The organism is Rhodococcus sp. IEGM 1330 (assembly GCF_033142445.1).
GTDB lineage: Bacteria > Actinomycetota > Actinomycetes > Mycobacteriales > Mycobacteriaceae > Rhodococcoides.
Genome location: NZ_JAWLSB010000004.1, coordinates 387,796 through 445,466, shown reverse-complemented (window position 1 = coordinate 445,466; position 57,671 = coordinate 387,796). Strand labels below are relative to the sequence as shown.

At 63.7% G+C, this 57,671-nt stretch carries 54 protein-coding genes, 2 tRNA genes and 1 pseudogene; 37 read left to right on the top strand and 20 right to left on the bottom strand.

Annotated features, from left to right (window positions below):
- The first annotated feature begins 85 nt into the window (after positions 1-85).
- The 5 genes from R4P57_RS12925 to R4P57_RS12905 all read left to right on the top strand — a co-directional run bounded on the left by R4P57_RS12925 (position 86) and on the right by R4P57_RS12905 (position 3,768).
- Positions 86-673: a rhomboid family intramembrane serine protease gene (locus R4P57_RS12925; RefSeq protein WP_411742357.1), complete on the top strand. Its 588-nt coding sequence runs from the start codon at positions 86-88 to the stop codon at positions 671-673.
- Between the two features lie 106 nt (positions 674-779).
- Positions 780-1,538: a cyclic nucleotide-degrading phosphodiesterase gene (locus R4P57_RS12920; RefSeq protein ID WP_317803226.1), complete on the top strand. Its 759-nt coding sequence runs from the start codon at positions 780-782 to the stop codon at positions 1,536-1,538.
- A gap of 21 nt (positions 1,539-1,559) precedes the next feature.
- Positions 1,560-2,345: a ribonuclease PH gene (gene rph, locus R4P57_RS12915; RefSeq protein ID WP_317803225.1), complete on the top strand. Its 786-nt coding sequence runs from the start codon at positions 1,560-1,562 to the stop codon at positions 2,343-2,345.
- Entirely contained in the window at positions 2,338-2,952 is a 615-nt protein-coding gene (rdgB, locus tag R4P57_RS12910) for an RdgB/HAM1 family non-canonical purine NTP pyrophosphatase (RefSeq protein ID WP_317803224.1), read from the top strand. The genes rph and rdgB overlap by 8 nt, the downstream gene beginning before the upstream one ends.
- A gap of 9 nt (positions 2,953-2,961) precedes the next feature.
- Positions 2,962-3,768 (top strand): esterase/lipase family protein, encoded by an 807-nt coding sequence (locus tag R4P57_RS12905; protein WP_317803223.1) that lies wholly within the window; start codon positions 2,962-2,964, stop codon positions 3,766-3,768.
- Between the two features lie 2 nt (positions 3,769-3,770).
- On the opposite strand, the gene R4P57_RS12900 is transcribed toward R4P57_RS12905, so the two are convergent.
- The 4 genes from R4P57_RS12900 to R4P57_RS12885 form a co-directional block, all read right to left on the bottom strand.
- The gene (locus R4P57_RS12900) at positions 3,771-4,124 is read right to left on the bottom strand and encodes a DUF3817 domain-containing protein (protein ID WP_317803222.1); all 354 of its coding nucleotides are present in this window, start codon (positions 4,122-4,124) and stop codon (positions 3,771-3,773) included.
- Positions 4,121-4,522 (bottom strand): transcriptional regulator, encoded by a 402-nt coding sequence (locus R4P57_RS12895; protein ID WP_317803221.1) that lies wholly within the window; start codon positions 4,520-4,522, stop codon positions 4,121-4,123. Before R4P57_RS12895 ends, R4P57_RS12900 begins: the two co-directional genes overlap by 4 nt.
- A gap of 89 nt (positions 4,523-4,611) precedes the next feature.
- A complete protein-coding gene (locus tag R4P57_RS12890) occupies positions 4,612-5,268 on the bottom strand; it encodes a maleylpyruvate isomerase family mycothiol-dependent enzyme (protein WP_317803220.1) in 657 nt (218 codons plus the stop codon).
- Positions 5,269-5,353: 85 nt separating this feature from the next.
- A tRNA-Leu gene (locus tag R4P57_RS12885) sits at positions 5,354-5,435 on the bottom strand.
- A 164-nt stretch (positions 5,436-5,599) separates the two neighbouring features.
- On the opposite strand from R4P57_RS12885, the gene R4P57_RS12880 reads away from it, so the two are divergent.
- Positions 5,600-6,391, top strand: coding sequence for a TetR/AcrR family transcriptional regulator (locus R4P57_RS12880; RefSeq protein WP_317803219.1), 792 nt, complete (start codon positions 5,600-5,602; stop codon positions 6,389-6,391).
- On the opposite strand, the gene R4P57_RS12875 is transcribed toward R4P57_RS12880, so the two are convergent.
- A complete protein-coding gene (locus R4P57_RS12875; RefSeq protein WP_317803218.1) occupies positions 6,358-7,089 on the bottom strand; it encodes a hypothetical protein in 732 nt (243 codons plus the stop codon). The genes R4P57_RS12880 and R4P57_RS12875 overlap by 34 nt on opposite strands.
- 435 nt (positions 7,090-7,524) lie before the next feature.
- Between R4P57_RS12875 and R4P57_RS12870 the strand changes: the two genes are divergently transcribed.
- A complete protein-coding gene (locus R4P57_RS12870) occupies positions 7,525-16,827 on the top strand; it encodes a polyketide synthase (RefSeq protein WP_317803217.1) in 9,303 nt (3,100 codons plus the stop codon).
- Between the two features lie 2 nt (positions 16,828-16,829).
- Entirely contained in the window at positions 16,830-17,222 is a 393-nt protein-coding gene (locus R4P57_RS12865) for a holo-ACP synthase (protein ID WP_032375969.1), read from the top strand.
- A gap of 77 nt (positions 17,223-17,299) precedes the next feature.
- On the opposite strand, the gene R4P57_RS12860 is transcribed toward R4P57_RS12865, so the two are convergent.
- Positions 17,300-17,941 (bottom strand): TetR/AcrR family transcriptional regulator, encoded by a 642-nt coding sequence (locus tag R4P57_RS12860; RefSeq protein WP_373454935.1) that lies wholly within the window; start codon positions 17,939-17,941, stop codon positions 17,300-17,302.
- 380 nt (positions 17,942-18,321) lie between these two features.
- Here R4P57_RS12860 and R4P57_RS12855 point away from each other — a divergent pair, with 380 nt between their 5' ends.
- The gene (locus R4P57_RS12855) at positions 18,322-19,692 is read left to right on the top strand and encodes a hypothetical protein (protein ID WP_317803216.1); all 1,371 of its coding nucleotides are present in this window, start codon (positions 18,322-18,324) and stop codon (positions 19,690-19,692) included.
- Positions 19,693-19,752: 60 nt separating this feature from the next.
- On the top strand, positions 19,753-21,102 hold the full coding sequence (locus R4P57_RS12850) for a dipeptidase (protein WP_317803215.1): 1,350 nt from the start codon (positions 19,753-19,755) through the stop codon (positions 21,100-21,102).
- An 18-nt stretch (positions 21,103-21,120) separates the two neighbouring features.
- On the opposite strand, the gene bcp is transcribed toward R4P57_RS12850, so the two are convergent.
- On the bottom strand, positions 21,121-21,594 hold the full coding sequence (gene bcp / locus R4P57_RS12845) for a thioredoxin-dependent thiol peroxidase (RefSeq protein ID WP_317803214.1): 474 nt from the start codon (positions 21,592-21,594) through the stop codon (positions 21,121-21,123).
- 77 nt (positions 21,595-21,671) lie between these two features.
- On the opposite strand from bcp, the gene R4P57_RS12840 reads away from it, so the two are divergent.
- From R4P57_RS12840 to R4P57_RS12830, 3 genes are all read left to right on the top strand, one after another.
- Positions 21,672-21,893, top strand: coding sequence for a DUF3618 domain-containing protein (locus tag R4P57_RS12840; RefSeq protein ID WP_032375974.1), 222 nt, complete (start codon positions 21,672-21,674; stop codon positions 21,891-21,893).
- A gap of 93 nt (positions 21,894-21,986) precedes the next feature.
- Positions 21,987-22,060, top strand: a tRNA-Lys gene (locus tag R4P57_RS12835).
- A gap of 786 nt (positions 22,061-22,846) precedes the next feature.
- Complete coding sequence (locus R4P57_RS12830; protein ID WP_317803213.1) at positions 22,847-23,005, top strand: hypothetical protein; 159 nt, start codon at positions 22,847-22,849, stop codon at positions 23,003-23,005.
- A gap of 311 nt (positions 23,006-23,316) precedes the next feature.
- On the opposite strand, the pseudogene R4P57_RS12825 reads toward R4P57_RS12830, so the two are convergent.
- Both R4P57_RS12825 and R4P57_RS12820 read right to left on the bottom strand, forming a co-directional pair.
- Positions 23,317-24,000, bottom strand: a pseudogene (locus R4P57_RS12825) (alpha/beta hydrolase); the annotation flags it as partial.
- Between the two features lie 305 nt (positions 24,001-24,305).
- Positions 24,306-25,058: a DAPG hydrolase family protein gene (locus R4P57_RS12820; RefSeq protein WP_317803212.1), complete on the bottom strand. Its 753-nt coding sequence runs from the start codon at positions 25,056-25,058 to the stop codon at positions 24,306-24,308.
- 703 nt (positions 25,059-25,761) lie between these two features.
- On the opposite strand from R4P57_RS12820, the gene R4P57_RS12815 reads away from it, so the two are divergent.
- Complete coding sequence (locus R4P57_RS12815; protein ID WP_317803211.1) at positions 25,762-26,385, top strand: hypothetical protein; 624 nt, start codon at positions 25,762-25,764, stop codon at positions 26,383-26,385.
- A 321-nt stretch (positions 26,386-26,706) separates the two neighbouring features.
- Here the strand turns inward: R4P57_RS12815 and R4P57_RS12810 are convergent, their stop codons facing one another.
- Together R4P57_RS12810 and R4P57_RS12805 are read right to left on the bottom strand one after the other, a co-directional pair.
- Positions 26,707-26,835 (bottom strand): hypothetical protein, encoded by a 129-nt coding sequence (locus tag R4P57_RS12810; RefSeq protein ID WP_317803210.1) that lies wholly within the window; start codon positions 26,833-26,835, stop codon positions 26,707-26,709.
- 180 nt (positions 26,836-27,015) lie between these two features.
- Complete coding sequence (locus tag R4P57_RS12805; RefSeq protein WP_317803209.1) at positions 27,016-27,870, bottom strand: fumarylacetoacetate hydrolase family protein; 855 nt, start codon at positions 27,868-27,870, stop codon at positions 27,016-27,018.
- 75 nt (positions 27,871-27,945) lie between these two features.
- Here R4P57_RS12805 and R4P57_RS12800 point away from each other — a divergent pair, with 75 nt between their 5' ends.
- Genes R4P57_RS12800 through R4P57_RS12785 form a run of 4 tightly spaced genes read left to right on the top strand, consistent with a single transcriptional unit; the run spans position 27,946 to position 31,081 of the window.
- Positions 27,946-28,677 (top strand): FadR/GntR family transcriptional regulator, encoded by a 732-nt coding sequence (locus tag R4P57_RS12800; protein ID WP_411742353.1) that lies wholly within the window; start codon positions 27,946-27,948, stop codon positions 28,675-28,677.
- Between the two features lie 10 nt (positions 28,678-28,687).
- A complete protein-coding gene (locus tag R4P57_RS12795) occupies positions 28,688-29,932 on the top strand; it encodes a DUF3500 domain-containing protein (protein ID WP_317803208.1) in 1,245 nt (414 codons plus the stop codon).
- Entirely contained in the window at positions 29,899-30,333 is a 435-nt protein-coding gene (locus R4P57_RS12790) for a hypothetical protein (protein WP_317803207.1), read from the top strand. Before R4P57_RS12795 ends, R4P57_RS12790 begins: the two co-directional genes overlap by 34 nt.
- Positions 30,334-30,337: 4 nt before the next feature.
- Positions 30,338-31,081: an IclR family transcriptional regulator gene (locus R4P57_RS12785; RefSeq protein ID WP_317803206.1), complete on the top strand. Its 744-nt coding sequence runs from the start codon at positions 30,338-30,340 to the stop codon at positions 31,079-31,081.
- A 4-nt stretch (positions 31,082-31,085) separates the two neighbouring features.
- Here the strand turns inward: R4P57_RS12785 and R4P57_RS12780 are convergent, their stop codons facing one another.
- A complete protein-coding gene (locus R4P57_RS12780; RefSeq protein WP_317803205.1) occupies positions 31,086-32,387 on the bottom strand; it encodes an aromatic acid/H+ symport family MFS transporter in 1,302 nt (433 codons plus the stop codon).
- 199 nt (positions 32,388-32,586) lie between these two features.
- On the opposite strand from R4P57_RS12780, the gene R4P57_RS12775 reads away from it, so the two are divergent.
- Both R4P57_RS12775 and R4P57_RS12770 read left to right on the top strand, forming a co-directional pair.
- Positions 32,587-34,161 carry a bifunctional 3-(3-hydroxy-phenyl)propionate/3-hydroxycinnamic acid hydroxylase gene (locus tag R4P57_RS12775; RefSeq protein ID WP_317803204.1) on the top strand — a complete coding sequence of 525 codons (1,575 nt, stop codon included), beginning with the start codon at positions 32,587-32,589 and terminating at the stop codon, positions 34,159-34,161.
- Between the two features lie 288 nt (positions 34,162-34,449).
- Positions 34,450-34,833, top strand: a complete 384-nt coding sequence (locus R4P57_RS12770; protein ID WP_317803203.1) for a hypothetical protein — start codon at positions 34,450-34,452, stop codon at positions 34,831-34,833.
- Positions 34,834-34,895: 62 nt separating this feature from the next.
- Here the strand turns inward: R4P57_RS12770 and R4P57_RS12765 are convergent, their stop codons facing one another.
- Positions 34,896-35,387 (bottom strand): MarR family winged helix-turn-helix transcriptional regulator, encoded by a 492-nt coding sequence (locus R4P57_RS12765; RefSeq protein ID WP_317803202.1) that lies wholly within the window; start codon positions 35,385-35,387, stop codon positions 34,896-34,898.
- A gap of 88 nt (positions 35,388-35,475) precedes the next feature.
- Between R4P57_RS12765 and R4P57_RS12760 the strand changes: the two genes are divergently transcribed.
- A complete protein-coding gene (locus tag R4P57_RS12760; RefSeq protein WP_317803201.1) occupies positions 35,476-36,051 on the top strand; it encodes an NADPH-dependent F420 reductase in 576 nt (191 codons plus the stop codon).
- A 33-nt stretch (positions 36,052-36,084) separates the two neighbouring features.
- A complete protein-coding gene (locus tag R4P57_RS12755; protein ID WP_317803200.1) occupies positions 36,085-36,594 on the top strand; it encodes a VOC family protein in 510 nt (169 codons plus the stop codon).
- Between the two features lie 301 nt (positions 36,595-36,895).
- On the opposite strand, the gene R4P57_RS12750 is transcribed toward R4P57_RS12755, so the two are convergent.
- The 3 genes from R4P57_RS12750 to R4P57_RS12740 are packed head-to-tail and all read right to left on the bottom strand — an operon-like array spanning position 36,896 to position 41,008.
- Positions 36,896-37,558 carry a response regulator transcription factor gene (locus R4P57_RS12750; RefSeq protein ID WP_317803199.1) on the bottom strand — a complete coding sequence of 221 codons (663 nt, stop codon included), beginning with the start codon at positions 37,556-37,558 and terminating at the stop codon, positions 36,896-36,898.
- The gene (locus tag R4P57_RS12745) at positions 37,555-38,763 is read right to left on the bottom strand and encodes a sensor histidine kinase (RefSeq protein WP_317803198.1); all 1,209 of its coding nucleotides are present in this window, start codon (positions 38,761-38,763) and stop codon (positions 37,555-37,557) included. The genes R4P57_RS12750 and R4P57_RS12745 overlap by 4 nt, the downstream gene beginning before the upstream one ends.
- A 10-nt stretch (positions 38,764-38,773) precedes the next feature.
- Positions 38,774-41,008 (bottom strand): MMPL family transporter, encoded by a 2,235-nt coding sequence (locus R4P57_RS12740; protein ID WP_317803197.1) that lies wholly within the window; start codon positions 41,006-41,008, stop codon positions 38,774-38,776.
- Between the two features lie 530 nt (positions 41,009-41,538).
- On the opposite strand from R4P57_RS12740, the gene R4P57_RS12735 reads away from it, so the two are divergent.
- The 8 genes from R4P57_RS12735 (at position 41,539) to R4P57_RS12700 (ending at position 47,143) form a co-directional block, all read left to right on the top strand.
- Positions 41,539-42,114: an NADPH-dependent F420 reductase gene (locus R4P57_RS12735; protein ID WP_317803196.1), complete on the top strand. Its 576-nt coding sequence runs from the start codon at positions 41,539-41,541 to the stop codon at positions 42,112-42,114.
- A 31-nt stretch (positions 42,115-42,145) separates the two neighbouring features.
- The gene (locus tag R4P57_RS12730; RefSeq protein WP_317803195.1) at positions 42,146-43,309 is read left to right on the top strand and encodes a luciferase family protein; all 1,164 of its coding nucleotides are present in this window, start codon (positions 42,146-42,148) and stop codon (positions 43,307-43,309) included.
- Positions 43,306-44,082, top strand: coding sequence for a 2-keto-4-pentenoate hydratase (locus tag R4P57_RS12725; RefSeq protein ID WP_317803194.1), 777 nt, complete (start codon positions 43,306-43,308; stop codon positions 44,080-44,082). Before R4P57_RS12730 ends, R4P57_RS12725 begins: the two co-directional genes overlap by 4 nt.
- 75 nt (positions 44,083-44,157) lie before the next feature.
- Entirely contained in the window at positions 44,158-45,099 is a 942-nt protein-coding gene (locus tag R4P57_RS12720) for an aldo/keto reductase (protein WP_317803193.1), read from the top strand.
- 96 nt (positions 45,100-45,195) lie between these two features.
- Complete coding sequence (locus R4P57_RS12715) at positions 45,196-45,789, top strand: hypothetical protein (protein ID WP_317803192.1); 594 nt, start codon at positions 45,196-45,198, stop codon at positions 45,787-45,789.
- 68 nt (positions 45,790-45,857) lie between these two features.
- A complete protein-coding gene (locus tag R4P57_RS12710) occupies positions 45,858-46,385 on the top strand; it encodes a luciferase family protein (RefSeq protein WP_317803191.1) in 528 nt (175 codons plus the stop codon).
- Between the two features lie 135 nt (positions 46,386-46,520).
- Positions 46,521-46,709 (top strand): hypothetical protein, encoded by a 189-nt coding sequence (locus R4P57_RS12705; protein ID WP_317803190.1) that lies wholly within the window; start codon positions 46,521-46,523, stop codon positions 46,707-46,709.
- Positions 46,706-47,143 (top strand): hypothetical protein, encoded by a 438-nt coding sequence (locus R4P57_RS12700; protein WP_317803189.1) that lies wholly within the window; start codon positions 46,706-46,708, stop codon positions 47,141-47,143. The genes R4P57_RS12705 and R4P57_RS12700 overlap by 4 nt, the downstream gene beginning before the upstream one ends.
- A gap of 29 nt (positions 47,144-47,172) precedes the next feature.
- Here the strand turns inward: R4P57_RS12700 and R4P57_RS12695 are convergent, their stop codons facing one another.
- Positions 47,173-48,462: a response regulator transcription factor family protein gene (locus R4P57_RS12695; RefSeq protein ID WP_317803188.1), complete on the bottom strand. Its 1,290-nt coding sequence runs from the start codon at positions 48,460-48,462 to the stop codon at positions 47,173-47,175.
- 119 nt (positions 48,463-48,581) lie between these two features.
- On the opposite strand from R4P57_RS12695, the gene hxlB reads away from it, so the two are divergent.
- The 4 genes from hxlB (at position 48,582) to R4P57_RS12675 (ending at position 52,122) form a co-directional block, all read left to right on the top strand.
- Positions 48,582-49,163 carry a 6-phospho-3-hexuloisomerase gene (gene hxlB, locus R4P57_RS12690; RefSeq protein WP_317803187.1) on the top strand — a complete coding sequence of 194 codons (582 nt, stop codon included), beginning with the start codon at positions 48,582-48,584 and terminating at the stop codon, positions 49,161-49,163.
- Between the two features lie 43 nt (positions 49,164-49,206).
- Positions 49,207-49,836 (top strand): 3-hexulose-6-phosphate synthase, encoded by a 630-nt coding sequence (gene hxlA, locus R4P57_RS12685; protein ID WP_317803186.1) that lies wholly within the window; start codon positions 49,207-49,209, stop codon positions 49,834-49,836.
- A 55-nt stretch (positions 49,837-49,891) separates the two neighbouring features.
- Positions 49,892-50,977 (top strand): S-(hydroxymethyl)mycothiol dehydrogenase, encoded by a 1,086-nt coding sequence (locus R4P57_RS12680; RefSeq protein WP_317803185.1) that lies wholly within the window; start codon positions 49,892-49,894, stop codon positions 50,975-50,977.
- Positions 50,978-51,204: 227 nt separating this feature from the next.
- Positions 51,205-52,122: a LysR family transcriptional regulator gene (locus R4P57_RS12675; protein ID WP_317803184.1), complete on the top strand. Its 918-nt coding sequence runs from the start codon at positions 51,205-51,207 to the stop codon at positions 52,120-52,122.
- Positions 52,123-52,150: 28 nt separating this feature from the next.
- Here R4P57_RS12675 and R4P57_RS12670 read toward each other — a convergent pair whose 3' ends face one another.
- Both R4P57_RS12670 and R4P57_RS12665 read right to left on the bottom strand, forming a co-directional pair.
- Complete coding sequence (locus R4P57_RS12670) at positions 52,151-52,939, bottom strand: CoA-transferase subunit beta (RefSeq protein ID WP_317803183.1); 789 nt, start codon at positions 52,937-52,939, stop codon at positions 52,151-52,153.
- Positions 52,936-53,886, bottom strand: a complete 951-nt coding sequence (locus tag R4P57_RS12665) for a CoA transferase subunit A (RefSeq protein WP_317803182.1) — start codon at positions 53,884-53,886, stop codon at positions 52,936-52,938. The genes R4P57_RS12670 and R4P57_RS12665 overlap by 4 nt, the downstream gene beginning before the upstream one ends.
- A 243-nt stretch (positions 53,887-54,129) precedes the next feature.
- Here R4P57_RS12665 and R4P57_RS12660 point away from each other — a divergent pair, with 243 nt between their 5' ends.
- The 3 genes from R4P57_RS12660 (at position 54,130) to fabG (ending at position 56,386) form a co-directional block, all read left to right on the top strand.
- A complete protein-coding gene (locus R4P57_RS12660) occupies positions 54,130-54,588 on the top strand; it encodes a VOC family protein (RefSeq protein ID WP_094704834.1) in 459 nt (152 codons plus the stop codon).
- On the top strand, positions 54,585-55,583 hold the full coding sequence (locus tag R4P57_RS12655; protein WP_317803181.1) for a cyclase family protein: 999 nt from the start codon (positions 54,585-54,587) through the stop codon (positions 55,581-55,583). The genes R4P57_RS12660 and R4P57_RS12655 overlap by 4 nt, the downstream gene beginning before the upstream one ends.
- A gap of 65 nt (positions 55,584-55,648) precedes the next feature.
- The gene (gene fabG / locus R4P57_RS12650; protein WP_317803253.1) at positions 55,649-56,386 is read left to right on the top strand and encodes a 3-oxoacyl-ACP reductase FabG; all 738 of its coding nucleotides are present in this window, start codon (positions 55,649-55,651) and stop codon (positions 56,384-56,386) included.
- A 65-nt stretch (positions 56,387-56,451) separates the two neighbouring features.
- On the opposite strand, the gene R4P57_RS12645 is transcribed toward fabG, so the two are convergent.
- Positions 56,452-57,555 carry a mandelate racemase/muconate lactonizing enzyme family protein gene (locus R4P57_RS12645; RefSeq protein WP_317803180.1) on the bottom strand — a complete coding sequence of 368 codons (1,104 nt, stop codon included), beginning with the start codon at positions 57,553-57,555 and terminating at the stop codon, positions 56,452-56,454.
- Positions 57,556-57,671: the final 116 nt, after the last annotated feature.

Below are 57,671 nucleotides of genomic sequence, written 5' to 3'. Positions count from 1 at the left end.
GCCCGGTACCGTGGAGGGACCGAATCCGGAGGCGATCATGAGCGAGATCAGTAACCGTACCGCCGAGCGTGAGCGGCCGGTCTGGATGCAGGCCGCCATGGTGGTGGGAGCATTCACCGTGCTGCTGTGGGTCATCGAGTTCCTCGATGTGGCCAGCGGTTCGAGGCTCGAACGCAACGGGATCGAACCCCGCTCGGTCGAGGGGCTGTGGGGCATTCTGTTCGCGCCCGTGCTGCACGACGACTGGCAGCATCTGATCGCGAACACCGTGCCGATCGTCGTGCTCGGGTTTCTGGTGTTGCTCTCCGGACTGGCGCGTGGTCTGGCTGCCACCGGAATCATCTGGGTGGTCGGCGGGTTCGGTACCTGGCTCACCGCCGGTTCCTATACGAACACGATCGGTGCCTCGATTCTGATCTTCGGCTTCATCGCTTACCTGTTGGTGCGCGGCTTCTTCACCCGCAAACTCGGTCAGCTCGCGATCGGCGTCGTGGTGTTCGTGCTGTACGGCAGCGCACTGTGGGGCGTGCTCCCGAGCGAGCCGAACATCTCGTGGCAGGGGCATCTGTTCGGCGCGGTGGGCGGAGTGGTGGCCGCTCGGCTGTTGTCCGCCGATGCGCGGGCCGAGCGGGCACGTGCGAAATCGCTCGATCGGCCCACTCCGTCGGCGTGAGGTAACTGCGGACACAGCTGCGGCCGGTGGTGAATTTGGCCGACTCGCGCTGTGAATACTGCCCGAACGTTTCGGGTGATGCGCTCGGCGTGGCAGCATGGCTTTCATGCGAATTACCGTCCTGGGATGTTCGGGCAGTGTGTCCGGACCCGATTCACCCGCGTCGGGCTACTTGTTGGAAGAAGTGGAGACCGCGCCGGTCGTCCTCGACTTCGGTCCCGGCATCCTCGGGGCGTTGCAGCGCTACGCCGATCCGGGAGATGTGAGCGTTCTGCTCTCGCATCTGCATGCCGATCACTGCCTCGACGTTCCGGGGCTGCTGGTTTGGCGGCGTTACCATCCGAATCCGCCGGAGGGGCGGGCGATCGTCTACGGACCCAAGGACACGGCGTTCCGGCTCGGAGTCGCCTCGGCCGAGTGCGGTGGGCAGATCGACGACATGTCCGACACCATCGACCTGCGTCGTTGGGTGGACGGACGCACCGTGGAGTTCGGGAAGTTGTCGATTCTGGCTCGGCAGGTGTTCCATCCGCCGGAGTCGTACGGCATGCGCGTCACCACGGCGGAAGGCCGCACGTTCGCGTACAGCGGAGACACGGGAATGTGCCAGGCGGTCCGGGATCTGGCGCACGGAGCCGACGTGTTCCTGTGCGAGGCGTCGTGGACCGACAGTCCCGAGCGGCCCGAGGGCGTGCACCTGTCCGGAACCGAGGCCGGCCGAATCGCGCGAGAGGCACGGGTAGGGGAGTTGCTGCTCACCCATATTCCACCGTGGACCTCACGGGAGGACGTCATCGCCGAGGCGAAGGCAGAGTTCAGCGGACCGGTGCACGCGGTTCTGCCAGGGGACGTCTTCACCGTCTGACGACGCGCTAGGCTTCGAGTCGTGTCCAGACGAGAAGACGGCAGGGCGGACGACGAGCTCCGCACCATCAAGATCACCCGCGGATTCACGAGCCACCCGGCAGGGTCGGTGCTGGTCGAATTCGGCAACACCAGGGTGATGTGTACGGCCAGCGTCGAGGAGGGCGTCCCGCGCTGGCGAAAGGGATCCGGCCTCGGCTGGGTGACCGCCGAGTACGCGATGCTCCCCGCTGCCACCCACACCCGCAACGGCCGCGAGTCCGTCAAGGGCAAGGTCGGTGGGCGCACCCAGGAAATCTCTCGATTGGTCGGGCGCTCGCTGCGAGCATGCATCGACCTCGCTGCGATCGGCGAGAACACCATCGCCCTCGACTGCGATGTACTCCAGGCAGACGGTGGTACCCGTACCGCGGCCGTGACCGGCGCGTTCGTCGCTCTCAACGACGCGGTCACCTATCTGCGAGCAGCGGGACGACTGGCCGATCCGCAGCCCATCTCGTGCATGATCGCCGCTGTCAGCGTCGGCGTCGTCGACGGCCGAGTGCGCCTCGATCTGCCCTACGAAGAAGATTCGCGCGCCGAGGTCGACATGAACGTCGTCGCCACCGACACCGGCACGCTGGTGGAAATCCAGGGAACCGGAGAGGGCGCGACCTTCCCTCGGACCACACTCGACAAGTTGCTCGACTCCGCATTCGTCGGCATCGAGAAGCTGTTCGAGGTGCAGAAGGAAGCACTGGCGTTGCCGTACCCCGGCGAACTGCCCGAGCCTGCGGCCGCGGAATCGAAGAAGAAGTTCGGTGCCTGACTCGAAGCTTCTGGTAGCGAGCCGGAACGCGAAGAAACTGCGCGAACTCCGGCGGGTGCTCGACGCCGCCGGAGTGGCCGGAATCGAACTGGTCGGCCTCGACGAGGTGCCGCCGTTTCCGGAGGCCCCCGAGACCGGAGCGACGTTCGAGGAGAATGCACTCGCCAAGGCGCGTGATGGCGCGGCGGCCACCGGATTACCCTGTGTGGCAGACGATTCTGGAATCGAAATCGACGCCCTGAACGCGATGCCCGGTGTGCTCTCGGCACGCTGGTCCGGTACACACGGGCAGGACGAGGTCAATACCGCCCTGGTTCTGGCGCAGCTGAGTGACACCCCCGACGAGCGTCGCGGAGCCGCGTTCGTGTCGGCGTGCGCCCTGGTGATTCCCGGCGGCACCGAAACCGTGGTCCGCGGCGAGTGGCGCGGTGTAGTGGGCCGAGAGCCGCAGGGGGAGAACGGCTTCGGCTACGACCCCATCTTCGTGCCCGAGGGCGACGGCCGCACCGCCGCGCAGCTGAGCCCGGAGGAGAAGGATGCCGCCTCGCATCGCGGTCGCGCGCTTCGCAGGCTCGTTCCGGCCCTCGAAGATGTGACGGGGCGTTAGCTCGTGGCGATGCGAACCGTTCTGACGCGGACGTCGGTTGTGTTCGCCGCCGCCGCCGTACTGTGCCTGGCGGGCACCCCGGCCACCGCGGCACCGGCTGCGGGCTCCTTCGCCGAGGCCCTCGCGTACTCGATCGCGCACCCGGGAGTGACTCCTCCGGGCTCGAACGACTTCTCGTGTGTTCCGAGTGCGCAGCATCCCGAGCCGGTGGTGCTGGTGCACGGCTTCCTCGAGAACTCCTACGACAACTGGGCATCGCTGTCGCCGAAGCTGGCCGACGCCGGATACTGCGTGTTCGCGATCGACTACGGCAACACCGGGCCGGTTCAGGCGTTCGGTGCGCTCGAACCCATCCCCGAGAGTGCTGCGGAACTGTCGACGTTCGTCGATTCCGTGCTCGAGGCGACGGGTGCGCAGAAGGTGTCGATCGTGGGCCATTCGAAGGGCGGCACGGTGCCGCGTTACTACGCGCGCTTCCTCGGCGGGGATCGCACGGTCTCGCGCATCATCGCGTTGTCGCCGCCGAACTACCCCACTGCCGGGCCCCCCGTCGGTAACGACGTGCTCGAGCGTCTCAACGAGGGCAGCGACACCGTATCGGGCATCGACTACACCACGATCGCCACCCGATACGACCAGATCGTCGTTCCGTACACGGCCTCGCTGCTCAGCGGCGCGGGAAACACGAACGTGGTGTTGCAGGACGTATGCCCGGCCAACGCCGTCGAGCACACGGGAATCTCGTACGACCCGCTGGCTCAGCGGCTGGTGCAGAACGCATTGGATCCGGAGAACGCGCAGCCGATCGGCTGCTGACGTCAGACGCCGAAGTCGGCTTTGACCTGCTTGGTGCGCTTGTTCTCGATGTAGAAGGACAGGAACGGGATCGTCCCGGCGAGCAGTGTTCCGATGGTGCGGGCGGCGGGCCACCGCACCTTGATGGCGAGATCCACCGTGAGCACGAGGTACACCAGGTAGACCCAACCATGCACGACGGCAATCCAATTGGGCACGTTCTCGACCTTGAAAATGTACTTCGCGACCATCTCGGTCACGAGAACGAGCAGCCAGATGCCCGTGGCGTACGCCAGAACGCGGTAGCGCAGCAACGCGGAAGCGATCTTCTGAGTCTTGTTGGTGGACGCCTGAGTCTTGTCCGGTGCCGAACTCACGTGGTGCTCCTGTCGGTCCCGCGGGATTCGTTCAGCTCCGCGAGGTAGCTGTTGTATTCGAGTAGTTGCCTGGCCTCGGGATCGTCGAGGTCCGTAGCGTCGGCCGCCGGGGCATGCCGCTGGGGGAGCAGGTCGAGGGGCACCTCGGTGGGTCCGTCGGGCCGAGCCGCGGCCGCCTCGTCGGGGTCCTCGTCCTCGAGTCGGACGAACTTGCGGTAGGCGTAGACCACGAACACTGCGAACAGGGGCCATTGGAACGCGTATCCGAGGTTCTGGCCGTTGCCGCCGACGGCCTCGAAGCGTTCCCACTGCCACCAGCCGAGGCCCAGGCACACCGCCGCGGACACGATGACCAGCGCGATCAGTGCTGGCCGACGGTTCGGGCGGGATGAAGTCACCCCTCGACGGTACCGGAGGTACTACTACTGGAGGTAGTCGCGTGCTGCGGCCCGGCGGTGATTCTCACCATGGGCGGTTCGGGTGCGATTCATGCCCGACGACGGTTGGCGCGTGCCTGGCCGAGTTGCTCGGCTCCGGGCCCGGTGACGTCCGCGAGAGCGCTGCTGCGTCCGGTCAGAACCAGTGCCAGGGTGCCGGCCGATCCTTCGATGACCGGGCCCTCGCCGCGTCTCCAGTCCAGATCGGTTGCGCGCCACTGCAGTCGAAGCTCGGGGCCTTTGAACGGTGCCGCGCCACTTGCGGGCACCAGGAAGTCGAGCATCGTGATCATGCGGTTGTCGGGAACGTGGTGCTCGATTCCCAGTGGCCTGCACACGTCCAGTCCATGCACGATGATGTCGGACAAGGGGGCCAGTGGCCCGTGGCCCGGCGGGGTGAATTTCTTGTCGGCGTGCGCGGTGAGCAAGGCGGGCAATTCGCCTCCGTGCTCGCGACGCACGCGCGTGGTCATCAGTTGATTGGCGCGGTCGAAGTTGCCTCGGGTGCGCACCATGACGAGTCCGAACTGCCAGAGCGGGACGATCAGCGGGACCACCAGATGGGCGGCGACGTCGCGGACCGTCCAGGCCTCGCACAGCGATGGGGTGTCCCATTGTTCAGGTGTGAGAGTCTCGAGAGTTCTTGCGAGAGAACGCCTCTCGTCTGTGATCTCGGCGAAGATCGCGTCGTTCGATTCCTCGGGCATTCGAACCGCCTTCACGTGTCGGTGCTTGTCGACCCTGGACCTGACCGAGCCGGATGCATGTGAAAACCGGCCCGAACGACCGTCGTGCGCGAGGGGGGACTTGAACCCCCACGTCCTGAGACACTGGAACCTAAATCCAGCGCGTCTGCCAATTCCGCCACTCGCGCGTGCCGATGAAGTCTACAACCTGTGTGGTCGCTGTTCTCGGCGCGGGGAGTTGGCCGGTTTGCGCACGGATTGTTCGGATGCCCACCTGTACAGGTACGCATCTGAATGATCCGTGGGCAAACACCTCACGTTGTACACCGTACGGTGCCGTTACACTCGGCGAGTGGCATCGAAAAAAGACATCCCCTTCGACCCGGCCCGGACGCTCGGGCTCCTGTGGCGAGTCGGTGCCAAGCCGAGTCGCACCGGACTGAGCGTGGATGCGATCGTCGACGCCGCCATCGAACTGGCCGATGCGAACGGTCTCGAGTCCGTGTCGATGCGCAACGTGGCCGAGCATCTCGGTGTCGGCGCGATGTCGCTCTACACGCATGTGCCGGGCCGGGAGGAACTGGCCGATCTGATGATCGATCGAGTACTTGCAGGCCTCTACTCGCACGTCGACGAGCCGTCCTCTGTCGCCGGCGGATGGCGTCCAGCGATGTGCTTCATTGCCGAGCGCAATTGGGCTCTGTATGAACGGCATTCGTGGCTGCTCGAAGCGGAGGGTGCGCGCCCCGTGCTCGGTCCGCACACCAACGACAAGTACGAGGCCGAGTTGCGTCCCCTGGTCGGCATCGGCCTTGGCGACGTCGAGATCGACTCCGTTCTCACGCTGGTTCTCACTCACGTCTCCGGAACCGCGCGAGCCCTCGCAGGCGTGACGCGTGTCAAGGAGCAGTCGGGCATGTCCGACGCCCAGTGGTGGGCGGCTACCGCGCCGATCCTCGAACGGGTGATGGACCGCGAACGCTTTCCGGTGTCGTCTCGGGTCGGGACGGCCGCGGCGACGTCGTACGACGCCGCCAGCGACCCCGTGCACGCCTACCGGTTCGGGTTGGAGTGCATTCTCGACGGCGTGGAGGCAATGATCTCGCGAAGTCAGCCCGTCGGTCGAAGTGCCGCCTCGGACTGAGGCTTCTTTGGCCTGCGTAATTTGTGCTGATACCGCCAGATTGCGTGCTCGAGCGAGGCGAGATCTGTGCCGAGTGCGTGTACTGCGGCTGCGAGGATGAGGGGGGAGCGGTCCTCGGCGATCCCGGCGGCGAGGTCGTGGTGCAGTGGTTCGAGCGCGTCCGCGACGAACGAGCGCAGGTGCTCGGCCGCTGTGTCGGTCCGCACGCCGAGGTGCATGAGCATGCATTCCCAGGTGGTCTCGCCGAGACCGGGAATCGCGCAGAACGCCTCGAATTGGTACTCGGTGTGCTGCTCGAAGTCGCTCGAACGGCTCAGCCCCACCGACACCAACGTCTGTGCCGCCACGGCGGCGGCAGCACCCTTGGTTCGACTGTTTCCCGGAACCAGTTGACGGTTGGACAGAATCTCGACGAGTAGATCCGGAGTAGTGGTCAGTTCGGCGAGGGTTGTCAAGTCGTCGAGTCGGTTATCGCCGCGATGCGATCTCCATCGCTGGACCACCGCGCGGACCCCGCTGGTGGGGCCGCCGTATGGAGCGCGCGCCGAGAAGATCGCATCCAACAACGCCACCTCGCTCTCGCCGCGCCATCCCGGTGCCCAGTGTGGCGAACGGGATTGTGGCGCAGTCGATTCGATGTGAAGAAGCATCGCGTCGAGTTTGTCCTCGGTGCAGGTGTCCGTTACCGATGAATACATGAATTCCCCCCGGAGTTCGTCGACCGCTCTCCCGATGAGCGGCTCGTTCGCACAAGGTAGAGCACCGCACCGACAAGGTCGCGCACTGCTCATCTGTGCTCGAGATCACATCACGAAAAGATAACGAAAAATGCGAGGATTTCCTCATGTTCTGGCACCGCGCGCGATGCTCTCGCCAGCGTGGATACGGGTTACCGGCGAGTCGGGTAAACAAAAGGTAAAGCCGCTTCGAGTGACGTACTCGCTGGTAGCACTCGGACGTCCGAGCAAACCTGAGGATTTCCTCATGATTTTGTGCCAACCTTGAGCAGCGCGGAGGAGATCTGTCGACGAAGACCGGCTCACCGCTTCGACCCTGTAGCCCACGACGCACCAGGGCAGCCATCACAGCGAACGCCCCGACCCCCGAGGCGTCCACGAGAGGAATCTTCAGCCTTGACGATCAACGAGAGCACACCATCACACGGACGAGGCTCGCGAAGCACCGGCAACGCAGACAAATCCCCTAGAAGCAATGGCGGCTCTCGGACTCTGGCAGATCGTTTCGCCGCGGGCGAGCCGTACGCACTGGCCTTCGGTGGCCAGGGTGCACCGTGGCTCAGCTCCCTCGAAGAGCTGGCTCGCGACTCCGCGCTCGAACCCGAACTGACCGATCTCGTCAACGAGGCTGCAGTCACTCTCGCACCCGTTGCCGACGAGCTGCTGGTCGTGCGCTCGGTCGGCTTCGACCCGATCGGCTGGATGCTCGAACAGGACCTCGCCGACGACGACACCGCCGGCTCGTACGGACCGTCCGAGGCTGCACTGACTTCCGCTGCCGTCTCGCTTCCGGGAGTGTTCCTCACTCAGGTCGCAGCACTGCGCGCGCTGAAGTTGCAGGGACTCGATCCCGCTCAGACCCCGCCCGTCAAGGTCGTCGGACACTCGCAGGGGCTCATCGCCGCCGAATCCGTCGCAGCCGACGGCGCACAGGACGCGAGCTTCCTCGCGATCGCGCAGCTCGTGGGTGCCGCAGCAGGTCTCGTCGGCCGCCGCCGCGGCATCATCGGTGCCGGAGACCGCGCGCCGATGGTCTCGGTTGCCAACGTCGAACCGGCACGACTGCAGGCGATCATCGCCGAACTGGCAATCGCCGGAGCGCCGGAGCGATCCGCCGCCCTCGCCATCCGCAACGGCCGCCGTCGCGTCGTCCTCTCGGGACCGCCGGCCCAGCTGGCCCGCGTGCAGGAGAAGTGCGAGCAGATCGCTGCCGAGGAAGAGCGTGACCGCGACGCCAAGAAGCGTGGCGGTGCCGTGTTCGCTCCGGTCTTCGAGCAGCTTCCGGTCGAGATCGGCTTCCATCACCCCGCCCTGGCAGACGCTGTCGAACTCGTCAGCGCGTGGGCGCAGCGTTGTGGACTCGATGTCGAGCTCGCGCGCGACCTCGCACAGAAAATCCTCGTGGACTCCGTGGATTGGGTCGACGCCATCGACGGCGTCGTCGACGCCGGTGCCGACTGGATTCTCGATCTCGGTCCGGGCGACCTGCTCACCCGCATGACCACTCCGGCGCTGCGTGGACAGGGCGTCGGCATCATCGCCGCGTCCTCGCGCGGGGGCCACCGCAATCTGCTCACCCCGGGAGCTGCTCCCGAGGTCCAGCCCGCATGGTCTGCCTATGCCCCCACGCCGGTCACGTTGCCCGACGGCCGCGTCGTGGTCGAGACCTCCTTCACCAAGATGACCGGACGTTCGCCGATCCTCCTCGCCGGCATGACGCCGACGACGGTCGACGCGAAGATCGTTGCCGCAGCTGCCAATGCAGGCCACTGGGCCGAGCTCGCCGGTGGCGGCCAGGTCACCGAGGACATCTTCACCGATCGTGTCGCCGAGCTCTCCACCCTCCTCGAGCCCGGCCGCGCAATCCAGTTCAACTCGCTCTTCCTCGATCCGTACCTGTGGAAGTTGCAGCTCGGCGGACGCCGCATCGTGCAGCGCGCTCGTGCAGCGGGTGCGGCCATCGACGGCGTCGTCGTCACCGCAGGCATCCCGGAACTCGAAGAGGCAGTGGCCCTCATCGAAGAGCTGTCCGAGGCCGGCATCAGCTACGTCTCGTTCAAGCCCGGCACCGTTGCGCAGATTCGCGCCGTCATCCGCATCGCCAACGAGGTTCCGTCCTACCAGGTCAACGTTCACATCGAGGGCGGCCGCGCAGGCGGACACCACTCGTGGGAGGACCTCGACGACCTGCTGCTGACCACCTACGCGGAGCTGCGGTCACGGCCCAACCTCGTCGTCTGCGTCGGCGGCGGCATCGGCACACCCGAGCGGGCAGCGGAGTACCTCACCGGAACCTGGTCGGCCGTGCACGGCTACCCGAAGATGCCGCTCGACGGCATCCTCGTCGGCACTGCAGCGATGGCAACCCTGGAGGCCACGACGGCTCCCGAGGTCAAGCAGCTTCTGGTCGACACACCCGGAACCCCCGACTGGGTCGGTGCCGGTACCGCGAACGGCGGAATGGCCTCGGGCCGAAGCCAGCTCGGTGCCGACATCCACGAGATCGACAATGCGGCATCGCGGTGCGGCCGACTGCTCGACGAGGTCGCAGGCAACGCCGACGCCGTCTCCGATCGTCGTGACGAAATCATCGCCGCACTGGACGGCACCGCCAAGCCGTTCTTCGGTGACGTCGCCGAGATGACATACCAGCAGTGGCTCGTTCGCTACCTCGACCTGGCCATCGGAACCGACACGCGCAGCGACTTCGATTGCGGCGGCGAGTTCACCGATGCCGTGTCCGATGCACGCGAATCGGTGTGGCTCGATGTCACCTGGCGCACCCGCTTCCTGGAGATGCTGCAGCGCGCCGAGGCTCGGCTGCACCCCGTCGATCGCGGACCCATCCCCACCTTGTTCGCCGACGCCGACGTTCTCGAACGCCCGCGCGCAGCACTGAAGTCGCTGCTCGCACAGTTCCCCGACGCCGCCGACGTGGTTCTGCACCCGGCCGACATCACCTTCTTCACCTCGCTGTGCCGCATGCCCGGCAAGCCGGTCAACTTCGTCCCCGTCGTCGACGGTGATGTACGCCGCTGGTGGCGCAGTGACTCGCTGTGGCAAGCACACGACGCCCGCTACTCGGCCGATCAGGTCTGCATCATCCCCGGAACCGTCGCCGTCGCAGGCATCACCCGCGTCGACGAGCCCGTGGGCGAGCTGCTCGATCGCTTCGAGAAGGCCACCGCAGATCAGCTTCTCGCCGAGGGCGTCGAGCCCACGGCCATCGCGAGCCGTCGCCACGCCGAGATCGCACCCGGACTGCTGGGCATCGTGCTGGCTGCTCCCGACGTCACCTGGGCCTCGCGTATGACGCAGAACCCCGTTGCACGGTTAGGCGATCCGGCCGAGTGGACCGTGGAATCGGAGACGGTCGCAGCGCACCCGCAGACCGGCTCGTCGCTGACCGTGCTGGATTCCGAGCACGTGGAGCTGCTGGTTCCGCTCGCTCCGGGTAAGGAAGTTCGCATCCGCCTGACGGTTCCGGCCTCCACGATCGACGGCGGCGCTCCCGTCGTCACCGCTCAGGACGCTCAGCAGGCCATGTCGGCTCTGCTCGGAGTTGCTGCAGGCCAGGAGCTTCCGGCCGTCAAGGGCGGCGTTGCCCGGCTGAACATCGCGTGGATTCCCGATCTGATCGCCGACCACGCAGGCGTCACCGGATCCGGACTGCCGGACACACTGACCGTCAGCGGCAAAGCCGTTCCCGACGTCCTGGTCGGTGCCTGCTGGCCCGCTGTCTTCGCCGTCCTCGGTGCCACTCGCAACGCCGAGGGCATCGACGTCATCGAAGGCATGCTCGATCTGGTGCACCTCGATCACAGTGTGAATCTGGTCGGTGCATTGCCCACCGACACCTCGATTCTCGTGGTCAAGGCTGCGGCAGGAGAGGTGCTCGACACCGACCTCGGCCGCGTCGTCGAGGTCACCGTCGAGATCGGTGCCATGCTGGGCGAGGGGCTCGATGCTCCCGCCGTCGCAACTCTGGTGGAACGCTTCGCCATTCGTGGACGTACCGGCAAGGGCGAGCTCGTCGACCCGGCTCGCGCAGGCGGCTCGGTGAGCGCCGATGCTCAGGACACCCCGCGTCGTCGCCGCCGTCAGGCGACCATCGTCGCCCCGCGCAACATGGCCGCGTTCGCTCAGGTCTCGGGTGACCACAACCCGATTCACACCTCGGACGCCGCGGCTTTGCTCGCCGGCCTCGGCAGCCCGATCGTGCACGGCATGTGGCTCTCGGCCGCTGCCCAGCAGACGGTCACTGCAGTCGACCACGCGGACACCAAGACTCCGCCGCGTCGCCTCACCGCCTGGACCGCCCGCTTCCTCGGCATGGTTCGCCCCGGGGCAGAAATCGACGTTCGCGTCGACCGCACCGGATTCGATCAAGGTGCCGAGCTGATCGAGGTCTCCTGCCGTGTCGCAGGCGAACTGGTCATGGTCGCCACCGCTCGCACCGCGCCGCCGAAGACCGTCTACGCCTTCCCGGGCCAGGGCATCCAGCGTGCGGGCATGGGCCTGGACGCGCGGGCTCGCTCGAAGGCCGCACGTGAGGTGTGGGAGCGTGCCGACAAGCACACCCGCAGTGCGCTGGGCTTCTCCATTCTCGCTGTGGTGCGCGACAACCCGACGTCGCTCAAGGCGCGCGGCGTCACGCACAAGCACCCCGACGGTGTGCTGCACCTGACGCAGTTCACCCAGGTTGCGATGGCCGTTCTCGGCGTCGCACAGGTTGCCGAACTGCGTGAATCCGGTGCGTTCGTGGAGAACTCGATTCTCGCCGGCCACTCCGTCGGTGAGTACAACGCCCTCGCAGCCGTTGCCGGTGTGCTCCCGCTCGAAGCCGTCCTCGAGGTCGTCTTCCAGCGTGGTTCGGCCATGCACGCACTGGTTCCGCGTGATGCCAGCGGCCGCAGTGACTACCGCATGGCAGCGATCCGCCCGTCTCAGATCGGCCTGGCCGACGAGGACGTGCAGGGCTTCGTCGCCGGTGTCGCAGCAGAATCCGGTGAGTTCCTCGAGATCGTCAACCTCAACCTGCGCGGCTCGCAGTACGCCATCGCAGGCACGGTTGCCGGCCTCGGCGAGCTGGAGAAGAAGATCGCGATCCGCCGAGCCGAGTTCGGTGGCAAGGCCGCCTACATCATGGTTCCCGGCATCGACGTGCCGTTCCACTCCACGGTGCTGCGCGGCGGAGTCGACGACTTCCGCAACCGCCTCCAGACTCTGCTCCCCGAGCAGATCGATCCGGCGATCCTGGTGGGGCGCTACATCCCGAACCTGGTGCCCAAGCCGTTCTCGCTGGATCGCGGGTTCGTCCAGGAGATCGCCGATCTGGTTCCGTCCGAGCCGCTCAACACCGTTCTCGCGGAATTCGATTCGTGGGCCGCACGGCCGAGCGATCTGTGCCGCGTGATCCTGACCGAGCTGCTCGCATGGCAGTTCGCCAGCCCGGTGCGCTGGATCGAGACCCAGGACCTGCTGTTCGCGGACGAGTCCGACGGCGGCATGGGCGTCGAGCGCTTCGTCGAGATCGGCCTCGGTGCAACCCCGACCGTGGCGAACCTCGCGTCGCAGACACTCAAGCTGCCGGGCCGCTTCGGCCACCCGGTCGAGGTACTCAACCTCGAGCGCGAGGCTGCGATCATCTACGGCACCGACACCGACCCGGCTCCGGCCGACGAGGAAGAGTCGACACCCGTGGAGTCCGCTGCTCCGGCAGCAGCAGCTGCTGCTCCGGCTTCGGCTCCAGCACCGGCTGCAGCACCGTCCGGCGGACCTCGTCCGGACGACATCGCGTTCGTCGCGGCCGATGCGACCAAGATCCTCATCGGCCTGTGGACCAAGCTGCAGCTCGATCAGATCGGGCCCGCCGACACCATCGAGGCCCTGTGCGACGGTGTGTCCTCGCGCCGTAACCAGCTGCTCGTCGACCTCGGTTCCGAGCTCTCGCTCGGTGCCATCGACGGTGCTGCCGATGCCGACATGGGTGCGCTCTCGGGCACGGTGAACAAGCTGGCTCGTACGTACAAGCCGTTCGGTCCGGTACTCAGCGACTCCATCAACGACCACCTCCGCAAGGTCTTCGGCCCCTCGGGACGACGCCCGGCCTCGATCGCCGATCGCGTCAAGAAGACCTGGGAACTGGGCGACGGCTGGGCGCATCACGTCACCGCCGAGGTCGCTCTCGGCACCCGTGACGGTGCCTCGGTCCGCGGCGGTGCACTCGGCGGCCTGGCCGACGGCGCTCTCGCCGACGGCAATGCAGTCGACAACGTCATCGATGCGGCTGTGGCCGCGGTGGCCGCACGTCGCGGCGTCGCAGTCTCGATGCCGCAAGCAGGTGGTGGGGCCGGCGGAACCGTCGACGCTGCTGCTCTGGGTGAGTTCACCGAACACATCACCGGCCGCGACGGCGTTCTCGCCTCCGCTGCCCGGCTGGTGCTCGAGCAGCTCGGGCTGGCTGATGCGCCCAACGCTCTGCTGGCCGACGATCCCGATGCCGCTCTGGTCGAGCTGGTCTCGGCCGAGCTGGGATCCGACTGGCCTCGCCTCGTCGCCCCGGCGTTCGACGCCAAGCGCGCCGTCCTGATCGACGACCGGTGGGCCACCGCCCGTGAGGACCTGGCCCGGTTGTGGCTCGGTACCGCAGGCGATATCGCGGTCGAGTCCTTCGCCGGCGCAGGTAATGCTGTTGCATTGCAGGCGCAGTGGTGGAAGGCCAAGGCCGACTACGAGAACAAGACAGTGCTGGCCGAAACCTTCGGACGCATCGCGGACATCGCGGTCGCATCCGAGGACAAGGGCCAGTGGTCCGACGAGGTCGCAGTGGTCACCGGCGGCAGCAAGGGCTCCATCGCAGCTGCGGTGACGGCCAAGCTGCTGGCCGGGGGAGCGACGGTCTTCGTCACCACCTCCAGGCTCGACGACGAGCGACTCGGCTTCTACCGCAGCCTCTACCGCGACAACGCTCGCAGCGGAGCGTCGCTCTGGGTGGTTCCGGCGAACATCGCGTCGTACACCGACGTCGATGCGCTCATCGAGTGGATCGGCAGCGACTTCATCGACACCGCCGGTGGCGCAAAGACTCTGGTCAAGGCCGGCGTCACACCGACGATGCTGTTCCCGTTCGCCGCACCTCGGGTCGTCGGCGAGATGTCCGACGCCGGAGGTCGCGCCGAGATGGAGATGCGCGTGCTGCTCTGGTCGGTCGAGCGCCTGATCGGCGGACTGTCCAAGGTCGGCTACGACAACGACATCGACACGCACCTGCACGTGGTGCTGCCGGGATCGCCGAACCGCGGAATGTTCGGTGGCGACGGTGCCTACGGCGAGTCCAAGGCTGCACTGGATGCCGTTGTCGCCAAGTGGGGTTCGGAGAAGAACTGGGCCGAGCGGGTGTCCATCGCCCACGCTCACATCGGTTGGGTCCGCGGAACCGGCCTGATGGGCGGCAACGACCCCATCGTCGAGGCCGTCGAAGCCGAGGGTGTGCGCACCTGGTCGACCGAGGAGATGGCAACCGAGTTGCTGCAGCTGTGCACGCCTGCCGCTCGCCGTCAGGCCGCTCAGGAGCCGATCGTCGCCGATCTCACCGGTGGATTGGCCAGCACCAAGCTGAACCTCGTCGAACTCGCTCGGGACGCGGCTGCGGCCGCAGCCGAGAAGGTCGAAGCGACAGTGGACGATTCGGTGATCGCGGCACTGCCCGCACCGCCGCGTCTGTCGACGTCGACCACCGCTCCGGCGTGGCCGACACTCGATGTCGACCCGAAGGATCTGGTCGTCATCGTCGGTGCGGGTGAGCTCGGACCCTATGGTTCGGCGCGTACTCGTTTCGAGATGGAGGTCGACGAGCAGCTCTCTGCCGCAGGCGTACTCGAACTCGCGTGGAACACCGGCCTCATCGCCTGGGAGAACGATCCCAAGCCGGGTTGGTACGACATCGAGTCCGGTGACCTGGTGCCCGAGGAGGACATCGCCGACAAGTACCACGACGTCGTGGTCGAGAAGTGCGGTATCCGCACCTACGGCGACGACGGCGCGATGGTCGGCAACACCGCTCCGCTGATGACCTCGATCTTCCTCGACAACGACCTGACGTTCGTGGTCGGAACCGAGATCGATGCACGGTCGTTCGCAGCAGCGGATCCCGAGCACACGCTGATCACACCGGTCCCGGATTCGAGCGACTGGCAGGTCACTCGCAAGGCGGGCACCGAGATTCGCGTTCCGCGCAAGATGAAGCTCACTCGCACGGTCGGTGGACAGATTCCGACCGGATTCGATCCCACCAAGTGGGGCATCTCGCCCGACATGGCCAGCTCGGTCGACCGTGTCGCACTGTGGAACATCGTCACCACGGTCGACGCGTTCATCTCCTCGGGCTTCAACCCGTCGGAACTGATGCGCTGGGTGCACCCCACGCTGGTGGCCAACACGCAGGGCACCGGCATGGGCGGCATGGAATCGATGCGCTCGCTGTACATCGACACCCTGCTCGGTGATGCTCGTGCGAACGACATCCTGCAGGAGGCTCTGCCGAACGTCGTTGCTGCGCACGTGGTCCAGTCGTACATCGGTAGCTACGGCGCGATGGTTCACCCCGTCGCCGCCTGCGCCACCGCGGCCGTCTCCGTCGAAGAAGGCGTCGACAAGATCAAGCTGGGCAAGGCGCAGCTCGTGGTCGCCGGCGGCTTCGACGACCTGAGCAACGAAGGCATCATCGGCTTCGGTGACATGTCGGCCACCGCGGACTCGGCGGCGATGACCGCCAAGGGCATCAGCGATCGACGGTTCTCTCGAGCGAATGACCGCAGGCGGGGTGGATTCGTCGAATCCCACGGCGGCGGAACGATTCTGCTCGCTCGCGGAGACCTGGCCCTCGAGATGGGCCTGCCGGTCCTCGGAGTGGTGGCCTACGCACAGTCGTACGGCGACGGAGTGCACACGTCCATCCCGGCTCCGGGACTCGGCGCGCTCAGTGCCGGTCGCGGCGGCAAGGATTCGGCGCTCGCGCTCTCGCTCAACGCACTGGGAGTCAGTGCAGACGACGTGGCCGTGATCTCCAAGCACGACACCTCCACTGCAGCCAACGACCCGAACGAGGCGGAACTACACACCCGCCTCGCCAAGGCCATCGGCCGTTCGGACGGCGCTCCGCTGTTCGTCGTCTCGCAGAAGAGCCTCACCGGACACTCGAAGGGTGGAGCGGCTGCCTGGCAGCTGATCGGCCTGTGCCAGGTGCTGGCCAACGGCGTCATCCCGCCGAATCGCAGCCTCGACTGCGTCGACGACAAGATGACCGCGTTCGAGCACCTGGTGTGGGCTCGGGAGCCGCTGCGCTTCGGTGACTCGGTACCGCTCAAGGCAGGTCTGCTCACCTCCCTCGGATTCGGGCACGTGTCCGGACTCATTGCAGTGGTGCACCCGCAGGCGTTCCTCGAGGCCGTTCCGGCCGAGAGGCGCGAGGCCTACATCGCCCAGGCGAACGAGCGCCGCATTGCCGGTCAGCGCAGACTGATCTCGGCAATGGTGGGAGGAGACTCCCTCTACGAACGGCCCGACGATCGACGACTGGGTCATGACGGGACGCCTGCCAAGGCATCTCGCGAACTGGAGGCAAACGTGTTGCTCAACGAGTCGGCTCGCCTCGGCGACGACGATGTCTACTTCTCCGGTCTGCCGGGGTGCAAGTAGATATGGCGATCTTGGGAGTGGGTTTCGACCTGGTGACGGTGTCCGACTTCGCCGAGCAGATGGAGAAGGTCGGCACGACGATGATCCGCGACAGCTTCACCGCGGGTGAGCGTCGACATGCCGCGACGAAGAGTTCCGACCCGACCCGCCACTACGCAGCACGGTGGGCCGCCAAGGAAGCAGTTCTGAAAGCCTGGGCGACGTCTCGATTCGCTCGGCCGCCGCAGATCGGCGACAACCCGTATCCGTTGATCGAGGTGGTCAACGACGCGTGGGGCCGGCCGTCCATCAAGCTGCACGGCATCGCGCAGGAGTTCCTGCCGACGGTCAAGATTCATCTGTCGCTGACACACGACGGCGATATCGCTGCTGCGGTGGCGATTCTGGAGGAGTGAGTTCGCTCCGAAAACGAGTCAGGCCCGTCCGATCCAGGTGATCGGGCGGGCCTTTCGTCTGCACGGGCTCGGGTTGCTCAGGCTTGCTCGTTATCGCTCGCCGAGCCGCCGGAACGCCTGCTCTCCTTCTCGGCGACGAGCAGATACGCCATCATGATGCGTTTGAGCTCGGCGACGGCGTCCTCGTGACTCTGGCCATCCTGCACGGAGAAGTTGAGCATCGAGTAGACGATGTGCACCAACACCTGAGCCATGAGGTTGCGGCGATGCCGAGGCGTACGCGGAGTGAGCGGTCCGAGCATGCGCGAGACCTGCTCGGCGAACTCCCGCTCGTGAATCACCCCGGTTGCGCGCGTCGACGGTGTCGATTGCATCGCGAGCCACACTTCACGGCGCGACGGATCGGTCATCCACATGCCGGCCATGTGGTCGACGAAGTTGTTGAGGAACCGCACCCAGTCCAGGGACGGGACTTCGCCGTCGAACTCGGCGAGTTCCTGTTGGACCCCCACGAGGTCCTGGCGGTTGAGCTCGCAGACGATGACGTACTTGTTGGCGAAGAACTGGTAGAGCGTGCCGATCGGGAGTTCGGCGCGCGACGCGACTTCCTCGCAGGTGAACGACTCGAAACCCACGTCACTGAGCAGCTCGCGTGAGGCCTGGAGCAGCGCGTCGAACTTGCGCTGGCTGCGTTCCTGGGTGGGACGCCGTCGCGGCATGAGCTCCTGAGTCTGTGCCGTCGACTCGAGCGCGGCGTCGAGACGGCGCGAGGACTGGGCACGAGCAGAGGATTCCACCCGGTCAGGCTATCCGGCGCCGGTGCTCGTTATCCACAACGGTCCGGTAGGTCACTCCCACAGGCTCCGGTTCTCGGTCGGACACGCGTGTCCCAGCCGGAGGTTTCGAAGAAACCTGGGGTCGACGACAACTGCTGGTTCCTCATACTGTGACAAACTCCAAGACCGATCTGGACCAATTTAACCGTCAACAGGTATGGTTTAGGTAACAGAACCAAATTCCGTGCAGGGTGATCGTTATTCGGAACGGCTGAATGACGTTCATGGTCGGGTGCCTCCACCCTGAGCACAGGGAGACTGCCATGACAACTATTGGTATAGCGATCGAATCTGGCTCGATGCAGACAATCCTCTTCGAGCCGACCTCAGGCGAGGTACTCGCCGATCGGACGACCCCGCTCGATCCCGACGCGGCCTCAGCTCTGACCACAGCGATCGAGACGATGCGAGCCGAGGCGGCGACGCTCGACGCACACGTGGACGCAGTGGGCGTGGTGTATCGAACCGAGGACGAGCGCGTCGAGTTCGCAGCCGCCCTGGGCGACGAACCCGCAGTGCTGTCGTCCGCATCCGATTCGTTCCTCGGCTGGCTCGCAACCTCGAAGGAATTCGCCGACGCGAAGACCGTCCTTCTGTACTACATGGGCGATACGGGCGTGTCCATCTCTCTCGCCGACGCTGCCGACGCCTCTATCACCCCGGCGAAGACTGCTGCGCTGGACTCGATGTCGCCCGAGCGCATCGGCAGCACCATCCCACTGGCGTGGGAAGTGGTGGATCAGTCCGGCAAGAAGCCGGAGTTCGTGGCCCTCTTCGGTGACTCGTCGAGCAATCGAGACCTGGTCGACATCCTGTCTCTCGGACTCGGCGTTCCCGTCGTGCGCGTAGGTGATGCGGACCAGGTCGCAGCGCGGGGAGCTGCGCTGCTGGCGCAACAGGACGAGCCGGCAGCGGTGGCCTCTGCGCCGGTGGCGATCGAGGACTCGGAGCCGGTCGGGGCCGCCGACATCGAGGTCGTCGAAGCCGACGAGGCCGACGCCGAGATTACCGACTTCGCTCCCGAGGAGACCGTCGAGGTAGCGAAGGCTGCGGATCTCGACACGGTGGTAGCGCCGCTTCCGGTGCCTGCAGTGCTGTCGGTTGTCGGCGCGAAGCCGGCTCGGTCGGGAGGCTCCGGGCGCAAACTCGTGTTCGCCGCAGTGCTGCTGGCCGGGGTGCTCTCCGCAGGTGTCGCGGTCGCTGCGACGTTGCCGGGTGAATCCGAGTCGACCGCCGAGCAGAGCGTCGATCGACGCGATGCCGGTGCGGATCTGGTGGGGGCAACACGGCAGGCGGATCCGACGACGTCCGACCCGGTTGCCGCCGTGGCTCCGCCGGCACCGGCCATTGCGCCGCCGCCCGAGACGATTCCCCCGACGGTGGACCCATCGACAGTTGTCGAGCCTGCACCGACGACTGAGGCTTGGGCGACGCAGGTTCCGCCGCGTCAGGCTGTGGCGGCCCCGCCCCCGGCACCGACGCCGTCACCGACCACGGTGGCCCCTCCGCAGTTCACCGTTCCTGTTCCCGTTCCAGAGCCGGGCAAGTCGCCCGAACAGCTCGAGCAGGAAGCGTGGGATCGGCACTGGCAGCAGACGGGGCAGTGGTTCGAGCAGGAGTTCTCCGGCGGCTGACGGTGACGAGTGATGACAGACTGGCTATGGCCGTCTGTCATTTTCTCGTCTGGAGGATTCATGCCCGCCGATGTTCGATCTGCAATCGAAGCAGCGATGCCCCGAGCAAAGGCGGAATTGGCCGAGCTGGTTCGGTTCACCTCGGTGCACGATCCCCGGCAGTTTCCGGTCGAGGAATGCACCGGTGCGGCGCAGTGGGTGCAACGGGCCTTTGTCGACGCGGGCATTCCCGACGTCCAACTGATCGAGACGGTCGACGGCTCACTGGCGGTGGTCGGTTCGCGGCCGGCTCGCGCGGGAGCGCCGACCGTTCTGCTTTACTCGCACTACGACGTTCAACCTCCGGGTGACGGAACACTTTGGGACAGTGAGCCTTTCGAGCTCACCGAACGGGACGGTCGTTGGTACGGGAGGGGTTCGGCGGACTGCAAGGGCAATGTGATCATGCATCTGCTGGCGCTTCGGGCGCTTGGGGAGTCGCTCGACGTCGGCGTGCGGATCGTCTGCGAGGGTTCGGAAGAGATGGGCACCGGCGGGTTGGAAGCGCTCGTGGAGCAGCGCCCCGAACTGTTTTTCGCAGACATTGTGGTCATTGCCGATACCGGCAACGCGAAGGTGGGTTTGCCGACGGTCACCACCACGCTCCGCGGTATCGCCGACGTAGTGGTGCATGTGGAAACCCTTGCCGGAGAGGTGCACTCGGGCATGTACGGCGGTCCTGCGCCGGATGCCCTCGCCGCGTTGGTGGAGATGCTCTCCACGTTGCGCAACGAGCGGGGCGACACCGTGGTCGACGGCCTGGACGGAACGCAGACCTGGGACGGGGTCGAGTACGACGCCGAGCAATTTCGCGCCGATGCCGGGGTGCTCGATGGCGTCGGGCTCGCGGGTTCGGGCTCGGTGGCCGAGGCGGTGTGGGCGCGGCCCGCTCTGACGATTCTGGGGATCGACTGCCCACCGGTCGTGGGGTCGGCTGCCGCGATCTCGCCTCGTGCGTCGGCGCGGCTCAATCTGCGGGTGCCCCCGGGGATGGACCCGCAGCGCGCTCAGGATGCGTTGGTGGCTCATCTGGAGGCGCGTGCGCCATGGAATGCGCGGGTCACCGTCGAGCGTGACGCGATCGGTTCGCCGTTTCGGGCCAGGACCGATGGGCCGGGTTACGCGGCGCTGTCCGAGGCGTTGGAGGAGGCCTTCGGGCATCCCATGGGGACGGCCGGTCAAGGTGGGTCGATTCCGCTGTGCAACGCGCTGGCTCAGGTGTTGCCGGACGCCGAGATCGTGCTGATGGGCGTCGAGGAACCTCGGTGTCGGATCCACGCTCCCAACGAGAGCGTGGACCCGACGGAAATCGAGAAGATGGCCGTCGCCGAGGCATTGTTCCTGCAGCGACTGACGCGATCGGAAAGCTAGGTCTCGGACGGCTGAGTCTCAGACAGCCAGATCGCGGCGGAGCTTGGCGACGTGGCCGGTGGCGCGGACGTTGTATTGCGCCACCTCGATCTTGCCGGATTCGTCGACGAGGAACGTGGAGCGGATGACGCCCTCGTAGACCTTGCCGTAGTTCTTCTTCTCCCCGAATGCGCCCCACGCCTGCAACGTCGTCTTCTCCTCGTCCGCGAGCAAGGGGAACGTCAGCTCTTCCTTGTCGCGGAACTTGGCGAGCTTGGCGGGCTTGTCGGGGGAGATGCCGATGACTTCGAGGCCTTCGCCGTTGAGCTCGGCGAGGCTGTCGCGGAAGTCGCAGGCCTGCTTGGTGCAGCCAGGGGTGCTCGCGGCGGGGTAGAAGTAGACGATCACCTTCTTGCCTGCATAGTCGGCGAGAGAGACGTCGTTGCCGTCGGCATCGGGCAGGGTGAACGCCGGAGCGGTGTCGCCCGGCTCGAGCTTGCTGTATTCGGTCACCGCACGAGAGTATCGAAATATCGGCGTGCTCTAGGCTCGACTGCGACCGAGACTATTTGCAACAAGTTGGAGGACACGTGGCCAAGGACACCGACCGAATCGAGCGCGAGATCGAGGCCGCTCGCAATCAGCTCGCCAGCACCCTGGACGAGCTGAGCGTCCGTGCCAGCCCCAAGAACATCGTCGCCAACACCAAGCAGTCCGTGGTGGCCAAGCTCAACGAGCCGGCAGTGAAGTTCACCCTCCTGGGAGTGGGCGCAGTGGTAGCAGTTCTCGTGGTTCGCAGAATCTTCAACTGACGCGGGCAGGTGCTCCGACCAGCCGATTTCACATCTGGCAGCATCTGCTGTTAATGTTTCTCCCGCACCGCAGAGAACACGCGGTGCGGATCGGCGCCATTAGCTCAGTTGGTTAGAGCAGCTGACTCTTAATCAGCGGGTCCGGGGTTCGAATCCCTGATGGCGCACACTGAAACACCCCGTCACCAGTGAAAAGCTGGAGGCGGGGTGTTTCGTTTCTCCTCTGTTTTGCCCCAACTCATCACTTACTCATCACTTTGAGGCCACAGTGATGAGTTGGTTGCTTCCTGTCTGCTCGGCGCTCCGCGCAACCCATGAGGTCGTCCTCGAGCCTGCGGTCCGTTTGCGGTCGCGAAGTTCGTGGGTGAATCGGTACCAGGTTGCGGCGAGTGCGGTTCCTCCCGCTGCCGAGATCCGTCCGGAGTTGCCACCGCACGGGGCTAGGCCTGACCGGCCACGCGCCGGTGTCAGCCGGACCTTGATGCCAGGAGGCCTACGCCTTGGGCGCAAACTCGTTCAGGGCGTCGCTCATGTCTGGGGCCAAGGTCACTCGCTGGATGTAGTGCGCCTCGGTGACCCTCGTGTTGGCGTGACCTAGCTGAACCTGAGCCGCCTCAACCCCGTGAGTCCCTTTCACCAGAGTGGCGTGGGTCCTTTCAAGGGTGTGGGGAGTAACCCAGTCGAAGTCGTCGCCGCGTGCAGCTCGCCACGGCCTCCGAACATTCGATGGTGACACCCAATTCCCGGTTCCCGTCACAAACAGGGCATTCTCCGGGTTCTGAAACGTCGGCATCGCGAGCCTGCGCCGGAGCGCCGTGACTGCGAACGGCGGGAGTACTACGGTGAGCGGAGGTGCATCGCCTTTGCGGAAATTCTGACGGAAGAGTCGTTCACCGGCCGCTCGCGGAACAACAAGAGTTCGGTTCGCCACCCGAGAAGTCGCAAGCCCGACGGTGAGCATTGGTATCGCCGACTCCGGAGCGCGGCCCCTCGTGGCTGTGTTCCCGGCCACGCTAGGCCGGGCGGACGCCGCAATGTACGTCGCGAAGGGCGCGGGCGGCAACACTGTCTACATCCACGACGAGACCTCAGTGACGCCCGACGACAAGTGATCCCCTTTCCGCCGGTTCACGGACCTGACTTCGGACCATCGACGCCTCGTGCTCGGTGGACTTGTCTCGACCAGCTGTGCAGGGGGACTGTTTCCATGTCAAACACATGCGCGATGCGGCGTCGTTCTGCTGTCCCGCCCGTTGGAGATAAGTCCGAAATAACCGCCGGTGGATAGGGCTTTCGGGTTGGAACCGCTGAGTGCACCACCGGCTTTCCTGATCCGCACCTCTGCAGAGTGCAACAGCCGGGATAGGCCGTCGCCGGGTAGCGTGATCGATATCGCGTGCGCAATAGGATCGTCGCTGACTGATCAGACGGGCACCGCTTCGGCCAGGAACGCCAACTGTTCCGCGGTGACGGTGGCGAACAGTGGCTCGACGTACGGATCGAAATGACCACCCGCGTGGGTCTTCACGGTGGAGTTCCGCATGTTCGACGCGGCCGTGAGCGCAACCTTGGTCGGGGTGATGGCGTCTTCGGTGACGATCTGCACCAGAGCGGGACATGTAATCGTCGACGCATGGCGCCCAGGAGAGTACAGGCCGATACGAAGCAGGATGCGCCCCGCGACGTTCGTCGGGTTCGCGTCCGGGGCCAGGCCCGACTCTGTCGTCAGTTTGGCGTAGCCCCCTTCAGAGTCGGGGGTGGGCATCACCGCCACTGTGCCGGGTGCGCCGAATGCTTCGACGTAAAGGGGCGGGCGCCCGAGCAGGCTGCGCACCTGGTCACCGAGGGCGAACGGGGCGAGACGCAGTGACTGCTTGACGCCGGTGGCCCGAACGGCCGCCGGCCCGCTGACGTGTGGTACCTGCGCGATGATCGAGGCAAGGGGTTCGCCCGTTCCCGCGAGCGTGATGACGTGTCCGCCGGAGAAGGACGTCCCCCAGGCGACGATCTTCGACGCGTCGACACCGTCCAGCGTGCGGGCGAACGTCAGGGCGCTGCGCCAGTCGTCGAGCTGCGCCGAGATGTCGAGTACCTGGCGTGGCTCGCCGTCGCTGTCGCCGAAGCCGCGGTAGTCGAAGACGACGACTGTGTACCCGGCGTCGGCGAACTACTCGGCGTAGGCATAGAGACGCATGGCCCGTACGCCGCTGAAGTCATGCGCCATGACCACCACCGGACCGGTCGGCGACGGGGGACGGAACACCACGGTCGCGCAGCGAACCCCGCTCGAGTCGAACCATTCCTCGGTACGCGTGAACGTCTTGTAGCTTCCCTCGCTTCGTCATCGACAGTAGATTTCCAATCGAGCAGTCGACTTCGACGCATCTTTCTGCCGCAGGCCAAGACCGGCCGTCAGGCCGAGAATTCGGCATGCAGCTCGGGAAGGAAGCCCGCGAGGTGATTCATCTCTTGTCCGCAATGCAACAGTAGGTCCCTGCCGAGGTCGAGCCCGAGATCGAGATCAGCGGGGTCGAGCGATGCACCTCGTTGCACCGCGCATGCTGCTTGTTCCGGATTCGGCACGTGCAAACCGCGAAGATTGAGATAGAACCGACTGCGCATCTCCGCGCCGCCTGCGATAGGACGCACCTGGTGGGCAAGCCAGCCCAGTTCGACCGGTGCGATGGAACTTCCGACCCTTCCGAAAACAACCGTCTGATCGGAAGGGACGGTGAACCCGTGCGTCACCGGATCCCGAAATTCGATGCTCAGTTGCTGCAGTTTGGGGCCAACGTACTCGTCGACGTATGACGTGTTGCCAACATATCTGGCCCGGTCTGGGAGGGTCCCGCCGGTGAGGTCCGTCTTCGTCGATGCGTGCAAATGCGCGTCGGGATGCCACAGCTTGTACCGCGCAGATTCGGACGAGTGCCATCCGAACCACCAGTCCCACATCGCCGCGGTGACTCGCGGCATGACCGTCTTGACCGCAATGAAGAGAACCCCGTCCGCCATCTGCCCGTACCCGGTTTCGATGGGTGAGTAGCCGGATGTGCCGAGATCGGTTGTCAGCCCGTCGAATCGAGGTATCGAACCGACCTGAAGCGGGGGTGATTCGAAGGCGTCCTGCACAAACTGCGGTGCCGGTGTCGTTCTCACCGCCATGTAATGGGCGTACGGCTTTGCTCGGTCTTCGGCCCGGTATCCCTGGTAACGAGGCGAGCACACGGGCAGAAACGGAGCAGCGCTTGTTCGTGGCGCCTGCGCGATCGTTGCAGCCACAGCAGCCACAGCGGCCGCAGCACCGGTACCGAGGAGCTGCCTCCGACTCAGATTCGAATTCCTCAACATCCGTTGAAGGTATACGACATCGGAGTGCGGCCGCAACGGGCTGGACATCGGTGTGGCCGTCCGAACGGTTCTCTATTGCAGCCGTGCCACAGGTCGACTCATGTAACGCCACTCCGGTCCGGCCGGAGTCTGAGGCATTGTCGCGGTCAACCGGCACGGGAGGCGTGCCGCCGGTTGACCAGTGGTCGGGCACGCTCCCGTCGAAGTAGCCTTCGTGGATGGACAATGACGATGTCACTACCTGTCATGAAGTATCTCAGCATGTGGATTCGGCCTGATGGGCTCAGCAGCATAGGGCTGGCCGAGTAGCGAGGATTTGTGCAAGGGAGCGTCGGGGGCAAGGCCTCGCCGCTATGGAGCGCGACATGCCGGGAACCGTAGAGGGTTCTGTTCAACTTCATGGAAGTTGGTTGGCAAGGCGAGTGGCACGAAAGTCTCAAGCCTCAGTGAATCGTTCCGCTTTCGGGCGGATGGTTCATCGAGACGCAGGATGGAACGCGAATCGAAATGGGTCCGGGTGAGATTCACTGGGATCGAGACCTCGGGACGAACGGACCATTGCGCCGCCATTCATGTCGACGGGTCCATCGGTGCGCCCATCCGGGAACCCGACGAGGCGGAGCAGAAGCCTTGCACCGACACCGAATTGGACCGTTACCGGCGGGTGGGCGAGTTCATGGAGTCGGAGTTCGGGTACATCTTCATCCAGTCGACGCGTCCGCAACCGATCGGTGCTGCTCTGACCGACAGTCCCATCGGTCAGTTGTCATGGATGCTGGACAAATTCCGCGCGTGGACGTATCCGTTCGACGAGGAACCGGATGGTGCTCTCGGCCGTAACCGGATACTCGCCCATGTCACCCTGTATTGGTTGACGCGGAGCGCCGGTAGCGCCGCTTACACCGTGTACGCGGCCGAGGGTGGGGCCTGGGCCGGTCCGCAGGTAAAGCCGTCACAACCGGTGGGTGCCATCATGTTCGCGCACGACATCGGCATCAGGCACCTTGCGGAACAGGAGTTCGACATCGTGCACTGGACCGATGTTCCGAATCACGGTGGTCACTTTGCGGCGATGGAGGAGCCGGTGCGTCTTGCGGCGGATCTGCGCCTGTTTCTGTCTTCGTTATCGCCGGCCGGTTGACCGACCTCTCGGACCGCCGTACGTGGGGAGCGACGATCGGGCGAGTCGACCGACCGCCTACGAAGAAATTTCACGCACTCACCAGCAGGGCTAACGGCGCGTGCTGGCCGGAGTGCGCCAAAAACGTTGTCAGTATACAGAATTGGAGTCCAGAGACGTTCAGTTGAATCCATTTCGAGGGACTTGAAATCCGCAGAATATCGCAACTCGAATCGATTGCCATGGATTGCGTTTCGTCGACGCGAGTGGATCCGCAAGAATGCGCTGTGCGCTTTCACATCATGGAGTCGCCTGTAACGGCGCGGCGAGGATGGCGTGCAACTACCGACGGCGAACCCCATCGTTGCTTCCCTCGAAGACGGGGAGCGCCAGCGCATCCTGCAACAGTCCGGCGAAGGGCAGATCGTCTCTGTATCCGCTGACTCCGACAACGGGCAGGGTCCTGGTCACCTTCGATTCATACGGACGGGTTCGTGCGCGCGTGAGGTGTCTCAGACCAGCCGGCGCAGTGTGTGCGGCGCCGACCGATCTGGGTGCGCGCGTCGGCTGAAGGAGGTCTGCGAAGCGGTCGTGCCCACATGGCATCTCTACGACGACCTCTTCGCCTCTGATTATCCGAGACTTATCGGACTACGTTTTCGAGCGAAAGCTGTTTTCCACTATCGTGTTTCGGAGAGTCCCCAGTCGATCGACCTCGACTTCCACCTCATCGCCCGGATGGAGGAGCCATGGGGGTGTACGCGAGTAGCCGACACCCGACGGAGTCCCGGTTGCCAACAGATCGCCGCGCCGCACGGTGAAGGTGCGGGAGATGTACGCGAGTGTGTCACCGACCGTGTAGACCATGTCGTCGGTCCGTGCGTCTTGAACCGTATTTCCGTTCACGCGGGTGGTGATACGCAATCCGTCGCGCAGGTCGCCGACCTCGGCGGCGGGCACCAAGGGGCCGACGGGGCCGGAGCGGTCGGCGTTCTTGCCGAGGATCCATTGCGACGTGACCTTCTGGGCGCGCCGGGCAGTGATGTCGTTGAAGGTGGAGTATCCGATCACCGCGGCGAGGGCGTCGTCCGAGGTCGAGTCAACGAGGTCGGCTCCGACCCAGGCCATCACCTCGCCTTCCCAGTCGAGACCGTCCTCCTCCGAGGGCACCGGAATGAAGTCGCCGTCCACGGTCAGAGACGTCGACCACCGCGCGAACAAGGTCGGAACCTCGGGGAGCGGCTCCGACCGATAGCTGCCTTCGGCGACGTGCTTCAAATAGTTGAGGCCGATGCAGATCACGCGCGCGCCTGGAAGGACCGGCGGGACGAACCGGACCTCATGGGCGTCGCCGCTCAGCACCTCCGTGCCCCCGCGCGCGATGTGCCCCGCCGGGTCCGACCAGAACTCGGCGAGGCTCGCGACTACGGTCACCTTTCCGTCGTCGGAGAGATCGGCCACCTCGACGAGGTTCGTTCCGTGTCGTTCGATTCCTACCAAACGCATGGGAGGGACTCCTTCGATTCGATGTGCTGGAGATGAGGAACAAAACCTTGTAAACCTTCGCATGTTTATGCTTCTATGGTGACTATGCCTGCATCCGAGCCCCGTCTGCAAGGGGCAATTTCACGCCGACCGGCAGCACCGATTGCGCCTCGCACACGCGCGGAGGAGCTTGCTGCTGTGCTCGACGATCGAATCAGGACGGCAGAGATGGCGGCGGGGGAGTCGGTCGGCACTCTCGAATCCTTGCGGGCCGAAACGGGATTCGCGTACTCGACGGTCAGCGAAGCGGTGCGATTGCTCCGTGACCGAGGCATCATCGAGATTCGACCGGGTCGGGGCGGCGGGTTGTTCGTGGCCGAATCCGGTCCGATCGTCCGCCTGCGCCGTACGTTGCTCAGCGTGTCGGACGACCCCGCTACCGTGGCCGATGCAATCGAGCTGCGCGATCACCTCGAACTGCTCATCGACGTCACGGCCGCACGGCACTGCGGACCGCGCGACGCCGCCGACCTGAAATTCGCGCTGAGTGCGATGGAGTCGGCGACCTCCTGGGACGATTTCGTGCATGCGAATTGGGCTCTGCATGAGCGGATTGCCGCCATCTGCCCCAACGACATGGCTCGGGCCGTGTACGTCGGAACACTCGGTCATCTGAACTCGGCGTCGTCGCGCATCGACGCAGCCGACGCCGAGCCGTATCGCCGTGAGCGCTACCGCATTCATGCCGATCTCGTCGACGCCATCGTCGGGGGTGACGTCCCCGCCGTGCGGGAGGTCGTTTCCCGGCACAACACCACCACAGCGTGAAGGACCCGTCATGACCGGAGAGTTTCGTCAGTACCTGTTCGACCACGACCATCCCCGATTGGCGGACGTGCGGGGAATGGATCCGAACACGTACCGAAAAGCCGCGCGTGAGGAGGGCACCTTCACCGGGGACCTGGTTGCTGGGTGGACTCCGCTGTATCTGAACGACTTTCGAGGCGTCACCGAGGATGGAACGCTGCGTGAGGGTGTTCACGACTTCGAGCCCGCCCGCCCGGGCGAAGAGGCTCCGGTCGCGGCAATGGTGGCCGCGGCGCAGGACTTTCTCGCAGCACTCGATCCTGAATCACGAACCTGCGTGAGCTTTCCGGTCGATGCCCCGCAATGGCAGACCTGGGCCAACCCCGAATTCATGCAATTCGACACCGGCCTGCGTCTGGAATTCCAGCCGACCGAGGTGCGCGAGAAGGCACTGGCTCTGATGGCAGCTTCGTTGAGTCCGGAAGGATTCGAGCTTGCCCACACCATGATGTTGATCAATGGTTTTCTCGGCGAGGTCGTGGGCCTGCAGAGCATCCTGAGCGAATTCAGTTACAACATAGCCCTGTACGGCACGCCCGACGTCACGGTGCCGTGGGGATGGCATGTGTTCGGACACCACATGGCAGTGAATTGCCTCGTCGTGAACGGCCGCATGGTGGTCAGTCCCGCCTTCCTCGGTGCCGAGCCGAACGAGATCGACGAGGGGCCGTACGCCGGCACCGAGTCGTTCACACCCAGAATCGATCTCGCTGTTCGCCTGATGAGCAGGCTCACGGCCGAGGAACGCAGTGCTGCAACGGTGTACGAGAACATGGTGGATCCGGCCATGCCGCGCGGCAGAGTACATCCCGGCGACGAGCGACATCTAGCCGGTGCATTTCAGGACAACCGGCAGATCCCGTTCGAGGGCGTTCGAGTCGCCACTCTGTCCGATGATGCGCAAAAAATTGCTCTGGACATCGTCGAACAATTCGTCGCCCTGCTGCCGGCAGGCCCGCGCGCAGCCAAAATGCGTGAGGTCACCGAACATCTACCCGACACCTGGTTCTCGTGGATCGGCGGCCACCAGCCGGGCGACGTCTTCTATTACCGAATTCAGTCGCCGGTTGTCATCGCGGAACTCGATCATCACTGCGGTGTGTTTCTGAACTACGACACCCCGAAACCGTTCCACATCCATACCGTCCTGCGGACACCGCACGGCAACGACTACGGGCGTTCGTGGGTTCGGCAGTGGCAGCGGGCCGGGCGGTGAGCGAAGCCGCCGATGTCGTCGAAGCTGTTGCGCGTCATCGAATCGCAAACCTGCTGAACAGCTACACCGACATCGCCGACCGTAAGGACCTCGATGCCGTGGTCGATCTGCTCGGTGGTGCGCGGGTGCAGTTCCCGCATCGCAGTTACTCCTCACCGGACGCGGCGCGTGGTTTCTTCGCCGACCTGTGGGCGGGGCCTACCGGTCACCGACACGACACCGGCAACCTGCGGGTGTTTCCGGGTGACGCGGAGCGATGGAACGCGCATGCTCACTACACGCGGTGGATTTTCGACCCGGAACCGGTTCTGCACACGCTCGGTGAGTACACACTGGAGATCGATGGAACGGACTGGTCGATTCGCGCGTTGACGGTCACCCGTACGTGGACGAAAGGATGAGGCAGTGGCAAATATCGGTCGAGCCACCCTGGTGCTCGACGCCATTGCCGAGAGTCAAGGATCTCTCACGCTGACCGAACTCGCCACTCGCACAGGGTTACCGAGGTCGACGGTGCATCGTATCGCTCGATCCCTCGAGAACGAGCTGTTCGTCGTACGGGGCCAGGGTCGGCCGGGGTACGCACTCGGACCCGGTCTGCTCAAGTTCGGTATGAATGCCCATCTGCGCCTCCTGTCCACCAACCGTCCGCAACTGGTGCGGGTTGCCCGCGCGGTCAACGAAAACGTCGAACTCGCCGTATTCAGCGGTCGAGAAGTGGTCGTCGTGGATCAACTTGCTTCGCCGGAGCGGCTACGGGGAGTGACCAAGGTCGGAAAGAGTTTCTCACTCCATGCCAGCTGCATCGGGTTGGCGCTCCTCGCGCACCTGCCGGCCAAGCAGGTGGATGACCTGATGTCTCTGCCGCTCCGACAGTTCACGACCAACACCGTCACCGACCTGGAGAAGCTCGAGCGCAGGTTGGTCGACATCCGCCGTACGCACATAGCAGTCGACGTCGAAGAGCACGACCTCGGTATCTGCGCCGTGGCAACAGGATTCATCGGGCCTACGGGGGCTCTGCAGGCCGTGAGTGTTGTGATGCCGACGTCGCGATTCGCACAGAAGAGGGCGCATGCGATCGAAGAGTTGCAGCGCATCAATCCGGCGGTCCGCGTCTCGTCGATCGACGATGTCGCCCCCTGCTGACGTTTTACGCCCCGCTGGGTATCACTGCTGCGGTGTAACGATCGTCACGGCCGTTCGCACGATTGTCGCGTTGCGCCAGCGCTGATCGATCGGCGAAGAACAACGCGACGACGGCCACGAGGCAGAGACCGGCGGACGAGGCGAAGAGCGAAAACAGGCCACTCGCGCCACCGACGGCGATTGCACTTCCTCCGAGGACCGGTCCCAGAAACGCCCCGATGAAGGACGTGCCGTTCGACCAGCCCAGTGCGGTGGCGCGGACCGGAAGCGGAAAGATGTCGGCGGTGGTGGTGTGCACCAGATTCATCGTCGAGTGCCCGCCGATTCCCATCAAGGCCACGCAGGCGATGGTGGTCGCCACCGATTGCTCCAACACGACGATGCCGATCAGCCCGAAGAGCGTGCACGAGCTGGTGACGATCGAGATCAGTGCGGATCCGTGTCGATCGGATGCCCACGCGGTGGCGAAGGACCCGGCAACCGCAGCACCGGTGAGCGTGAACATGATGAGCAGTGCGCTGCTGAGCGAGTACCCGATGTCGACCATCGCCTGGGTGCCCCAGACGTTGAGGCCCTGCCATGCAACCATGTTCGCAACGGCGCAACCGGCAATGATCAGTGTCGCGGTCAGGCCGCGCCCGACGAACATGGTCCGTAGTTTCTGCGCGGTCGACCACGATCTTCCGGCCACTTCCTGCGGAGTGTCGGTCGGAATCGTCATCACTGCGACGGCGATCATGATCGCGACAGCGGTGCCGGCCCCGACGAAGAACATGGGGCGCCATCCGAACGCCGGAAGTACCGGTATGGCCAGCAGCGAGGCAACCACTCCGCCGAGCGGGATTCCGGCCATCGTGACTGTGACGACCAACGACGCGTGCTTCGACGCCGAGCTGTTGCGCGCCGCCGTCATGGCACTGGTCAGCGCCCCGCCTATTCCGAATCCGGTGACGAACCGTGCTATCGCGAGCATGGGGACGCTGGTCGCGCACCCGGTCAGGACAGCACCGAGCGCGAATACTCCGATTGCGATCAGCAACACGTTCTTTCGTCCGACTTTGTCGGCCACCCATGGGGCAAGTACCGATCCACAGATGGCCCCGATGTAGACGAGTCCGCCGACGAGACCCGTCTGCTGGTCGGTCAAGCCGAGAGAGGCGTCGCCCAGGAGAAGCGGTACCACCGATCCGAATACGATCAGGTTGAAGCCCTCGATGACGGTGATGAACATGCACAACACGATGACGCGGGTGTGCGATCGGACTTCTGCGTCGGCGGGTGTGGTGCGGGACGATGTCGGGTGCATTGACTTCTCCGAATTCAAGGGGATCGGGCTCGACTGACCATCGTGATCCTGCCGACGAGATGTGATCCAAATAACACCCCGTCCCGATTTCCGAGACACTTCTGCGTGCAATCGACCCGAAGGTGACCGCCGGAGAACTGTCCCGGAAATCGGGACGCGCGCAGTGACCGGCGCCGTATCAGCCGCCATCGTCATCGCTATGACCATCAGTGAGCCGACGTCCGGCGCAATGGGTACCGATGTGTTGATCGTGGGATTCGGACCGGTGGGGAAACTGCTCGCCGTCAAGTTGGGCCGGCTGGGACACGCCGTGACCGTCGTCGACAAGAACCACGCCGCTTACCCACTCCCGAGGGCGGTGACCCACTGTTCGGATTTCGCCCGCATTCTTCAGTCGGTCGGGCTGGCTCCGGACACGATCCCCGGCATCACGGTCCCGTACGACGACATGTATCGCTGGCGCAACAGCTCCGGACAGACGCTGCTCGAAGTCGACTGGAGCGGGCGCGGTGAATCCGGTTGGTACAACACGTATTTCTTCAACCAGCCGGACCTCGAGCGCGCCCTCGACGAGATCGTCGAGGGCCTGGACACCGTTCGCGTGCTCCGCGGGTGGGAAGCGACGTCGCTCTCTCAGAGTGTCGTCGACGCGACGGTCACGATGCGCGACAACGCATCGGGTGACGAACGGTCGATCACTGCCGACTGGGTCATCGGAGCGGACGGCGCGAACAGCAGGATCCGATCGCTGGTGGACATCGAGTGGCACAACGACGGGTATTTCTTCGACTGGCTCGTGGTGGATGTGAAACCGCGTGAGGGGGTCGATTTTCCGCACATTGCGACACAGAACTGCGATATTAGGCGACCCTCGACGATGGTTCCCGGCGGTCCAGGTCGCCGCCGCTGGGAGTTCATGCGTCTGCCCGGTGAGTCCAAAGAGCAACTCGATCGGGCGGATACTGCATGGGAGTTACTCGAGCCCTACGGTCTGACGCCGGACAACTCCGACCTCGAGCGTCATTCGGTCTACACGTTCCAGTCCTGCTGGGCGACGCAGTGGCGCGTGGGCCGCGTTCTGATCGCCGGCGACGCTGCCCACCTGATGCCACCGTTCGCCGGGCAGGGTCTCGGGGCCGGGGTGCGCGACGTCATGAACCTGTCGTGGAAGCTCGATGCCGTCTTGGCGGGGCGTGCAGAGCACAGCCTGCTCGACACCTACGGGACCGAACGTATCCACCACGCGGTGGCGTTCGTGAAGTTCTCGACCTCGCTCGGCGAGGTCATCTGTATCACCGACGCGGACGAGGCGGCAGAGCGTGACCGCCGGATGATCGCTGAATGGGAAGCCGGAATGAAGCCGCCGGCCCCGCCGCGCCCAGGACTGGGCGCGGGAGTTCACACCGGACCTACCGGCGGAACGCTGGCTCGTCAGGGTCTCATCGGCGTCGACGGCACGGTTATGATGTTCGACGATGCGTTCGGGGGTCCCGGGGCGGTGATCACCCGCTGTGCCTCGGCGCTCGCGTCGCTCACCTCGGAGACTCGTGAAGAATTGCAGGACATGGGAATCAGCGTCGTGGCGCTGTCCGATGTCGACGACGTGAACGGCAGCTACGGCGAGTGGCTCGATGAGTTGGGTGCGGACACTCTTCTCATCCGACCGGATTTCCATCTGTTCGGAACGAGCGCGGCAACCGAGACGGTCGATCTGATCGAGGATTTTCTTCGGCGCGTGAAAGGCAAGGTGGTCAGCGAGGCCCGCGCTTGCTGATCGAGGGAAGTCATCTTCAGGTGGCAGTGCGGTGCTCGCTCCGCGGTGGCTCCGAGAACGTCCGGGAACGAGGTCCCCACGGTCGTCCCATGTTCTCGACACCGACCGACAGGAGGGCGTGCGACCTGAGCTGAGGGGGCAGGGCCCGCGCTCGTCGTCCACCATAGGGCTGACCGCAGTAAGTGCCATCAAGGCAGCCCACCCGGACAAGGAAGTGTTTGCGGACCTCGAGACTGCGGACGCCGGATTTTGAGAGCCGATATCGCCTTCGCGGCCGGTACCGACCTCGTGACGGTGCTCGGGTCTGCCGGTGACGCCACCGTGAACGGTGCCGTCGCGGCCGGGGTCAAGCATGGGAAGAAGGTTGTCGCCGATCTCATCGGCGTGGTCGACCGCATCGACCGTGCCCGCGAGCTTTGGAAGCTTGGCGTAGCGTTCGTCGAGTTGTATGCCGGGCTCGACGAGCAAGCGCAGCCGGGATATTCGTTGCAGATGCTGCTCGACGACGGCAGGATTGCCGGGGTCGCATTCTCCATCGCCGGGGTCACGATCGAGACGGTTTCTGCCGTGCGCGACGCCGGGGCTGACGTCACCGTTGCCAGCGGTGAAACTTACAACACGGCAGATCCGGCTGCGGCTGCGAAGGCGCTCGAGGACGCCTTGGGCATCTGAGATATCCACCTGTTGTGATGCAGAAGGGCCCTTTGTCGAGCACAGGGCCCTTTCTGCTGGTTCTAGCGCGTGCCCGGTTCATAGAGCTCCGTGAGGTTTCCGTTTGGGTCAAGCCTCGGGAGAAGGGTGTCCGCGATGGTGCGCAACTGCACCAGTTGCTCACTCGTCAGTGGATCCAGGACGACACGACGGACGGTGTCGACGTGACCAGGAGCGGCGGAAACGACTTCTTTCCAACCCATGTCGGTCAGAACGGCATTGGTCGCACGCGCATCGGTTGGGCACGGAACTCGTTCGACCAGACCGCGGTTTTCAAGACGTCGAACCACGTGGGACAACCTCGCCAGCGTTGCGTTCGTGCGCTTTGCCAGCGAAGTCATGCGAAGCGTCCGGTCGCTGCTCTCCGACAACCCAGTCAGCACGAAGTACTCGAAATGAGACAAGTCCGAGTCTCGGCGCAACTGCGATTCGAGAACTCCCGGAAGAAGTTCGACCACTGCGATCAGCCGTAGCCACGTCGTTCTTTCCTCGGCGGTCAGCCATCTGGTGTCCATCGTCACAGCGTAGCTGATTCACTTGACGCTACAACAAAAAAGGTCAATAGTTGTAGCTACAACAAAACATCGAAAAAGGGAGTTCGTCATGACTAGCATTTCAATCATCGGTACCGGCAACATGAGCAAGGCCATCGCGGCGGTTGCCGAACGTGGCGGCAACAACGTTCAGACGTTGGGCCACAGCGATTCCAACGTCGCCGTCAACGGTGACATCGTTGTTCTCGCGGTGCCGTTCTCGGCCGTTGCCGACATCGTCGACCAGCGAGGGGATTCGCTCACCGGCAAAGTCGTCGTCGACATCACCAACCCGGTGAATTTCGAGACCTTCGACTCGCTGACCGTTCCTGCGGAAAGCTCGGCCACCGCAGTCATCGCCGGATTGCTACCGAACTCGCATGTGCTCAAAGCATTCAACATCAACTTCGCCAGCACCCTCACCGACGGGACGCTCGGCTCTGCCCCGACGACTGTCCTGATCGCCGGCGACGACAACGGTGCGAAGACCGTCCTGGCAGAGGTCGTTCGCTCGGGTGGACTCACCGCCGTCGATGCTGGTTCGTTGTCACGCGCCCGCGAACTCGAATCTGTTGGCTTCCTCCAGATGACACTCGCAGCCAGCGAGAAAATCACGTGGACCGGAGGGTTCGGGCTCACCGCCTGAACATCCGCACGACAACTTCCACCAGAGGAAATCATGACTATCGACGCCGTCCGACTGAACCACGCCGTGCTCTACGTCTCGAATTTGGGGAACAGCATCTCGTTTTACGATCAGGCCTTCGGGATGAAGGTTATGGCGCGAGAGCCTCGCGCAAACGCGGCGTTCCTGAGGCTGCCGCGATCGGGTAACCATCACGATCTGGGGTTGTTCGGTGTCGGTTCACAAGCCCGGCCGCCAAGAGGATCGCTCGGCCTCTACCACCTCGCGTGGCAGGTCGACACCATCGACGATCTCGACAGTGCTCGCGCAACCCTCGATTCGCTTGGCGCCCTTACCGGGACCTCCAGTCACGGTGCCACCAAGAGCGTCTACGGCCGAGACCCCGACGGGAACGAATTCGAGGTCATGTGGATGCTGCCGAAATCCGACTGGGGATCGTTCGAGACAGCAGCGCCCGTCGATCACCTGAACATGACGGCCGAGGTCGACCGGTGGAGCGGCGTGGCCACGGCGGGCGAGCTCGTACCCAGGGCGAAGGCGTGACCACCACGTCGTTTGCGGACCCCGTGGTCGCGACTTTCGGGACCAAGGATGTCGATTCGCCGCTCGTCGTACTACTCCACGGTCGCGGCTCCAACGAGCGCGACATCGTCGGACTGGCAGGGCAGCAATCACGAGTGCGCCTATTGGGTCGGCGATAACAGCGGTCGTTCCGGGGACCACCTGACCGAGGAGAAAACCTGACTCGACGAGTATTGACGTGCCGATGACCAGCACCACAAGCCACGCAAAGCACTCAACCAGTCGATCACGGGGGACCTTTTCAATCCATGGGCTGGGTCGGTCACTGTCCGACCAGGCCGTCCTGATAGGCGATGACGACCAGCTGCGCTCGATCGCGGGCCCCGAGCTTGGTCATCGATCGCTGTACGTGGGTACGAGCGGTGAGGGGACTGATCGTGAGATGCGCGGCGATCTCGTCGTTGGTCAGACCGTGGGCCACCAGGGCGGTGATTTCGCGTTCTCGGTCGGTGAGCTGGGACAGGCGATCCGTTGTCCTCGGTGGGCCGATGTCGGGAGCCGCGAGAAATCGGCTGATCAGCGATTTGAGGGCCGCTGGGGAGAGCAGCGACTCGCCGGTGGCGACGGTGCGGATGGCGGACAGCAGCCCATCGGCTGAGACATCTTTGCCGAGGAACCCGCTGGCACCCGCTCTGATGGCCCGTGCGACGTAGTCGTCGATCTCGAATGTCGTCAGGATCAATACTCGCGTACCGGCGAGCGCGTGATCGCCGCAAATCTGCTCGGTGGCCTGTAGTCCGTCCATCACCGGCATCCGGATATCCATGACGATGACGTCGGGTGTGTGCGTCCGCGCGAGGGCTACTGCCTCCTGGCCGTTCGCTGCCTCAGCAATTACAGCGAGATCGTCCTCGGCGTCGATCAGGAGTCGGAAGGTGGACCGCAGTAGGGATTGGTCGTCGGCGAGAAGAATACGTGTCCTCATGATGGGGCCGACTGTTTCAGTTCGCCGTCCCAGCTGTCGAGCGGGACGGCGAGGGTGACGGTGTACTGGCCGCGTCCGGACGGACCGACGGTTATCTCCCCACCGACTGCGTGGGCGCGTTCGCGCATACCGATGTGACCGTAGCCCTGATTCGCACTGCGTCCGGAGGGCGAGCCGGTGTTGACGATCTCGCACCGAAAATCGTTGTGCCCGTAATGTAAATCGATTCGCACTTTCGGGGTGATGGCGTGCTTGGTGACGTTGGTCAATGCTTCCTGGACGATACGGAAAACAGTGACGTCGACAAGCGGTGGTAGATCCCGAGGATATCCCGACGTGGCCGCAGTGACCTCGATACCTACGGATCGACACGAGTCGAGAAGCGCAGGCAGCTGAGCGAGCCCCGGGGCGGGGTGCAGACCTGTGTCGTCGGACGGATCGTCGCTCGGATTTCGCAGAAGTGTGACGGCTACCTTGAGCTCACGCAATGCTGCGGACGTCGACGTGGACAGACCGTCGAGCAGTTCGTGAGCCCGGACCGGATTCCTGTCCCACAAGTGGGCGGCGGTTCCGGCTTGCGCGTTGGCGACAGCGAGATGGTGCGCGACGACATCGTGCAGTTCACGGGCGATGCGCACCCGTTCTTCGGTGACCCGCCGATGTACTTCGTCGTCGCGGGTGCGTTCGGCATCGTCTGCTCGGGCCTCGACGAGCTGGAGGTACAGCTGGCGCGCCCGTGTCATGCGACCGGCGAAGACTGACGGTAGTAACCAGACAGCAACTCCTACGGTGCGCAGGAGCGTCGGTGACTCCAGCGCATCGTCGACTATGCCGCCGCCGATCACAGCCGCTATTGCCGAAGTCGTGAAAGCTGCAGCGGCAAAGGCATGTTGGGTCAGAGAAACCCAGTACAGCAGGCCGATCAGCGGTGCGAGGAGCAGCGGGGTGGGAATGTACCCGAGGGCACCTGTCACGCTCGCACAGATGATGCCGACTCCTGCCGCCGACCGCGGGTAGCGACGGCCACCGACGAGTGTGACACTGGCGATAGCGCTGAGTCCGGTGCTCAATGCGGTGGCGGGGGGTTGTGGCAGTCCTGGGATCTCGATTGCCATACCGAGGACGGCGCAGAGAAACGTGACCGCGGCGATCGCGCCGTCGACCCCGAGGTGGGATCGACGGCGCGACATCGTGGAACTGGTCATGTCGGTGACCCTAAGCCTGCGATCGGGCCGATGCAGCAGATTCCGAGTCGGCAAGCTCCGAGGCAGTCGTATCGTCGTCCGTGATGGACAACGTGCCGGTGCCATGGTCGAGCGATTCACCTTCGACATCGACGCGCGGGAGTACGCGGTCCAGCCATCCGGGCAGTGCCCAGGTGCGTTCTCCGAACAGATGCATCACCGCCGGTACCAACGTCAGGCGTACGACGAAGGCGTCGAAGAACACTGCCACGGCAAGGCCGAGCCCAACCATCTTGATCATCGAGTCCGGTGTGAAGACGAAGCCCGCGAACACTGCGATCATGATCACCGCGGCGGCCACGACCACCTTGGAGCTGTGGCCGAATCCGGTCCTGATCGCAGAATCACCTACTTCACCCTTGACGTGGGCTTCTCGCATCCTCGAAACCAGGAAGACCTCGTAGTCCATGGCGAGACCGAACACGATGCCCACCAACAGGATCGGCATCAAACTCATGATCGGTCCGGTCTGCTGAACACCGAGAATGTCCGCTCCCCAACCCCACTGGAAGACAGCCACCAGTACGCCGAGTGAGGCGAACAGTGACAGCAGGAACCCCAGTGCAGCCTTGATCGGAATCACGATCGAACGGAACACGATGAGCAACAGCAACACAGCCAGGCCCACCACAACACTGATGTAGGGGACCAACGCCGATTGAACCTTCTGCGCCACATCGATATTGAGCGCGGTGGTGCCCGTGATCTCGTACGTGACGCCCGTGGTGCCCTCGACTGCGGTGCGGGTGTCGCGAAGGGTCTTGACCAAGTTCGTCGTCTGCTCGTCCGTGGGGCTTGTGGAGGGGACAGCGCGAAGGACAGCGGTGTCACCGGCATCGTTGAAGTTCGGCGGAGATACGGACACGATTCCGTCCGTGGATCGAACACGTTCGGCTACGGCATCGGCCGCTGATACCGGATCGCCCGCTCCTCGTGCGTCGATGACGATGGTGAGTGGTCCGTTGAAACCTGGGCCGAATCCGTCGGCGAGGGCGTCGTAGGCGCGTCGTTCGGTGGTGGTGGTCGGTAATGCCTCGTCGCCAGGGGTGCCCAGTTGTAGCGACAGAGCAGGGATGGCGATGACGCCGAGCAGTGCAGCTCCGGCGATGACGACCGCGATCGGCCGCCGCAACACCAGTGCTATCCATCGGGCGGAGTACGTGGGTTCGGTCGAGGCGGGAGCATTCTTGGTCTTCTTGCCTGATCGGGGCAGAACTTTGGTGGGGAAGAATCCGATGAGCGCCGGTACCAAGGTGATCGCGATGATCACCGCGACTATCACGGCACCGGCCGAGGCAAGCCCCATCTTCGCCAACGTGGGAATTCCCACGACGGTCAGACCGGCGAGTGCGATGACGACGGTGAGCCCCGCGAAGACGACGGCGGAACCAGCGGTGCCGATAGCGCGGCCGGCTGCCTGCTCAGGAGTATGACCCGCTGCGACCTCCTCTCGGTAGCGGGAGACGATGAACAGGGCGTAATCGATTCCCACGGCCAGTCCGAGCATCAACGCCAGCATGCCTGTGGACGAGGACAACCCGAGCGGACCCGACAAAGCCATGATCCCTGTGAACGAGATTCCGACTCCGAGGATCGCCGTCAGCAGTGGTAGCCCCGCGGCGACGAGTGATCCGAACGTGATTATCAGGACCAGTGCGGCGATGGCGACTCCGACCAGTTCCATCACCGACGGTGCCGTGCCGGAGTCCAGCGCCGAGCCGGACATCTCGATGGTGAGTCCGGATCCCGCCGCTTGTTCGGAGGCGTTCTCGAGAGCGGTGCGAGCGGTATCGCTCAGGGCCTCGGCCGTTTCGGTGTAGTTCACCGTCGCATAGCCCGTCGAGCCGGCGTCGTCGATGCTCTGGCCAGGCGTAGGAGGGGTGATGGAGGCAATCTCGCCGCCCTCGTTCACCGCCTCGAGAACGCGATCGATAGTCGGGGCAGATGCCGTCAGCAACTGCCCGTCGGGAGCGAGGAACACGATGGTCGCCGACGCGCCGTTGCCCGCGGAACCAGGGAAGCGTTCGGATAGCAGGTCGAACGCGCGTTGGGATTCGATGCCGGGCATCGAAAGCCCGCCCTCGGTACTTTTTTCCGCGGACAGTCCCAGCGTGCCGATCACGGCGAGCATGATCACCCAGAATGCGGCGACGAGGCGGCGTCTGCGGAACGCGCCTTGTCCCAGTCGAAACAATAGATTTGCCACGATGTCTCCCTCGAATTCGATGTACGTCGAGACTGGTCGAATCGAGTTGATAGGTCGTCGTGCTGAGGCAGGCTTTTTCGTGTACGTAAATCTCAGTAGTTTGTCGCTTCGAATGCGATCGTCAACGAGCGTGTCGGTACTCGCCGCGGCCTGGGTTCGGGCCGCAGCGTTCGACCGCAGACAAACTGCCCGAGGCTCCCGGTCTCCAACCGATTGCCTTCAGCGACAACCGCGCGACTGTCGAATTGGTGCGGCGCGCCAGAGCTGTCACCCGCAGTGTCCGATTCTTAATTCGGACAGCCTGGGCAGCACGAAGTACTCGAAATGAGAGACCCGAGTCTCTTCGCAGCTGTTGCTCGAACTCCCGGAAGTAGCTCGACAACAGCGAGCAGTCGCAACCAGGCTCTATGTTCGCCGTCGCTCAGCAGTTCGTGTCAATAGTCACACAACAGCCCATTTACTTGACGCTACAAGTAAACGGGCGCAAGGTTGAAGCATCAACCAAGCGTCATCATGCAGAGGAGTTCGACATGGCAACTGTTTCGATTATCGGCACCGGCAACATGGGCAAGGCAATTGCAGCACTGGCGGTCAAGGGCGGCCATTCAGTTCAGGCCCTCACCCGCGCAGACTCCACAACGCCGGTCTCCGGAGACATCGTCGTGTTGGCTCTGCCTTTCGCATCTCTTGACAGTGTGGTCAGCGAACGCGGCGAATCGCTGGCAGGACGCGTCGTCGTCGACATCACCAACCCGGTGAACTTCGAGACCTTCGATTCGTTGACGGTCCCGGCCGACAGCTCGGCTACCGCCACGCTCGCAGCAGCCTTGCCGAATTCACACGTACTGAAAGCTTTCAATACGAACTTCGCCGGCACCCTCGCCGAAGGGAAGATCGGAGAATCGGTCACCACCGTGCTCATTGCAGGCGACAACGCGGATGCGAAGTCGATGCTTGCGGACGTCGTCGGGTCGGCAGGGCTTGTCGCGGTCGACGCAGGGTCCCTCAGTCGCGCACGTGAGCTGGAAAGCCTCGGCTTTCTGCAGATGACACTCGCCGCCGGCGAGAAGATCTCGTGGACCGGTGGATTTGCGCTGACGTCCTGACTCGCCCCCTCTCGACAGAAGCGATGTACCCATGAACGAATTCACAGACCCCGTTGTCGCAGCCTTCGGATCCACCGACCCTGACGTGCCATTGGTCGTACTGCTACACGGCCGAGGGTCCAACGAGCGTGACATCATCACGCTCGCCGCGCATTTGCCTGTAGGTCCTGCCTATGTAGCCGTGCGTGCGCCTATAGCGGAAGGTGGTGGTTTCGCGTGGTTCGCCAATCGTGGAATCGGCAGACCTGTCGCGGCATCTTTGGATGCCACGATGGCGTGGTTCCGCACGTGGTTGGACGACGTTGCGGCGGCTGGCCGGCCGGTGGTGATTGCGGGCTTCAGTGGCGGTGCGGCATTCGCTGGTGGTCTTGCTCTCGCCGACCCGGCGCGATATGTCGGTGCTGCGATCATGTACGGCACTCTCCCGTTCGACGCAGGTATTCCGGTCGACGCCGGACGCCTGTCGCATCTTCCCGTGTTCATAGCACAGGGGGACACTGACCAGGTCATTCCCGCTGAATTGCTTTCTCGCACATGGGAATATGTTCTGTCCGAGTCCGGCGCACCGGCAGACGCTCATCGCGACCCGGGTGGACATGGGCTGAGTGCGTCGGTTGTATCGGGACTCGGCGAGTGGATCGCACACCGACTCCGCTTCATCGAGAGTCAGCAGTACCCGGTGCCGGGACCCCGACGAGCGATCGAGTGGTCGACCATGAAGGGCGGCACATTGCCTGCCCGTCACGGCAGCCATCCGGATGTCTCATGGGCAATTCCACAGCAGCAGTTGTCGGACAATTCCCCGGTGGAGTTGCAGGAACAACTGTTGGCACAGATCGGATCTCTCGACGGTGTGGCTGTGGGACCGTCGCACATCTCGGTCCCTGGATCGCGGGCACTCACGCTGGACGACTCCTCTGCTGGGGTGGATGGTTTTCTCGTCCCATCGGTAGGCGAGTTCGCCCACCTGCATCCGCCCCAGGACGGTTCGCTGCACCTGGTGTTGCCTCCCGACCAGGCCGCGGATCTGGTGACCAAGGGGTACGGGCGTATGCACCCCTTCGCAGGAACGCGACTCGCTGTCGGGTTCGCCATGGTGTACGGGCCGCGGGATACCGAGGAGCTGGATGTCGTTCGTCGGATCGTCGAGGCCAGTTACAACTTCGCACGAGGCGGAATCAGGTCTGTGACGTGACAATCGCTGCAGAGGCGGCAGTGGCGCGGTTGTCCAAAGCACGCCGTTCCGGTGTGACGATCGAGCCATTCAGTGACGTCGATCCGAGTGTCGATGCCACGTGGGGCTATTCAGTACAGGATCTCGATCGACAGAACCGTCGCGCGAACAGCGAGAATGTCATCGGTGCCAAGCTCGGACTGACGAGCCTGGCCAAGCAGCGGAGAATGGGAGTGGACACCCCGGTCGTCGGATTCTTGACCGATGCGATGACGGTCGAAGCCGATCGCGTGTCGGCTGAGTTGGAACGGTGGGCGCAACCGCGCATAGAACCCGAAATTGCATTCGCCACCGCTTGTGACATTTCCGGACCCATCACTCGCGCCGAGGCTGCGGCACTCGTCGACTTCGTCACGGTCGGCGCGGAAATCATCGACTCTCGTTTCACCGGTTATCGTTTCGGCCTGGCCGACGTGATCGCCGACAACACCAGCGCCGCCGGTATGATCCTCGGTCCGCCGCATCGGTTGGCCGACATCGACGATCTTGCTGCGGTGCAGTGCGTTGTCGAGGTGAACGGGGTCGTCGTTCGGGAGGCGCTGGGTTCTGCGGTGCTCGGGGACCCGCTGCTGTCGTTGGTACTGCTCGCGCGGCATCTGGCCGAACGCGGTGAGACGCTTTCTGCCGGTTCAGTTGTGCTTGCAGGTGCTTTGACCGACGCCGTGCCACTGAACACGCACTGCCGTTATGTACTTCGCGTCGAGAGCCTCGGTGCTGTGTACGTCGCGCTCTGACAATTGATATACGAAACAATTCAAGATCATATGGACTCCGGCTGTCACCGGAACACAACAGGCAAGGAATTCTTCATGGTTACGATCGGCACCTCCTCGCTAGAGGTCTACCCACTCGCATTGGGCGGCAACACCTTCGGATGGACCACCGACGAAGATGCATCGTTCGAGATTCTCGACGCATTTACCGCCGGCGGTGGCAACTTCATCGACACCGCTGATTCGTACTCCGCCTTCGCGGACGGCAACTCCGGTGGAGAATCCGAGACCGTCATCGGCAACTGGACGGCCAAGCGCAACAACCGTGACGACGTGGTGATCGCAACCAAGGTCAGCCAGCACCCCGACTTCATGGGCCTGTCGGCATCCAACATCGCTGCTGCAGCCGATGCGTCACTTGCACGACTGCAGTCCGATCACATCGATCTCTATTACGCGCACTACGACGACGAGACGGTGCCTCTGGTCGAGACACTCGGTGCGTTCGACGCTTTGGTCACCGCAGGCAAAGTCCGCTACGTCGCGATCTCGAACTACAGCCCCGAGCGCATTCGCGAATGGGTCACCACCGCACAGGACAACGGTTTCGCAGCACCCGTTGCGTTGCAGCCCGAATACAACCTCGTCGCCCGCAGCGACTACGAGGGTGAGCGACAGCAGTTGGCGCTCGACAACGATCTCGGTGTGTTTCCGTACTTTGCTCTCGCGGCCGGATTCCTCACCGGTAAGTACCGCACACAGAACGACTTCACCACCCGGACTCGAAGCACGATGGCCCAGGGATATTTCTCCGATGCAGGTCTGGCGGTCGTGTCCGCTCTCGACGAGATCGCGTCGAATCACTCGGCCGAGATCTCCTCTGTGGCACTGGCGTGGTTGCTTGCTCAGCCGGGCATTACGGCACCTATTGCCAGTGCCAGCAGGATCTCCCAGTTGCCCGCGCTGCTCGCCGCACCTGAGCTGACGCTCGCGTCGGATGAGATCGACCGACTCACGAAGCTTTCCGACGCAGTCTGACATCGCCCGTTGCGCCTCGTCCGGGTGGACGCGCTCCGACCGGATGAGGCGTAATAGTCGTCGTCATGGGTAGCGTATTCTGCATCACCGTCGTAGGTGCCGAGCGTCATTCGTTGCGGGACCGCGCAGTCGGACCCGGTCATCTCGACATTCGGTTCGACCGACCGCGACGCTCCGCTCGTGGTTCTGCTGCACGGACGCGGATGCAACGATCGCGACATCATCTCGATCGCCCCGCACCTGCCGGTCGGCCCCGCGTACGTGGCAGTTCGGGCCCCGATAGCCGAAGGGGGCGGGTTCGCGTGGTTCGCCAACCGTGGAATCGGGCGACCTGTCGCGTCATCGCTGGAGGCAACGATGGCGTGGTTCAGAGCCTGGCTCGACGAGGTGGCACCCGACGGTCGTCCAGTCGTCCTTGCGGGCCTCAGTGGGGGAGCCGCATTCGCAGGAGGGTTGGTTTTCGCCGATCCGGCGCGGTACGCGGGTGCTGCAATCCTTTACGGCACGATGCCCTTCGACGCGGGTGTTCCGGTCGACGCCGGCCGGTCGGCGCATCTTCCGATTTTCATCGCACAAGGCGATGGCGATCGGGTCATACCGGCTGATTTACTCGCACGGACGTGGGAGGACGTGACAGGGGAGTCGGGTGTCCCGCTGATGCTCATCGCGACCCAGGTGGTCACGGACTGAGCGCTCCGATCGTGTCGGCCTTGGGGGAGTGGATCGCCGCCAGACTTCACTTCATCGCGGATCGACAGGTGCCGACACCGGGACCGCGAAGCGACGTCGACTGGCCGACGGTGACCGGTGGACAACTTTCCGCGCGTCGAGGAGGACATCCGCGTGTGTCGTGGTCGATTCCGCAACAGCAGCTGTCCGAGACAGCACCGGCTGCGCTGCAGGAAAGACTGTTGAACGACATCGCGGCGCTTCCCGAAGTGGCCGTGGGTCCTTCGCATATTTTGGTGCCGGGAGCCCGCGCACTGACACTTGTGGATGCGAACATGAGCAGTGAGAACTTTCTGGTTCCCTCCGCGCACGAGTTCGCGCATGTTCATCCGTCGTGCGACGGCTCGTTGCATCTCGTACTTTCTGCGGACCAGGCCGCGGATCTGGTCGCTCGCGGACGCGAACGGATGCATCCGTGGGCTGGAACTCGTCTCTCCGTCGGCTTCGTGATGGTCTACGGACCCCGCGACGACACTGAAGTTCGGCTCATCGGTCAGATCGTCGAAGCCAGCTATCTGTTCGCCATCAACGGTGTCGCATCCGGTGAACTCGCATGATCAGCACCGGACGCCGCTCGGATCTTCGCGGCTGCACGGTCTACCGGACGTACCGTCGAACCGTTCAGCGACGCAGAGTCCTGTGTGACCGAGGATTGGGGATACGCAGTACAAGACGAGGACCACCGGAATCGTGTGGCAGACGGCGAGCGAACGATCGGCGCGAAGCTCGGGCTGACCAGCCGAGTCAAACAACAGCGAATGGGCGTCGACACGCCGATCGTTGGGTTCTTAAACGACGCGATGCTGTTCGAGGCGGATCGAGTGACACGCGAACTGCACCGTTGGGTGCAGCCGCGCATCGAGCCAGAGGTCGTATTGTGACCGCCCGAGATACCACGACGTCAATCACTCTGGCCGAGGCTGCCATCCTCGTGGACTCCGTGACTGTCGGTGCCGAGATAGTCGACTCCCGATTCACCGATTACCGGTTCGGTCTCGGTGACGTAATAGCCGACAACACAAGTGCCGCGGGAGTGCTTCTCGGCGCACCACACCGACTCGCTGTACTTGCCTCGCTGACCTGCGTCGTCGAAGTTGACGGAGTGGTCGTACACGAGGCGACAGGGTCGGCCATTCTCAGAGATCCCCTGCGGGCCTTGGTTTTAGTTGCAGATCACATGGCGTCACGCGGCGAGGTCTTGCCGGCGGGTTCGACAGTCTTGGCCGGTGCAATGACGGACGCTGTGCCCCTACACATCGGTCACATCTACTCGCTTCGCGTCGACGCGCTCGGTTCCGTGGGTCTCGACATCTAGTAATCGCGCCCGAGATTCCAAACCCTCGGTCATCGAAGGTCGGCTTTCACACCCGCTTCCAACCCCAGGGCGCCGGCCTCACCTCGTGTACTGACGTCGAGCTTCTTCAAAATGCTTGCCACGTAGAACTTGACAGTGCTTTCGCTCAGTGCCAACTCGGCTGCGATGGCCTTGTTGCGCCTGCCGACTGCCAGATGGCCGAGCACCTCGAGCTCGCGCGGGTTCAGATTCGCCAACAGCTGTTCGTCCGGTAAGGGGGCAGGCGGATCGAGGGGTATGGATATTTTCACTCGCGAACCCCACCCGGGGGTCGACTCGAACGATATCTCCCCGCGGAGGGTGTTCACCCTTCCCGTGAGTTGCAGCGACAGTGTGACGAGGTCGACCGAACCGCGACCGTCGTCGCGCAGTTCGAGAAGAAGATTGGTCCCGTCGCAGTCCCACGCAATCCGGATTCGACTTATGTCGGGTTGGGCAGCGTAGGCAAGTGCAACTGTTCTCACGGCGGCGCGTGCAGCGCGAGCGACCTCCCCCGGTACCGGCCGCCCATCGGCAGGTGGGTCGACGTACTCGACGGCTATGGACTGCTGATCGAGCAGTGGGCCGAGTTCGCCTCGCAACCGTGCGAACGCTGTAGTGACGGCCTCCTGAGCTAGTTCGCGATTCGACTCCTCCGTCGATCTCAGTGCGATCAGGGCAGACGACGCAGTGAGGCCCGCTGTCTCTCTGGCTCGGCGATCATCGAGATCGCTCGATCTCAAGGTGGCCAACAACGAACTCAATATTCCGGCCTGTACATCGACCATTTCCGAGATCGCCCGCGCGCGTTCACTCGACGCCGCCAGAGATTCCGCTAGATAGGCGGGTGACGCCTGAAACACTTGCTGTTGAATCGCCGTAGCAACCAATCCGAATGCTGTACCGGTTCGCGAGTGGACATCGAATGTCTGTGTAGACGCTCTCGGAACCAATACCAGCAATGTTCCGGTCGCTTCGTCGAGTAGCGCAGCGACCCTGCGCAACTCGCCTCCCAACGCGGCCCTGTCGTCCATCGACGGCTGCACCGATGTGAGCGCCACCTTGATCGCATCGAGTTCGGCAATCGTGGTGCTGTCGACAACGGTCGGATCACCGCTGACTTTCCTGGGTCGTCCGGTGCATTCCCTGGTGAAGATGATCAGCGCCGAATGTGGGTAGTCGGTGCCCACCCATGCCGAAAACCGTGAGGCGATCTCGACCAGGGGTCCGGACACGACGTCGCGAATGGTTCTGAACGCTTCCGTCGAAGCGGAGTCCATCGGCGTCGAGGGTGTTGCCATGCTGCGAGCCTAGCGCTCGGCCACTGGCCATCCGGCCAGTGAGGTCTAGCCGTAATGCGGAGTTCTTCCGACGGTTCGCAGGGGCAACCTGGAGTCGTACACAAACGGAAAGGTTCTCGATGGAATCGACGACAAGCGACTTCGCACAGATATTCTTCGCGGCGCGTGCACGTGTACTCGACGAGAACGCCCGCGTGCTGGGCCAACTCGATGACACCGCCTGGCGCAGTGCTGCTCGAATCATCGGTGATGCCACAGCAATTTTCGTCATTGGAAACGGACGAAGCAGGTTGGCCTCGGAGATGGCCGCCATGCGACTCATGCACCTCGGACTGACTGTTCACGTCGCCGGGGAGTCCACTGCACCTGCCGTAGCGCAGGGTGACGTGGTGATCGCGGTGTCGGGTTCGGGTACAACGACGACCGTTGTTGCCGCGGCTCGCACCGCACTCGACATCGGTGCATCTGTGATCGCAGTGACCACCGCGGCCGATTCTCTGCTGGCAGATACATCCACCCTCGTGCTGAGCATCGAGGCCGCCGACAAACTGGACCGAAGTGGCGCCGTCACGAACCAGTATGCAGGCAGCCTGTTCGAACAATCCGTGCTTCTAGCATTCGATGCACTTTTCCATGCCATGTGGGTCGAGAGCGGGCAAACCGCAGAAACATTGTGGGCTCGTCACGCGTCCATCGGATGAAGTAGCACACACCCGAATATCAACTCTCTCTTAAGGAATCGTCATGACAAAGCTTCAGGTTGCGTTGGATCTACTCACCACCGCAGACGCACTCTCGCTGACCAACAAGGTGGCACCGTACGTCGACATCATCGAGCTCGGCACCCCGCTCATCAAGAGCGAAGGTCTACGCGTCATCAGCGCCATCAAGGCCGCACACCCGGACAAGGAGGTTTTTGCCGACCTCAAGACCGCCGATGCGGGCTTCCTGGAAGCAGACATCGCCTTCACTGCGGGCGCGGATATCGTCACAGTGCTCGGATCTGCAGGCGACGCAACAGTAAAGGGTGCAGTCGAAGCCGGCGCCAAGCACGGCAAGAGGGTTGCCGCTGACCTGATCGGTGTCGTGAACCGCGTCGAGCGGGCACGTGAACTCTCGAAGCTCGGGGTCGCCTTCGTTGAACTGCATGCGGGTCTCGACGAGCAAGCGCAACCGGGCTATTCGATTCAGGCATTGCTCGACGACGGCGAGATCGCGGGTGTGTCGTTCTCCATCGCAGGTGGGGTCAAGGTCGACACCATCGTCGCCGTTCGTGACTCCGGTGCCGAAATCGCTGTCGCGGGTGGCTCGATCTACAGTGCCGAGGATCCGGCTGCTGCTGCCAAGGCTCTCAAGGATGCCTTGTCCAGCTGAACGACGTTGATGCACCGATAAATTCAAGCGTAACAAGCACTACGAAGGAGATTTGATGCCGCAGACTGTGCGTGCTGTCGTTGCCAAGGTCAAGGGTGAGCCGGTTTCGATCGAGACGATCACGATTCCTGATCCTGGGGCTTTCGATGTGGTTGTGAAGATCGCGGCGTGTGGGGTGTGCCATACCGATCTGCATTATCGCGAGGGCGGGATCAACGACGAGTTCCCGTTTCTGCTGGGCCATGAGGCGTCGGGCACGGTGGAGACAGTCGGGGATGCGGTGACGCATGTCGAGGTCGGCGACTTCGTGGTGCTGAACTGGCGTGCGGTGTGTGGTGAGTGTCGGGCGTGCAAAAAGGGCAAGCCGTGGTACTGCGTCGACACCCATAATGCGTCGAAGAAGATGACGTTGGAGGACGGTAGCGAGCTCTCGCCTGCGTTGGGGATCGGTGCGTTCGCGGACAAGACCTTGGTGCACGAAGGTCAGTGCACCAAAGTGAATCCCGAGTCGGATCCGGCCGTGGTCGGTCTGCTTGGGTGCGGTGTGATGGCAGGACTCGGTGCGGCGATGAATACAGGGAACGTCTCGCGTGGTGATTCGGTGGCGGTCATCGGGTGCGGCGGTGTCGGTGATGCGGCGATCGCGGGCGCGCGGTTGGCGGGGGCGACGACGATCATCGCGGTCGATCGAGACAAGGGCAAGCTCGAGTGGGCCAAAGATCTGGGTGCTACGCACACGGTGGATGCTTCGGCGGTCGATTCTGTGGACGCGGTCCAAGAGCTCACCGATGGGTTCGGTGCGGATGTGGTCATCGATGCGGTGGGTCGTCCGGAGACCTGGAAACAGGCGTTCTACGCCCGTGATCTGGCGGGGACGGTGGTGTTGGTGGGTGTGCCGACGCCGGAGATGACGCTGGAGATGCCGTTGATCGATTTCTTTTCGCGTGGTGGGTCATTGAAGTCGTCGTGGTACGGCGATTGTCTGCCCGAGCGTGATTTTCCGTTGTTGGTGGACTTGTACGAGCAGGGTCGGTTGCCGCTCGAGAAGTTCGTGACCGAGCGGATCGGTATCGAGGACATCGAGTCGGCGTTCGAGAAGATGCACAAGGGAACTGTGCTGCGTTCGGTGGTCGAGTTGTAACTGCCTGAATCGAGTACAGCAGTCGCGTACACAGCAATACCCCAGCACCGTTTCGTCGATGCTGGGGCTTTGCCGTGACCGGACGTGTCGCGACGCCGGCCCGCGCCGCCTCCTGGTTTCTGTCGCACTTGCCCATTTCGCGTAAGGGCATCGAACGGATTTGGTATCTTTCACAGATCAATGCATGAGTTTTTGAGACCTCGAAAGATATAATATGGAGGCCGAGTATGGACCTCAGGCACTTCGAAGCGTTCATCGCCGTAGCCGAGGAGCTGCACTTCAGCAGGGCTGCGGAGCGGCTGCGCATCGCCCAGCCACCTCTCAGCCAGCGGATCCGGCAGATGGAAAAGGAGTTGGGGGTCGCTCTGTTCGTTCGGAGCACACGGGCGGTCTCGCTGACTCCGGCCGGTGAATCGCTGTTGGGTCCGGCTCGGAAAGTGGTGTCCGGTGCCGCCGAGGCGCGGGATGCAGCACTGGCGGGCGCTGCGGGCGAGTCGGGGCGGGTGACCATCGGATTCGCCGGTGCTTCCAGTCGCATCGCTCTGCCCCAATTGGCCGGTGCCGTCCGCGAGCGTTTTCCGAAGGTGGACCTGCAACTGCGTGGTCAGACGTACGCGAATTCAGCCCTCGAACAGGTCCGGGAAGGTTCGCTGGACCTCGGATTCGTCCGCCTGCCTTTCCTCAGCAGGGGAGTTGACTACGTGGTTATCGAGCGTGAAGAGTTGATCTGTGCGCTCCCGTCGTCTCACCGGCTGGCACATCGACCGACGGTCGCTCTGTCGGATCTGGTCGACGAACCGTTCGTGACCTTTCCCGCGAACTCGGGGTCGAGTTTGCACGCCATCGGTGTTCAGGCGTGCGCGCATGCAGGTTTCCAGCCGCGGGTAGCTCAAGCTGCGCCGGATTCTTACACCATTCTGGCGATGGTGGCGGCCGGGGTCGGCGTCACGCTCACGCTGAGCTCCTGCAAGGACATTCAGCCTTACGGGCTGGTGTACAAATCCATCTCGGACTTCACCCCAGCGTTGCACTCCGCCCTTGCATGGAATACCGAGTCAGCATCCCCGGCAACCCATTCGGTGGTCTCCGTCGCGAAGTCGCTGTTTGCGCAACGTGACTCGCAGACGCATTCTCCGGACGCATGAGCGAAAGCAACCCTCAGGGTTGGTTGCTCTATCGCAGATAGACACGATTCGGGTCGATCTGATGCCGCAACAGGTCGAGCTGATGCAAGTCCGGTTCGGGGAGCTCGATGATGTTGCGTGCAAGCTTCAGGGGCCAACCGGTCGCCTCGCTCACTGCAGTCGGGGCGACACCCGGGGAGACGGCGACGAGTTCGAGTTCGTCGTACATGCCTTCGCGGGCCAGAACTCCTAGCTCCGTGTACACCTTGGTGACGCCCCGGCCGAATGGGCGTCCACCGGCGCGCCGTATGCGTTCGGGTCCGGGAGATGTGCAGAAATCCAATTCGTCGACGAAGGATTGCGGATTGTGTCGACGCATGATCACGTGGACTTCCCGAGCATTCATCATGACTTCGTGGGCTCCGCCCGAACCTGGCAACCGTTTGTCCGGCTTGTGCCAATCTCCGATGACCGACGAGTTCAGGTTTCCGTATCTGTCGATCTGCGCAGCGCCGAGGAAGCCGACATCTACGCGGCCACCCTGAAGTACATAGCCGAACAGCGCAGGCAGCGTCAGGACGGCCTCAGCACCTGTGATGAGCACCGAATCTGCAATGGTTGCGGGCAGTTCGCTGGGATGCGCGCCAGTCACCCCGGACTCGTAGACCACCTCGATGTCGGGTGCCACGGTCTGCTGAGCCAGGGCGACTACCACTGTGGGCAAACCGATTCCGGCGAACACGATCCGTTTGGCTGCGAGATCTCGAGCCGCGGTGATCGTGAGCATTTCGGCCTGAGTGGCACCCCGGAGTGTCGTCGTGCCTACATCGTTCGTCATCGCGGGATCCTTCTTCCATAATCGATGGGAGTGCTTTCGGCTCGTCCGACAGCCAAGCCATCGATTCGGGCGGAGCCGAGCTTGTCCAGATAGCCGAGATGGTCCTGCGCTTCGACGACCCACTCCTGGAGCCAGGCGATGAGCCGCTCATGGTCGGCACTGATGTGCGCCCATTCGAGATAGAACGCGTTGTCTCGGTCGTAGTACCCCTGAGCGAACGACGGATGGGCACCCATCGGCACGGGTACGACAGCGTCGACCGCATGGGACGGTAAAATTGTCCGGTTCGGGTCTCCACGCACAATGTCGTCGTCGACGATCTCTTCCACGGTGACGATCACACGGTCTGCGGCAAAAGCCGCCTCGGCCTGAATGCCGGTCAGACCCCACATCTGGATGTTGCCGAGTCTGTCGGATCGCTGCGCATGGATCACAGTCACATCCGGGTTGATCGGGGGGACCACGTAGATTTTCTCCCGCGTTCCATCCGGTCCGGGGAACGGTGACTCGACCTGCCGATAGTCGGGGTTGACGCTCGGGAGGTCGCTGCCGGTGATGGACCGCAGCGGGTAGAAGGGAAGGCGTTGCGCACCAGCGAGATAGCGGCACACCATGCTGTGGTGCGTGTACTCGACGAATTCCAGCGGCGCGGGATCAGCTCGTTCTATGCGGCGTCTCAGCTCGCCGAGGGAGCCCGCCGAGGAGTTGCCGATGAACGATGACACCAAGGTGGATACGCATCCTGCGGCCACCAGCTGGTCGGCGATGATGTCGGCAGTCATCCGAACCAGGGTCAAATCGGTCAAGCCTTGACGAATGATCTCATGCCCTGCTGCCACCGGAATTGCATGCGTGAAGCCCTCGATGGACACTACGTCTCCGGAATGAACATGTTCTGCAATGGCATCTTCGAGCGAGGCGATCTTGCTCCGGTCTACGGTTGTCACGTTCGTTTCTCCTGTCGGTGCACTGCTGGATGAGCTTGCCTGCTCGATTGTTTCGAGTCCAATATCCAAAACGGTCGTTTTAAGACGTTGAAGAAATCAGTGTGAGGAGACCCGTTGCGGCTGGACGAAGGATCAATCAAGACGCATTGATATCGATGGCCTCTGAATTGGTGGCGACCCAGTATTGGACGGGTCGCTTTGTGGCTTGCGACACTCGATTGACCATCTTCGAAAGGAACCACCGTGGAGCTTCGACTTCATCACGTCAATGTCACGTCCGACGACATGGAAGAGTTGGGCAAGTTCTACTCCGACGCCCTCGGCCTGGGCGAGATCCCCAGCCCACCGATGATCGCCACCTCACGTTCTTCCGATAGCGGTGAATCGGGTGACGACGAATGGTCAAGTCGCGCAAAGTTCTACGATGCGGGCGATAAGGACGAGCTCCAACTCCATGCGACCCGGCGACAGCCCTATCTTGCGTTGACCGAAGGCCACACCGTGAATCCGCTCATCGGTGGGCATGTCGCCTTCAGAACGGACGATATTCAGGAATTGATGCGCCGGTTGCGCGAGCACAACATCCCGTTCGACGACTGGGGTATCTGGTCAGTGGAGGGGTGGTACCAGATCTTCTTCACCGACCCCGCCGGAAACATGATCGAGGTTCATCAAGTCATGGAGGCAGAAGAAGAGTCATGAGTGCCGCGTCGTCGGGACCAGGGTTACCGACCTATGCACAGCTGCAGCAACGACCCGATGATGTACGTGGCACCGCGTGGGGACTCTTCGGCTGGGACGATCAGTTGGGGAGCCTCAATCATCTGACTGCCGCTCGGGTCGTCGCTGCGGCACGTCTGGTAACGGCCGGTCATCGCGTCAACCTCAATCTGTCGCTGTCGGCGTTTTCCGAACCGCTCATTGCGCACCGCGGTAACCCAGTGCACGAAGTGTTCGGGCTCAACGAGTTTCATCGGGACGATCGTATGGACAACTTCTACCCACAGGCGTCGACGCAGATCGACAGTCTTCGACACTTCGCCCACCCCGACCGGGGTTTCTACAACGGGGCAGACCCAGCCGACATCGTCGCAGGCAAGGAGCCTCTGGGAATCCAGCACGTGGCGGCCTCCGGTATTGCAGGTCGTGGCGTACTTCTCGACGTTTCGGGCTACCGGAAGTTCTGTGGCCGCCCCGTCGATCACCGCACCAACGAACAAATCGGCGTCGAGGATCTGGTAGCAACGGCGCGCTGGCAGAACGTCGTACTCGAACCCGGAGACATCTTGCTCCTGAGATTCGGTTGGACCGAGCATTTCGTCGTCGATGCGAACCCGTACGAGGGTCGGTCGGTGGGTCTCGAGCAGTCCGAGGAGATGGCCGCCTGGTTGTGGGACAGCCAGTTTGCGCTCGTTGCTGCGGATAACGTCGCGTTGGAGGCCTGGCCGTCGGATCATTCGGGTTTGCCGACGGTGCAAGCAGAAGCCAGTGGGGCCCTGCCACATTCGTCGCACACGGGGATGCTCCATCGTATTCTGATCCCCCTGCTGGGCATCTATATCGGCGAGTTGTGGGACCTCGAAGAACTGTCGCAACGGTGTAGGGACATCGGTCGCTTCGAATTCTTGGTCACCGCAGAGCCGTTGAATCTGCTCGGCGGGGTCGGTTCCCCGGCCAATGCTCTCGCCATCCTCTGACATACGTCTGCGTACCGCGCAGGGCCGCATCCGATGCGTCCTGCCTCGTGAAGGGAAATACTGTGTTGTTGGAAGGGAAGACCGCCGTCGTCACCGGGGGGCCGGGAGGGCTCGGCCGAGCTATCGCGTCCGCATTCCTCGCAGAGGGCGCGAACGTGGTCCTGACCGATATTTCGGAGGCAGCCCTCGACCGTGCGCGCGCGGATCTCGATGCCGGCGACAAAGTCATCAGCGTCACCGGTGACGTGTCGTCGGCGTTCGACGTGAAGGCGGCTGGTGCCGCTGCGGTAGATCAGTTCGGTTCGCTCGACATCTGGGTCAACAACGCGGGTTTCACCCGCGATGCCACGATGCGTCGCATGACCGAAGACGAATTCGACGACGTGATCCGTGTCCATCTCAAGGGGGCCTGGTTGGGAACCCGGGAAGCTGCGGCCATCATGCGCGAACAGGACAGCGGCGGGTCGATCGTCAACATGTCCTCGATCTCGGGAAAGGTGGGCATGATCGGACAGAGCAATTACAGCGCAGCCAAGGCCGGCATCGTCGGTCTGACCAAGGCTGCGGCGAAGGAAGTCGGATTCGCCGGTGTCCGAGTCAATGCCGTGCAGCCCGGGATCATCGATACTCCGATGACATCCGGGCTGCCGCAGAAGGTCATGGAGTCCAAGCTGGCGGAAGTTCCGATGAACCGTTTCGGTCGACCGGACGAAGTTGCCGGGGCGGTGCTCTTCCTTGCGAGTCCGATGTCCAGCTACGTCACCGGCTCGGTACTCGAGGTCACCGGAGGACGACACATCTAGAATTCTCGGATACTGGTAATCGCCGATGCCGGTGCAGGACAACGTTCCTGCACCGGCATCAGTCTCTACCTGTCGGTGCGGTAACGACTCAACTTGTCCGGATCGACGCTGACTCCGACGCCCGGACCGACCGGGATCTTCATGAGACCGTCGCGAATGACCAAGGGCTCGGCGATCAGATCGTCAGCGAGGTCGAGGTAGTTCGACAACTCCCCGGGTCGCGAATGAGTGGCCTTGAACGCCGAGCCGAAGGCGACAGTTGCCGCTGAACCGATCTGAGTGTCGATCTGATTTCCCATGAGGACATCCACGCCCATGCCCTGACAGAGGCCCAGGACTGCAACACTGTTGGTGAAGCCCCCGCGCGCGGTCTTGATGCTGACGGCATTGCAACCGCCGGACATCAGTTCTCTGGACACGTCACCGGGGCGTGGAACGCTTTCGTCGCCCACGATAGGAATCGTGGACGTCGCCACCAGCCGGCGTCGGCCCATCGTTTCCCTTGCGTCGCAGGGCTCTTCGAACAGGCTCGTTCGAGAATCCACCAGTGCCGGCAACGCCGAGATCGCTTCGTTCGCAGTCCAGCCTCGGTTGGCATCGACGTACAGTTCGATATCGTCGTCGAGTTCGCGCGCCAGTACCGCGCACAGCTCGAGGTCCAGCTCCATCGGGCGGCGACCGACCTTGATCTTGAATGCTCGTATTCCGTGTTCGTCGACGAAGTATCGGGCTTCGTCCAGTACCTCTTGCGCGCTGTGAAACCCGAGCATGTGTGACACCCGCAGGTGATCCGAGTAGCCACCCAACAGCTTCGAGACCGACACTCCCAGGGTTATGCCGACTGCATCCCAGATCGCGATGTCGATCGCCCCTTTGGCAACGTCGTTGTGCACTGTGCGGTCGAGGATTGCGCTGATTCGTTCGCGCTCGAGAATCGACTGTCCGACAAGGGCCGGGCCGAACACATCGTCGATGACAGCCACGATCGAGCGTTGGGTCTCGCCGTACGTGTAGGGCCGCGGCGGTGCATCGGCGATACCGATGACGCCGTCACTGGTGTGTACCCGAATCAGAACGTGGTCCGCTACGGTCACCTCGCCGCTGGCGAACTTCAAGGGCTTTCGGAACGGGATGGCGTATGGAATTGCCTCGATCTTTTCGATCTTCATGACGTGGTGCACCTTTCGATCCAGTGTGCGTCGAGCATGGGTGTGCGGGGGGGCCCGCCCGGGGCCGCCGCTCAACCCTGTCGGGGTGTTATTTACGAGGGGAACGTGTTTTTTTG

Excerpts from the sequence above, each read along its gene's own strand:
- hxlA (WP_317803186.1), top strand. The coding sequence starts at position 49,207 with ATGACAAAGCTTCAGGTTGCGTTGGATCTACTCACCACCGCAGACGCA.
- R4P57_RS12905 (WP_317803223.1), top strand. The coding sequence starts at position 2,962 with ATGCGAACCGTTCTGACGCGGACGTCGGTTGTGTTCGCCGCCGCCGCC.
- R4P57_RS12865 (WP_032375969.1), top strand. The coding sequence starts at position 16,830 with ATGGCGATCTTGGGAGTGGGTTTCGACCTGGTGACGGTGTCCGACTTC.
- R4P57_RS12765 (WP_317803202.1), bottom strand. The coding sequence starts at position 35,387 with ATGGACACCAGATGGCTGACCGCCGAGGAAAGAACGACGTGGCTACGG.
- R4P57_RS12675 (WP_317803184.1), top strand. The coding sequence starts at position 51,205 with ATGGACCTCAGGCACTTCGAAGCGTTCATCGCCGTAGCCGAGGAGCTG.
- R4P57_RS12925 (WP_411742357.1), top strand. The coding sequence starts at position 86 with ATGCAGGCCGCCATGGTGGTGGGAGCATTCACCGTGCTGCTGTGGGTC.
- R4P57_RS12820 (WP_317803212.1), bottom strand. The coding sequence starts at position 25,058 with ATGGCGGTGAGAACGACACCGGCACCGCAGTTTGTGCAGGACGCCTTC.
- R4P57_RS12670 (WP_317803183.1), bottom strand. The coding sequence starts at position 52,939 with ATGACGAACGATGTAGGCACGACGACACTCCGGGGTGCCACTCAGGCC.
- R4P57_RS12875 (WP_317803218.1), bottom strand. The coding sequence starts at position 7,089 with ATGTATTCATCGGTAACGGACACCTGCACCGAGGACAAACTCGACGCG.
- R4P57_RS12775 (WP_317803204.1), top strand. The coding sequence starts at position 32,587 with ATGACCATCAGTGAGCCGACGTCCGGCGCAATGGGTACCGATGTGTTG.
- R4P57_RS12735 (WP_317803196.1), top strand. The coding sequence starts at position 41,539 with ATGGCAACTGTTTCGATTATCGGCACCGGCAACATGGGCAAGGCAATT.
- R4P57_RS12850 (WP_317803215.1), top strand. The coding sequence starts at position 19,753 with ATGCCCGCCGATGTTCGATCTGCAATCGAAGCAGCGATGCCCCGAGCA.
- R4P57_RS12750 (WP_317803199.1), bottom strand. The coding sequence starts at position 37,558 with ATGAGGACACGTATTCTTCTCGCCGACGACCAATCCCTACTGCGGTCC.
- R4P57_RS12855 (WP_317803216.1), top strand. The coding sequence starts at position 18,322 with ATGACAACTATTGGTATAGCGATCGAATCTGGCTCGATGCAGACAATC.
- R4P57_RS12805 (WP_317803209.1), bottom strand. The coding sequence starts at position 27,870 with ATGCGTTTGGTAGGAATCGAACGACACGGAACGAACCTCGTCGAGGTG.
- R4P57_RS12745 (WP_317803198.1), bottom strand. The coding sequence starts at position 38,763 with ATGACCAGTTCCACGATGTCGCGCCGTCGATCCCACCTCGGGGTCGAC.
- hxlB (WP_317803187.1), top strand. The coding sequence starts at position 48,582 with ATGGAATCGACGACAAGCGACTTCGCACAGATATTCTTCGCGGCGCGT.
- R4P57_RS12720 (WP_317803193.1), top strand. The coding sequence starts at position 44,158 with ATGGTTACGATCGGCACCTCCTCGCTAGAGGTCTACCCACTCGCATTG.
- R4P57_RS12655 (WP_317803181.1), top strand. The coding sequence starts at position 54,585 with ATGAGTGCCGCGTCGTCGGGACCAGGGTTACCGACCTATGCACAGCTG.
- R4P57_RS12730 (WP_317803195.1), top strand. The coding sequence starts at position 42,146 with ATGAACGAATTCACAGACCCCGTTGTCGCAGCCTTCGGATCCACCGAC.
- R4P57_RS12800 (WP_411742353.1), top strand. The coding sequence starts at position 27,946 with ATGGTGACTATGCCTGCATCCGAGCCCCGTCTGCAAGGGGCAATTTCA.
- R4P57_RS12780 (WP_317803205.1), bottom strand. The coding sequence starts at position 32,387 with ATGCACCCGACATCGTCCCGCACCACACCCGCCGACGCAGAAGTCCGA.
- R4P57_RS12645 (WP_317803180.1), bottom strand. The coding sequence starts at position 57,555 with ATGAAGATCGAAAAGATCGAGGCAATTCCATACGCCATCCCGTTCCGA.
- R4P57_RS12890 (WP_317803220.1), bottom strand. The coding sequence starts at position 5,268 with ATGCCCGAGGAATCGAACGACGCGATCTTCGCCGAGATCACAGACGAG.
- R4P57_RS12755 (WP_317803200.1), top strand. The coding sequence starts at position 36,085 with ATGACTATCGACGCCGTCCGACTGAACCACGCCGTGCTCTACGTCTCG.
- R4P57_RS12860 (WP_373454935.1), bottom strand. The coding sequence starts at position 17,941 with ATGCCGCGACGGCGTCCCACCCAGGAACGCAGCCAGCGCAAGTTCGAC.
- R4P57_RS12795 (WP_317803208.1), top strand. The coding sequence starts at position 28,688 with ATGACCGGAGAGTTTCGTCAGTACCTGTTCGACCACGACCATCCCCGA.
- R4P57_RS12680 (WP_317803185.1), top strand. The coding sequence starts at position 49,892 with ATGCCGCAGACTGTGCGTGCTGTCGTTGCCAAGGTCAAGGGTGAGCCG.
- R4P57_RS12695 (WP_317803188.1), bottom strand. The coding sequence starts at position 48,462 with ATGGCAACACCCTCGACGCCGATGGACTCCGCTTCGACGGAAGCGTTC.
- R4P57_RS12760 (WP_317803201.1), top strand. The coding sequence starts at position 35,476 with ATGACTAGCATTTCAATCATCGGTACCGGCAACATGAGCAAGGCCATC.
- R4P57_RS12920 (WP_317803226.1), top strand. The coding sequence starts at position 780 with ATGCGAATTACCGTCCTGGGATGTTCGGGCAGTGTGTCCGGACCCGAT.